Origin of the sequence: Shewanella sp. SM71, assembly GCF_025653905.1 — a bacterium.
Lineage (GTDB): Bacteria > Pseudomonadota > Gammaproteobacteria > Enterobacterales > Shewanellaceae > Shewanella > Shewanella oncorhynchi.
Genome location: NZ_JAKKRW010000005.1, coordinates 1 through 57671, shown reverse-complemented (window position 1 = coordinate 57671; position 57671 = coordinate 1). Strand labels below are relative to the sequence as shown.

Annotated in this window: 56 protein-coding genes and 2 pseudogenes (1 of these 58 running past the window's edge); 20 read left to right on the top strand and 38 right to left on the bottom strand. The window is 44.3% G+C overall.

The window, feature by feature from the left end; translation table 11 throughout:
• The 9 genes from recR to L5L97_RS06280 form a co-directional block, all read right to left on the bottom strand.
• Positions 1–499, bottom strand: partial view of a recombination mediator RecR gene (recR, locus tag L5L97_RS06320; RefSeq protein ID WP_028759631.1) — the 5' portion only. The gene continues 101 nt to the left of window position 1, outside the view; the window shows 499 of its 600 coding nt (coding positions 1–499); its start codon is at positions 497–499; the stop codon falls past the left edge of the window.
• A 12-nt stretch (positions 500–511) separates the two neighbouring features.
• A complete protein-coding gene (locus L5L97_RS06315; RefSeq protein WP_028759630.1) occupies positions 512–841 on the bottom strand; it encodes a YbaB/EbfC family nucleoid-associated protein in 330 nt (109 codons plus the stop codon).
• A gap of 223 nt (positions 842–1064) precedes the next feature.
• On the bottom strand, positions 1065–4367 hold the full coding sequence (gene dnaX / locus L5L97_RS06310; RefSeq protein ID WP_411568956.1) for a DNA polymerase III subunit gamma/tau: 3303 nt from the start codon (positions 4365–4367) through the stop codon (positions 1065–1067).
• Positions 4368–4404: 37 nt separating this feature from the next.
• Positions 4405–4956, bottom strand: a complete 552-nt coding sequence (gene apt / locus L5L97_RS06305) for an adenine phosphoribosyltransferase (protein ID WP_105252212.1) — start codon at positions 4954–4956, stop codon at positions 4405–4407.
• Between the two features lie 268 nt (positions 4957–5224).
• Complete coding sequence (locus L5L97_RS06300; RefSeq protein WP_113940896.1) at positions 5225–5593, bottom strand: YbaN family protein; 369 nt, start codon at positions 5591–5593, stop codon at positions 5225–5227.
• A gap of 81 nt (positions 5594–5674) precedes the next feature.
• On the bottom strand, positions 5675–5797 hold the full coding sequence (locus L5L97_RS06295) for a hypothetical protein (RefSeq protein ID WP_006082086.1): 123 nt from the start codon (positions 5795–5797) through the stop codon (positions 5675–5677).
• A 150-nt stretch (positions 5798–5947) separates the two neighbouring features.
• Entirely contained in the window at positions 5948–6694 is a 747-nt protein-coding gene (locus L5L97_RS06290) for a DUF2063 domain-containing protein (RefSeq protein WP_263181468.1), read from the bottom strand.
• The gene (locus tag L5L97_RS06285) at positions 6694–7563 is read right to left on the bottom strand and encodes a DUF692 domain-containing protein (RefSeq protein ID WP_263181466.1); all 870 of its coding nucleotides are present in this window, start codon (positions 7561–7563) and stop codon (positions 6694–6696) included. Before L5L97_RS06285 ends, L5L97_RS06290 begins: the two co-directional genes overlap by 1 nt.
• 116 nt (positions 7564–7679) lie before the next feature.
• Positions 7680–8111: a hypothetical protein gene (locus tag L5L97_RS06280; RefSeq protein WP_263181464.1), complete on the bottom strand. Its 432-nt coding sequence runs from the start codon at positions 8109–8111 to the stop codon at positions 7680–7682.
• A 267-nt stretch (positions 8112–8378) separates the two neighbouring features.
• On the opposite strand from L5L97_RS06280, the gene L5L97_RS06275 reads away from it, so the two are divergent.
• Positions 8379–9329, top strand: coding sequence for a tRNA-dihydrouridine synthase (locus tag L5L97_RS06275; protein ID WP_105253104.1), 951 nt, complete (start codon positions 8379–8381; stop codon positions 9327–9329).
• 187 nt (positions 9330–9516) lie between these two features.
• Positions 9517–9876 carry a TraR/DksA C4-type zinc finger protein gene (locus tag L5L97_RS06270; protein ID WP_105252207.1) on the top strand — a complete coding sequence of 120 codons (360 nt, stop codon included), beginning with the start codon at positions 9517–9519 and terminating at the stop codon, positions 9874–9876.
• Between the two features lie 89 nt (positions 9877–9965).
• On the opposite strand, the gene L5L97_RS06265 is transcribed toward L5L97_RS06270, so the two are convergent.
• The 5 genes and pseudogenes from L5L97_RS06265 to L5L97_RS06245 all read right to left on the bottom strand — a co-directional run bounded on the left by L5L97_RS06265 (position 9966) and on the right by L5L97_RS06245 (position 16719).
• Entirely contained in the window at positions 9966–12626 is a 2661-nt protein-coding gene (locus tag L5L97_RS06265; protein WP_263181462.1) for a TonB-dependent receptor, read from the bottom strand.
• Between the two features lie 421 nt (positions 12627–13047).
• Positions 13048–13333 (bottom strand): annotated as a pseudogene (gene ushA, locus L5L97_RS06260) (bifunctional UDP-sugar hydrolase/5'-nucleotidase); the annotation flags it as partial.
• Positions 13334–13624: 291 nt separating this feature from the next.
• Positions 13625–15364 (bottom strand): bifunctional UDP-sugar hydrolase/5'-nucleotidase UshA, encoded by a 1740-nt coding sequence (gene ushA, locus L5L97_RS06255; RefSeq protein ID WP_263181460.1) that lies wholly within the window; start codon positions 15362–15364, stop codon positions 13625–13627.
• Positions 15365–15727: 363 nt separating this feature from the next.
• Positions 15728–16399 carry an alpha/beta hydrolase gene (locus tag L5L97_RS06250; protein ID WP_219255626.1) on the bottom strand — a complete coding sequence of 224 codons (672 nt, stop codon included), beginning with the start codon at positions 16397–16399 and terminating at the stop codon, positions 15728–15730.
• 92 nt (positions 16400–16491) lie between these two features.
• Positions 16492–16719 (bottom strand): DUF3389 family protein, encoded by a 228-nt coding sequence (locus L5L97_RS06245; protein WP_006082094.1) that lies wholly within the window; start codon positions 16717–16719, stop codon positions 16492–16494.
• A 253-nt stretch (positions 16720–16972) separates the two neighbouring features.
• Between L5L97_RS06245 and L5L97_RS06240 the strand changes: the two genes are divergently transcribed.
• The gene (locus tag L5L97_RS06240; RefSeq protein ID WP_263181459.1) at positions 16973–18916 is read left to right on the top strand and encodes a M1 family metallopeptidase; all 1944 of its coding nucleotides are present in this window, start codon (positions 16973–16975) and stop codon (positions 18914–18916) included.
• A 194-nt stretch (positions 18917–19110) separates the two neighbouring features.
• Here the strand turns inward: L5L97_RS06240 and L5L97_RS06235 are convergent, their stop codons facing one another.
• Positions 19111–19599 (bottom strand): peptidylprolyl isomerase, encoded by a 489-nt coding sequence (locus L5L97_RS06235; RefSeq protein WP_105252202.1) that lies wholly within the window; start codon positions 19597–19599, stop codon positions 19111–19113.
• A 138-nt stretch (positions 19600–19737) separates the two neighbouring features.
• The gene (locus tag L5L97_RS06230) at positions 19738–21036 is read right to left on the bottom strand and encodes a lytic murein transglycosylase (RefSeq protein ID WP_168827435.1); all 1299 of its coding nucleotides are present in this window, start codon (positions 21034–21036) and stop codon (positions 19738–19740) included.
• Between the two features lie 419 nt (positions 21037–21455).
• Here L5L97_RS06230 and L5L97_RS06225 point away from each other — a divergent pair, with 419 nt between their 5' ends.
• Complete coding sequence (locus L5L97_RS06225) at positions 21456–21815, top strand: DUF2750 domain-containing protein (protein WP_028759614.1); 360 nt, start codon at positions 21456–21458, stop codon at positions 21813–21815.
• A gap of 51 nt (positions 21816–21866) precedes the next feature.
• The gene (locus L5L97_RS06220; RefSeq protein WP_263181458.1) at positions 21867–22508 is read left to right on the top strand and encodes a hypothetical protein; all 642 of its coding nucleotides are present in this window, start codon (positions 21867–21869) and stop codon (positions 22506–22508) included.
• Positions 22509–22692: 184 nt separating this feature from the next.
• Here L5L97_RS06220 and L5L97_RS06215 read toward each other — a convergent pair whose 3' ends face one another.
• Positions 22693–23637, bottom strand: a complete 945-nt coding sequence (locus tag L5L97_RS06215) for a chemotaxis protein CheV (RefSeq protein ID WP_105252200.1) — start codon at positions 23635–23637, stop codon at positions 22693–22695.
• A 303-nt stretch (positions 23638–23940) separates the two neighbouring features.
• The gene (locus L5L97_RS06210) at positions 23941–24555 is read right to left on the bottom strand and encodes a class I SAM-dependent methyltransferase (protein WP_263181456.1); all 615 of its coding nucleotides are present in this window, start codon (positions 24553–24555) and stop codon (positions 23941–23943) included.
• A gap of 101 nt (positions 24556–24656) precedes the next feature.
• On the opposite strand from L5L97_RS06210, the gene L5L97_RS06205 reads away from it, so the two are divergent.
• From L5L97_RS06205 to L5L97_RS06185, 5 genes are all read left to right on the top strand, one after another.
• On the top strand, positions 24657–25208 hold the full coding sequence (locus tag L5L97_RS06205) for an LON peptidase substrate-binding domain-containing protein (protein ID WP_028759610.1): 552 nt from the start codon (positions 24657–24659) through the stop codon (positions 25206–25208).
• A gap of 145 nt (positions 25209–25353) precedes the next feature.
• The gene (locus L5L97_RS06200; protein ID WP_028759609.1) at positions 25354–26016 is read left to right on the top strand and encodes a sigma-70 family RNA polymerase sigma factor; all 663 of its coding nucleotides are present in this window, start codon (positions 25354–25356) and stop codon (positions 26014–26016) included.
• Positions 26009–26731 (top strand): ChrR family anti-sigma-E factor, encoded by a 723-nt coding sequence (locus tag L5L97_RS06195; protein WP_263168169.1) that lies wholly within the window; start codon positions 26009–26011, stop codon positions 26729–26731. The genes L5L97_RS06200 and L5L97_RS06195 overlap by 8 nt, the downstream gene beginning before the upstream one ends.
• A 726-nt stretch (positions 26732–27457) precedes the next feature.
• Positions 27458–27631 carry a hypothetical protein gene (locus tag L5L97_RS06190; RefSeq protein ID WP_006082106.1) on the top strand — a complete coding sequence of 58 codons (174 nt, stop codon included), beginning with the start codon at positions 27458–27460 and terminating at the stop codon, positions 27629–27631.
• A gap of 309 nt (positions 27632–27940) precedes the next feature.
• Complete coding sequence (locus tag L5L97_RS06185) at positions 27941–28201, top strand: hypothetical protein (RefSeq protein ID WP_011789018.1); 261 nt, start codon at positions 27941–27943, stop codon at positions 28199–28201.
• Positions 28202–28358: 157 nt separating this feature from the next.
• Here L5L97_RS06185 and L5L97_RS06180 read toward each other — a convergent pair whose 3' ends face one another.
• From L5L97_RS06180 to L5L97_RS06165, 4 genes are all read right to left on the bottom strand, one after another.
• A complete protein-coding gene (locus L5L97_RS06180; RefSeq protein WP_263181455.1) occupies positions 28359–29831 on the bottom strand; it encodes a nicotinate phosphoribosyltransferase in 1473 nt (490 codons plus the stop codon).
• A 10-nt stretch (positions 29832–29841) separates the two neighbouring features.
• Positions 29842–30729 (bottom strand): ribose-phosphate diphosphokinase, encoded by an 888-nt coding sequence (prs, locus tag L5L97_RS06175; RefSeq protein WP_263181454.1) that lies wholly within the window; start codon positions 30727–30729, stop codon positions 29842–29844.
• Positions 30730–31086: 357 nt separating this feature from the next.
• Positions 31087–31800 (bottom strand): NrtR DNA-binding winged helix domain-containing protein, encoded by a 714-nt coding sequence (locus tag L5L97_RS06170; protein ID WP_131525016.1) that lies wholly within the window; start codon positions 31798–31800, stop codon positions 31087–31089.
• A gap of 81 nt (positions 31801–31881) precedes the next feature.
• Positions 31882–32910: a pyridoxal-phosphate dependent enzyme gene (locus L5L97_RS06165; protein WP_263181452.1), complete on the bottom strand. Its 1029-nt coding sequence runs from the start codon at positions 32908–32910 to the stop codon at positions 31882–31884.
• A gap of 267 nt (positions 32911–33177) precedes the next feature.
• Here L5L97_RS06165 and L5L97_RS06160 point away from each other — a divergent pair, with 267 nt between their 5' ends.
• Complete coding sequence (locus tag L5L97_RS06160; protein WP_263163022.1) at positions 33178–33585, top strand: YccF domain-containing protein; 408 nt, start codon at positions 33178–33180, stop codon at positions 33583–33585.
• A gap of 35 nt (positions 33586–33620) precedes the next feature.
• Here the strand turns inward: L5L97_RS06160 and L5L97_RS06155 are convergent, their stop codons facing one another.
• The 5 genes from L5L97_RS06155 to L5L97_RS06135 form a co-directional block, all read right to left on the bottom strand.
• Positions 33621–34511 (bottom strand): alpha/beta fold hydrolase, encoded by an 891-nt coding sequence (locus tag L5L97_RS06155; protein ID WP_263176605.1) that lies wholly within the window; start codon positions 34509–34511, stop codon positions 33621–33623.
• Positions 34508–35548, bottom strand: coding sequence for a M14 family metallopeptidase (locus L5L97_RS06150; protein ID WP_168827414.1), 1041 nt, complete (start codon positions 35546–35548; stop codon positions 34508–34510). The genes L5L97_RS06155 and L5L97_RS06150 overlap by 4 nt, the downstream gene beginning before the upstream one ends.
• Before the next feature lie 165 nt (positions 35549–35713).
• Positions 35714–36460, bottom strand: a complete 747-nt coding sequence (locus tag L5L97_RS06145; RefSeq protein ID WP_212601317.1) for a substrate-binding periplasmic protein — start codon at positions 36458–36460, stop codon at positions 35714–35716.
• A gap of 353 nt (positions 36461–36813) precedes the next feature.
• Positions 36814–38526 carry an AMP-binding protein gene (locus tag L5L97_RS06140; RefSeq protein WP_263181450.1) on the bottom strand — a complete coding sequence of 571 codons (1713 nt, stop codon included), beginning with the start codon at positions 38524–38526 and terminating at the stop codon, positions 36814–36816.
• A 139-nt stretch (positions 38527–38665) separates the two neighbouring features.
• A complete protein-coding gene (locus L5L97_RS06135; RefSeq protein ID WP_168827411.1) occupies positions 38666–39046 on the bottom strand; it encodes a DUF6508 domain-containing protein in 381 nt (126 codons plus the stop codon).
• 277 nt (positions 39047–39323) lie between these two features.
• Between L5L97_RS06135 and L5L97_RS06130 the strand changes: the two genes are divergently transcribed.
• From L5L97_RS06130 to L5L97_RS06120, 3 genes are all read left to right on the top strand, one after another.
• Positions 39324–39785 carry an EVE domain-containing protein gene (locus L5L97_RS06130; protein WP_263181449.1) on the top strand — a complete coding sequence of 154 codons (462 nt, stop codon included), beginning with the start codon at positions 39324–39326 and terminating at the stop codon, positions 39783–39785.
• A gap of 109 nt (positions 39786–39894) precedes the next feature.
• The gene (locus L5L97_RS06125; RefSeq protein ID WP_168827409.1) at positions 39895–40233 is read left to right on the top strand and encodes a hypothetical protein; all 339 of its coding nucleotides are present in this window, start codon (positions 39895–39897) and stop codon (positions 40231–40233) included.
• A gap of 369 nt (positions 40234–40602) precedes the next feature.
• Complete coding sequence (locus L5L97_RS06120) at positions 40603–41871, top strand: hypothetical protein (protein ID WP_263181447.1); 1269 nt, start codon at positions 40603–40605, stop codon at positions 41869–41871.
• Positions 41872–41963: 92 nt separating this feature from the next.
• Here L5L97_RS06120 and L5L97_RS06115 read toward each other — a convergent pair whose 3' ends face one another.
• Positions 41964–42758 carry a TIGR00266 family protein gene (locus L5L97_RS06115; RefSeq protein WP_028759593.1) on the bottom strand — a complete coding sequence of 265 codons (795 nt, stop codon included), beginning with the start codon at positions 42756–42758 and terminating at the stop codon, positions 41964–41966.
• Positions 42759–43014: 256 nt separating this feature from the next.
• Complete coding sequence (locus L5L97_RS06110; RefSeq protein WP_263181446.1) at positions 43015–43929, bottom strand: LysR family transcriptional regulator; 915 nt, start codon at positions 43927–43929, stop codon at positions 43015–43017.
• Between the two features lie 207 nt (positions 43930–44136).
• On the opposite strand from L5L97_RS06110, the gene L5L97_RS06105 reads away from it, so the two are divergent.
• Both L5L97_RS06105 and hppD read left to right on the top strand, forming a co-directional pair.
• Positions 44137–45297, top strand: a complete 1161-nt coding sequence (locus tag L5L97_RS06105; protein ID WP_263181445.1) for a homogentisate 1,2-dioxygenase — start codon at positions 44137–44139, stop codon at positions 45295–45297.
• Positions 45298–45373: 76 nt separating this feature from the next.
• A complete protein-coding gene (gene hppD, locus L5L97_RS06100; protein WP_028759590.1) occupies positions 45374–46414 on the top strand; it encodes a 4-hydroxyphenylpyruvate dioxygenase in 1041 nt (346 codons plus the stop codon).
• A gap of 124 nt (positions 46415–46538) precedes the next feature.
• Here hppD and L5L97_RS06095 read toward each other — a convergent pair whose 3' ends face one another.
• From L5L97_RS06095 to L5L97_RS06070, 6 genes are all read right to left on the bottom strand, one after another.
• Positions 46539–47093, bottom strand: coding sequence for a sugar O-acetyltransferase (locus L5L97_RS06095; protein ID WP_131525027.1), 555 nt, complete (start codon positions 47091–47093; stop codon positions 46539–46541).
• A gap of 172 nt (positions 47094–47265) precedes the next feature.
• Complete coding sequence (locus tag L5L97_RS06090; RefSeq protein ID WP_263181444.1) at positions 47266–47748, bottom strand: Atu1372/SO_1960 family protein; 483 nt, start codon at positions 47746–47748, stop codon at positions 47266–47268.
• Positions 47745–48734: a glycine betaine ABC transporter substrate-binding protein gene (locus L5L97_RS06085; protein ID WP_263181442.1), complete on the bottom strand. Its 990-nt coding sequence runs from the start codon at positions 48732–48734 to the stop codon at positions 47745–47747. The genes L5L97_RS06090 and L5L97_RS06085 overlap by 4 nt, the downstream gene beginning before the upstream one ends.
• The gene (locus tag L5L97_RS06080; protein WP_263181440.1) at positions 48721–49197 is read right to left on the bottom strand and encodes a VOC family protein; all 477 of its coding nucleotides are present in this window, start codon (positions 49195–49197) and stop codon (positions 48721–48723) included. The genes L5L97_RS06085 and L5L97_RS06080 overlap by 14 nt, the downstream gene beginning before the upstream one ends.
• A gap of 154 nt (positions 49198–49351) precedes the next feature.
• Positions 49352–50518 (bottom strand): major royal jelly family protein, encoded by a 1167-nt coding sequence (locus L5L97_RS06075; RefSeq protein WP_251071153.1) that lies wholly within the window; start codon positions 50516–50518, stop codon positions 49352–49354.
• Between the two features lie 11 nt (positions 50519–50529).
• Positions 50530–51105: a YbhB/YbcL family Raf kinase inhibitor-like protein gene (locus L5L97_RS06070; protein WP_263187163.1), complete on the bottom strand. Its 576-nt coding sequence runs from the start codon at positions 51103–51105 to the stop codon at positions 50530–50532.
• A gap of 255 nt (positions 51106–51360) precedes the next feature.
• On the opposite strand from L5L97_RS06070, the gene L5L97_RS06065 reads away from it, so the two are divergent.
• On the top strand, positions 51361–51843 hold the full coding sequence (locus L5L97_RS06065) for a hypothetical protein (protein ID WP_263181436.1): 483 nt from the start codon (positions 51361–51363) through the stop codon (positions 51841–51843).
• Positions 51844–52068: 225 nt separating this feature from the next.
• The gene (locus L5L97_RS06060; RefSeq protein ID WP_219235273.1) at positions 52069–52692 is read left to right on the top strand and encodes a LysE family translocator; all 624 of its coding nucleotides are present in this window, start codon (positions 52069–52071) and stop codon (positions 52690–52692) included.
• 74 nt (positions 52693–52766) lie between these two features.
• Here the strand turns inward: L5L97_RS06060 and L5L97_RS06055 are convergent, their stop codons facing one another.
• Positions 52767–54107 (bottom strand): GNAT family N-acetyltransferase, encoded by a 1341-nt coding sequence (locus L5L97_RS06055; RefSeq protein WP_263180331.1) that lies wholly within the window; start codon positions 54105–54107, stop codon positions 52767–52769.
• A 108-nt stretch (positions 54108–54215) separates the two neighbouring features.
• Here L5L97_RS06055 and ggt point away from each other — a divergent pair, with 108 nt between their 5' ends.
• Positions 54216–55955, top strand: a complete 1740-nt coding sequence (gene ggt / locus L5L97_RS06050; protein WP_263181434.1) for a gamma-glutamyltransferase — start codon at positions 54216–54218, stop codon at positions 55953–55955.
• 749 nt (positions 55956–56704) lie between these two features.
• Here the strand turns inward: ggt and L5L97_RS06045 are convergent.
• Positions 56705–57001, bottom strand: a complete 297-nt coding sequence (locus L5L97_RS06045; RefSeq protein WP_263181433.1) for a hypothetical protein — start codon at positions 56999–57001, stop codon at positions 56705–56707.
• A gap of 72 nt (positions 57002–57073) precedes the next feature.
• A complete protein-coding gene (locus L5L97_RS06040; protein ID WP_014611101.1) occupies positions 57074–57415 on the bottom strand; it encodes a hypothetical protein in 342 nt (113 codons plus the stop codon).
• Positions 57416–57530: 115 nt separating this feature from the next.
• Here L5L97_RS06040 and L5L97_RS06035 point away from each other — a divergent pair.
• Positions 57531–57671 (top strand): annotated as a pseudogene (locus tag L5L97_RS06035) (IS110 family transposase); the annotation flags it as partial.

Below are 57671 nucleotides of genomic sequence, written 5' to 3'. Positions count from 1 at the left end.
TCACTTTGTGACGTCTGGCCATATCGGCAATAAAATGCGCTGTAGCCTCACCTTCAACTGTTGGATTTGTCGCTAAAATCAGTTCGGTGACATCACCCGATGCCAAATGGCGCTCGAGTAACGCTAAGCCTAACTCTTCAGGCCCTACGCCATCGAGGGGCGATAAATGGCCTAAAAGCACAAAGTAACGGCCAGTGAAATGTCCACCCGCTTCAATGGCTAACACATCAGCCGGCGTTTCCACCACACAAATGGTGGAGGACGTTCCGCGTTTATGGCTAGCACAGATCGGACAGAGGGTTTCTTCAGTGTAGGTTCGGCAAGACTGACAATGACCGACGTCACTCATCGCACTAGACAGCGCACTGGCTAATTTAAGCCCTGCTTTTCTGTCACGCTCGAGTAACTGAAACGCCATACGTTGCGCCGATTTAGGCCCAACCCCAGGTAAACAACGCAGGGACTGAATTAACTCATCTAACAATGGACTAAATTTCATCGGCTATCTCAATTAAAATGGCATTTTCATGCCTGGTGGTAATTGCATGCCACCAGTAACTTCAGCCATTTTAGTTTTTTGGTTTTCTTCGATTCGACGAGCAGCGTCATTACAGGCCGCAGCAATCAAATCTTCCAGCATTTCTTTGTCGTCTTCCATCAGGCTTGGGTCGATTTCGACTTTACGCACTGTGTGCGCGCCTGTCATAGTCACTTTCACCAAACCAGCACCAGATTCACCCACCATTTCCATACGGGCGATTTCTTCCTGCATTTTGGCCATTTTTTCTTGCATCATCTGGGCCTGTTTCATCAAATTGCCCATACCGCCTTTTCCAAACATAGTCATTTCTCTTCTATTAGGGTTAGTCGCAAGCATTAACGCGGCTAATCTTACTTAAATAAATGGGATTGGCAATCAATGCCGTTATCTTGTTAATAAACTTATGATCTCGATGCAGAGTTTCTCAGCAGCATCACTATAAATATGCACTCGAAGCCTAAATTTAAACCACAACGCTACAAATTAACGATGAAAATTTTACCCAAAGACTCGCCAATAATGGCTAACTCGCGGCCTCAGTTAACTCTGGTAACGCTTGTATTTGCTGACTGCGTAAATTCAACAACTCTGGCGGATACACTAGACTATCGGCATCGAGTTCGGCGCCCATACGTTGGATCAACCATTGCACATTGTCATCATGAATCAATGATTGATGCGCTTGTTGCAGCAACTCTTGGTGGAAACGCTTACGTAACTCTAAGGGCGTTTCCCGCTGTTCATCGATTCCTATGACCACTTGTACCCGTCTTGGGTTCCCGAGCACGGTAGTTAAGGCTTGCTCAAGCTGCACTATGGCAACATCGGCCGCTAGATGCTTCTGGTTTGGTTTAAGCAGCAACGGCAAAGGATCGCTCAAAGTTTGACAGACAGAATTAACCGCCAGTTGCCGCACTCGCCCGCCGATCTCTAAGCTCGCCATCAACTTGTACCAATGTAAATCTAATGGATGACCGCTAATAGGTTGAGTCGAACTGAGCGCGACTTGTGTCTCATGCGTGTGTTCCACTGTATTCGACGCATTTGTCAGTGCTGTTGCGCTAACCGAGGCAAACTCTGAGGCGGGTATTTCTTCTTGACGTACAGCCTGATTTTGAAGTATTTCCGACTTCAAACTTGATGCTGCGGCCTGCCCGTCACTCAGGGATAGAGTGTCATCTTGTGCATGATTAGGTGCGTAACTCGCGCCTAAAAGCTCTTGAGCATGACTGGCTTGAACATTATTTATATCAGTAGCTTGCGCGCTCACAGGCTGAACACTGTTAGTTTTATTGCTATCGACTTGCGTCACTTCGATAGATTCAGCTTCAGGCGCTGCCTCCCAAGGCGGACGATCATCTGCAGCGGACGGTTTGACAGGCTTCTCAGAGACAATTCCAGTTGAAATGACGACTGAAGATACTGCTTGGTGCAGATCGATAGGCTCAAGATCTAAGTCGAAGTCATCATCAAAATCTATCGCTAAATCAGGGTCTAAGTCAGATGCAGGATCAACAGAAAATGCCACACTTGGCTGACTCGCTTCAATTTTAGTAACCGATTTAGGTAAGGTTACACCATGTGATTTAGTGTTTGGCGTCTTAAGTTTTGAGTCCAATGACGACTTTTTTTCATCACCGTCCTTAGCACTTAAAGCATCAAGATCCGATAACAGCGAATCCCGCGCTGCCAACACAGCTGAAAGAATATCGTCGTCGGCTAAGGATGCGGAGGCTAGTGTTGGAATTGATGTCTGAGGAGACACTTGAGCAATTAATACTGAGTGACTATCAACTGAGCCTTCCATGCCTACAGCGCTTTGAATATCAGCAGAATTTTGAACATTATCTAAGTGTTGAACATCATCAGGCACAGCATGAGAGTCAAAGCTGTGATGAAAATCATCGTCATTATAAGAGCCGGAGGAGAATTCAACATAAGCATCTTGATAGGAATCGAGCGGCGCTGACTCTTGGGCATAAGCTCCCATCGCTGGATAAGAATGCTCGACTTCAGTTCCATAGGGACTATGTTCATCAAGCCCCTTTTGCTCTAGCGTACTATTAGTAAGAGTATGGTTAGCGAGGGAGTCAACAGCAGTGTTTTCATCAACAGTCTTTTGAACAGCACTGTCTTTCTCTGCAATGTCACTACCAACAGCCACAGCGCTTGAACCAACAACCATTTCAGCCGCTGCTGGATTAATAATACTCGACTCGGCAGTTGCCCCAATGAATTCAGGAACTTCACTATTCTGAGCATCTAAACTCGCAACCGATGCCTCAATGTCAGCAGCAGCTTCAGTAACTTGAGAAGGCGCTTGAGCGGTTGATACTGTTTGAGTTTGTGGCTCGACCTCAGCATTCACTATCTCAACGTTTAAGCTGCCAGCGTTAAATCCCTGACTCTGCGCCTGACTTAGAATCACCGCCTGTTCGGCAATTAATGCCGCATCCGCTTGGAGCTCAGCATCAAGTGCCTGCTCTGCGGTATCGGCAGGCTCAATTAATGCTGTTTTTTTTTCAGCAGGCAGTTGTTCCGCAGTATGTGGCTCAGCAAACTTTTGTTCATTTACATCAGTAGCTTGCGCTATCGCAACTGGCGTTTGCCCTTCGGGTAAACTGATCTCAGCGACCGCATAAGGCTGCCAGCGCTTTACTGGCTTTTCCGGCACAAACGCCACAGCGCGTAATAGCGCCATCTCAAGACCCGATTTAGGATCCGGTGCATGGGGTAAGTCTTTGCGGCCTGTTAATAAAATCTGATAATAAAGCTGCACTTGCTCCGGCTTAAGCTGTTCGGCAAACGCGCGAATTTGTGCGCTATACAAGGATTGCTGCGCGCAAGCGGGGGCAAATTGGGTCAAGGTAATTTGATGTAACAACTCAAGTAAACTGCGTAGCACTTCTTGGGCATCTGCGCCGTACGCGAGCACTTGGGCACAGGTATGCATTAGCACACCAATATCGGCATCGGTTAAGGCGTTAAGCAAGGCAACTACATGCTGCTCATCAATGCTGCCAAGCATGGTTTGCACTTGGCCAAGCATCACATTACCGCCACCAAAGGCGATGGCTTGATCTGTCAAACTCAAGGCATCACGCATACTGCCATTGGCAGCTTTAGCCAACAGTTTTAGGGCCTCTGCATCAAAGGGAAACTGCTCTTGGGTCAAAATATGATTGAGCTGAGTGCCAATTTCAGCTTGGGTCAGGCTTTTTAAATTGAACTGCAAACAACGGGATAACACAGTCACTGGCAGTTTCTGCGGATCGGTTGTCGCCAGAAGAAATTTAACGTGCTCAGGGGGTTCTTCTAAGGTTTTTAGCAGTGCGTTAAAACTGCTGCGCGACAGCATATGCACTTCGTCGATGAGATAAACCTTAAAGCGGCCACGGGTTGGACGATACTGCACATTGTCTAACAGCTCACGGGTATCATCGACCTTAGTGCGAGATGCGGCATCGACTTCAATCAAATCGACAAATCGGCCTTGGGCGATTTCCACACAGCTGCCGCAAACACCACAGGGAGTCGCTGTCACGCCTTGTTCGCAGTTTAAGCCTTTGGCAAAGAGTCGCGCTAAACTGGTTTTACCAACACCGCGCGTTCCCGTAAACAGGTAAGCATGGTGTAAGCGCTGCTGGCTTAACGCATTGGTCAAGGCATGCAAAACATGGCTTTGGCCAACCATTTGATCAAATGTGGCAGGGCGCCATTTTCTGGCTAACACCTGATATGACATGGAACTCCCCAGAGTATGTGATACAAAAGCGGGAGCATGCGCCCCGAGAACTTTGAAAGATAACATGCCATGATTTGACATGCCATCAAACTATCCCAAGGCGCCTTTAGCTGCAGATTTATTCGCCTTCAAACTCACAAAGTTTAACCAACTCAAGCCCTAATGCGGTTAAACGGGCTTCACCACCTAAATCAGGTAATGAGATCACAAAGGCCGCATGTTTAACTTCACCGCCGAGTTGGCGGATCAGTTTAACGGTCGCTTCGATAGTACCGCCAGTGGCGAGTAAATCATCAACAACGAGCACTTTGTCATTTGCGCTAATCGCATCAGTATGAATTTCTAGGCTATCGTGACCGTATTCCAGTTCATAGCTTTGGCTGATGGTTGCACGCGGCAATTTGCCGGGTTTACGCACAGGTACAAAACCGATACCCAATTCTAAAGCCAACGGTGCACCAAATAAGAAACCACGGGCTTCAGTACCCACAATTTTGGTAAAGCCTTGACCACGATAATGTTCAACTAACAAGTCGATGGTCGCTTTATAGGCTGCTGCATTCTCAAGCAAACTGGTGACATCTCGAAATAAAATCCCTTCCTTAGGATAATTAGGAATCGTTTTAATGCTTTGCTTTATCAAGGATAAGGTTTCTGTATTCATAGCCATCATATTTGCTTAATAAGTTACTTAATCAATTCACCAACCTAGCGGTGGCGGTATAAAACAAAACGTCCACACTGGGTGGACGCATTGTCGAAAGTCGGACAAAGCTTATGCCGCTTTAGTTTTAGTTGCAACAATCACAATGCACAAGTGATGGAAAGGTTATCAATTTGTGCCTTAGATCAAACCCTGTTGGCTCTCAGTTAAATAGCCTCAACAAGAACACGACTAAACTTTCAGTCACAGCGCCTGAGCCCATTCAATCACTCAATCATCCCTCTATTTCAGGTATACCTTTAAGATACCAAAGTAGGACCAATGCCATGACAAACAGCAGACCTTTTACCCAAAGGATAGGGACCACAATAATACTGACACTAAAACTGAGTGCGCTAACTATCATGGCTTTGCGTTTCAATCCCTTACGCATTGCTCGCTGCTCTTGCCACTGGGTTAAGGCGTCGGCAAACCAGGGATGTGTCATCAACCAATGGTGTAAACGTTCACTCGAGCGGGCAAAGCAGAAGGCAGCAAGCAAGATAAAAGGCACGGTCGGCAATATCGGTAGCACGATACCGACTAAACCTAAGACTAAAGCGGTTAAGCCTAACAGTAAAAATAATCCGCGCTTTAATACCATAGGTTTAAATGCCCTTTATCGGAAAAACAAAAGCCACTCGAAGAGTGGCCAATAGGCTACGCGCTAGAGATTAACGCTCGCTTAAATTAAACCTAAATGCTTTAACCAAGACAGACTTGCTGGCAGAGTCGGCAACAGTAAAACTAAAATAAAACCAATAAAATACAAAAAATTAAATGGGTCTTTGAACGGCTGACTACTCATTACAGCTCCTCTAGTATGTGCAAGTATAAGTGCGCAGGAATCGTACAGTGATTGAGATCACAAAACGGCCGACATTGTAGCGGTTTGTCAAATTAATAAAAACCCTCTAAATGTAGGGTTATTGCATTTATTTCGGCAATAATCCCAACCTTAAGACTGACGTCCGCGCACTATCCCTTTGGCCGCTAATTGCTCGAGTAACTGCATACAACCTTGCTCAATAATCTCTGGCGCCATTTGATGGTAAGTGATTGTTAACCAGTCAACTATCTCTTTAAAACCCGCTTGGCCTTGAGCTTGAAGAAATGCCAGCACCTGTGCGCTTAAGGGATTTAACTGCAAGAAGCACACTTCACAATCGGCATCTTGATAGAGACAAAAAAACACTGGCGTATCGAGTCGTTGCTGCGGCCGATAATCCTGACGAATGTGCTGCACCTCAAAATGATACTGCGCTACCCTCGCCGTCTGTGACAAACATAAAGCCTGCGTCGACATTTGCGCTAGGCTAAGTTGAGATTCATCCTCACTCGCCTGTGCAACCGCAACGGCCAACTCCAGCCATTCATAGTGCGCTAATTCGAGCATAAAAACAGGATCATTCGCCGTAGGTTGATATTCCTGCTGTAAAAATTCTAAAAACTCGCCCGCGATATCGATAAAAATCGGCGATTGGCAATCATGTTGACTAAAAAAGCTCTGCACTAATGCCAACCACTCTTCCTCTAAATACAAACTTTTCAGCACGGGAAAGCCGTTCGACACAAATCCCAGCACATTATTAAAAAATAACTCGCGGTAAACCTGCATACGCCGGAAATCAGTATCCGCGGGCAATGGCGAAGAGGGATCGCGGATATAATCGATAAAGGATTGCTGCACTTGCTTAAAATCCATTAGGCGCTCCTCTTTACGGCATGAGCGCTATTTTGGGCATGGGAGCTGGACGCCGCCGCTTGATAACCGTGGATTTGATTTAGCTCGAGCAACAATTCAGCGGTTGTCGGCAAATTAAAGTCACGCTCAAGCAAGGTCGGTTTTACCCCATGCAAAGCGTAACAGCGTTGCAATAATGTCCAGACGGGATCGTTAATGGCAGCACCATGGGTATCAATGAGCAGATCTTCAGCTTGTTTGTAGTGCCCAGCAATATGCAGATAGGCGATGCGCTCCGTCGGCATGGCCTGTAAAAAGGCATCGGCATCGTATTGATGGTTTATCGAGTTCACATAGATGTTGTTCACATCCAGTAGCAGTTTACAATCGGCTTCTTGCAGCACGGCATTAACGAATTCAAGTTCTGTCATTTGCGCACCTGGAGCGGCATAAAAAGACACATTTTCTAAAATAAGCGGCCGCTCTAGAATATCTTCTACTTGCTTGACCCGCGCCGCCACATGCTTCACCGCAGCGTCGGTAAAAGGGATAGGCATTAAATCATATAAGTGACCTTGCCCTGAGCAATAACTTAAATGTTCGGAATAGACTTGGATTTGGTGTAAATCCATAAAGGTTTTGATATTTTTTACAAACGCGAGATCTAAGGATTCAGGGCTACCAATGGATAAACTCAAACCGTGGCAGTAGAAAGTATGTTGCTCGGTCAATTCACGAAATTGGCGGCCAAATTTACCACCTAAGGTCATCCAATTCTCAGGCGCCACTTCAAAAAAATTAATAGCATCAGGCACCTGTAAACAAAATTCACTGAGCATTTCTCGCCTTAACCCCAGCCCTACCTGTGCCGTATTTTTTTGATCATTCATAGAACCTCACGAACGCTAACCTGTAATCGCTTAAGAATAAAACACAAGAGACCAGCGCTGGCTGGCCTCTTTAGGCTCAATTATCCCAATAACTGCAGGGATAAAACAAACCCGCTTTACTTCACTTCTTTTTTAACGGCTTCGACTTTAGCATCCACTTTTTCAGCGGCTTTCTTCATGTCAGCACCGCATTTCGCTTCGCCACATTTCCCCTCATGAGCTTTATCTGCAGCCGCTTTTTTCATCTCAGCACCGCATTTCGCTTCGCCACATTTCCCCTCATGAGCTTTATCTGCAGCCGCTTTTTTCATCTCAGCACCGCATTTAGCCTCACCACACTTACCTTCTTTGGCTTTTTCAGCGGCGGCTTTCTTCATGTCTGCGCCGCATTTGGCTTCACCACATTTGCCTTCTGAACCGACAATTTGATAGCCCGCATCCATAGCTTCAAAACCAAATGGGTTAGTTTGTGCATTGACAGCAAAAGCTGAACTCATCACAACTGAACCTAACGCGACTGCAACTGCTGTTTTTTTAACTGAATTCATAAATAATCCCTTCTTGTTTATTGAGTAATAATGACCAACAACAGTTTAAGTAGCTGGCTTACAACAAAAGACCTGCCTTATTTCGATTCTATTGCAAAAAATATCACTAAGTCACAGAAATGGTAAAAATATCCTGCTAGGACAATCAGTTTAGCTTGGATTTTATTTATTGGCGTACCTATTCATCCTCCTTCACAAGGCCACTTTGTAACTTAGGGCTGATAAGGTAGAATGCTCGCCCTTTGCAACAGATATGGGTTTACTGCAGTGCGTGTGATTTTGGCTCCAATGGAAGGCGTAGTAGACGCTTTGATGCGTGACATCCTATCGACCATCAATCCCTACGATTTGCTCGTCACCGAATTTGTGCGAGTGGTAGACCAACTGCTGCCTGAAAAGGTCTTTCTCAAACTGTGTCCTGAACTACTCAACAACGGCAACACCCCTTCAGGTACGCCAGTACGAGTACAATTGCTTGGTCAAGAACCCCAATGTATGGGCGAAAATGCCCTGCGTGCCATTGAGTTAGGCTCACACGGTGTTGATGCAAACTTTGGCTGTCCAGCAAAAATTGTTAACCGCAGTAAAGGTGGCGCCGTATTATTGCAATATCCTGAGAGTGTGCACGATATTGTCAAAGCCATGCGTCAAGCAGTACCAAAAGAGCATGCCGTAACGGCCAAAATACGTTTGGGCTACGAAGATAAGTCACTGTTTATGGAAAACGCCATTGCTGTGTATGAAGCTGGTGCAACTGAACTTGCCATCCATGCGCGCAGTAAAGTCGACGGTTACAGACCGCCAGCCTACTGGGAATACATCACCGAAGTGCGCAAACGTTTGCCGATCCCAGTGATCGCCAACGGTGAAATTTGGAACAGTGACGATGCTAAGCGTTGTATCGAGGTCACGGGCTGCGACAGTATCATGATCGGCCGCGGGGCAATTTCATTGCCGAACTTGGCTGATACTATCAAGACAGGAGCCACTCCTTATACTTGGGCGCAAACCTTAGGGCTCATGCTCAGTTATACCCAAAGGGAACTCAATGGCCGTAAGAGTGACTATTATCCAGCCCGGATCAAACAGTGGTTCACCTATCTCAACCGTCAATATCCCGAAGCCGATACCTTGTTTAGGGAACTGCGAGTCTTTAAAACAACGGAAGAAATAGTCCGCGTATTAGAAACGGCGCAACGGAACTTATGCGACGAATAATCGCGACGATATGTGTGATAAAAGGGCTTTTGCCGTAGCACATATAATGCGATAAGAATGAAGTACTTTTTCGATTTTTAACGGCTAAAAAACCGAAAATGTGGCAGATACTTGATCTTTATCATAGTCGTTGATAGTGGAACTATTAGACTGGACGCCTAGAGTCAAATGAAATAGGCGATTTTACGTGAGCACCACCCATATCAGACATGAATTGTCAGAGCTTGAAGCTAATCTAAGGAAAGAAATAGGCGCGCTCCCTCTGTTCCTCGAAGCCATAGGGGAGCATTACGCTAGCCTGAGTCTGGCAGAATTAATTGATAAATTGGCTCAGACACCACTGGCTGAACACCCACTATTTTGCCGATTAAATAAACTTGATGCCGCCTTTTGCCAGCTCGACTTAGGTCTCTACGGTCTTTGCTCGGATTGTGAGGCAGAAATTGAAACCGAACGCTTAAGCCAAGATCCCACCGAACAACGCTGCACCTCCTGCGCCGAGCATTATCAGCATGAACACCGCCACGAACTGCGCCTCACGCATTGATAGCGCTCATTCGACATCCAGTAAACTGCCTTATAAGCAAAAAAACCTCCGCAAGCGGAGGTTTGAGTTATCCAGGGAGGGCGGACAACCTAAAACTTCTGGTTTATTCTCAGGTAATACGTTCTACCTAACACATCATATAAACCCACATTCACATCGCGATAATCGGCATAGGCGTAATAGTTTGGTGTTTCAGCATCAAACACATTATTCACCCCTACTGTGATAGAGCCGTTATAAGCATGGGTATAACCAAACTGAATGTTATGTTTAAAGTAATTATCGTAATCAACATAACGGTCGGTTTCTTCTAACTCGTTGAAATAACTTGCTGATTGACTACCAATATAAACAACTGTCCATGCGGCAGAGAAATCATCGTATTTCCAACTGGTCGCAAAGTTACCGCGCCAATCGGGCGAGTCAGTCGACCCTGCGTAGTCGATCATGTCTGCTTCAGCGTTATCCTGCTTTTTAAAATCAAGCACATGAGTTAAATCCAGTTTGAAATTGAAATCCCCAAAGCCTGTTTCTAAGTTATAAGCCGTAACAAAATCGATACCTGAGGTCTCAACTGTAGCTAAGTTACGAACTCCGGCTTCAATATATTCAATCTTGCCATCAGGGCCGCGCGTCACATAGGGAGAAGAACCATTCTTGATTTCATCACGCAGGATATCATCCACATCAATTGACTCAATTTTGTTGTCATAGGTGATTGAGTAATAAGATAACTCCAAGTTCCATGCGTCAGTGACATTCCAAACGCCGCCAAAGGTTAACGAGTTGCCCTCTTCAGCCTCTAGATCAGGATTCCCTCCATACCAGGTTTTGTGTTGATTATTAGTCGCGCAATATATGGCATCCACGTTACCTGGTTCATTACACCATAAAGAATCAACACCCTTCTCAAAACTCAAGGATTGAGACGAGAACATTTCGCTCATATTCGGTGCGCGGAATGAGTCACCATAGCTAGCACGCAGTAATAACGTGTCTATAGGACGCCAGCTTAAACCAAACTTAGGCACCACGGCATCGAAGGTCGATGAATTAACAACTTCCCCCTGAGGCCCTGTGAGAGTTCCTTCCTGCTCATAGCGCTCATAACGTACTGCGGCAGAAAACTCAACATTGGCAGATAAGCCTACTTGGAGTTCCAAATAAGCGGCGCTACGGTCACGTGTGGCATCCACATCATCCCCCCCCGAACCGCCGGAGATAATACCCGCGGCCGATTCTGGATCACTGGTTTGCTTAAACTTGATCATTTCATATTCAAGACCACCGACCATAGCGACCGAAAGATCACCGTCATCGAGCAGTAAGGTCGAAGCAAGACCATCCAATTGAGTACTTTCAAATTTGCCCTGATAAACCCCAGTATGCGCAGCTTTACGATACAGATCTGTCATCTGTTGATCCCACTGCTCATAACTCATTCCAGAGGTATTGAAAATATCATATTGCTCTGAATCAATTTCTTGCTGAATAATATCGTCGTTCAGTAAATTATAATTAAAACTATTTGTCGTCGATGTTGCGTGCTGGGCATTTAATTCCCAGTCGATACCATTCCCTGAATCTATTGTACCAACAAAACCACCTAGAATATCAAAATTGTTGGTTTCAGTTAATGTATCTCGCTCGCCAAGTTGCGCGCCTCGCATAGAAACAACTAATTCTTCGCCAACTGGATTAAACTTATTATCGGCACTCATCACAGGGGTATTCGTTGATACTGGCGTACCCGCATAACGGGTTTCAGTTTCTGCTAATGAAGCAGAAGCACGACCTCGGAATTTTATATTCTCAGAAATCTCATAGGAGAAATTAGATAACAGCGAATTACGAGTTTGATCGCCAAATAACTTAGTGACATTACCATGATTATATAAACAACGACCATCACCTGAGTCTATGGTATTTTCCGTTTTTTCACATATATCTGAATTACTATACCAGCTACCATTGCCTGGTCCATATTTACCGTTTGGTACTGAGCTATATCCACTATATGCGTTATAACTTGAATCGTCCATTCGCCAAATATCACGATCCATTACAGCTTTAGTATCATAATATTCATAGGTTAGCGTGATATTGCCTTTATCAGTATTAAAGCCCGTTGCAAGTGATAAACGGTTGGCATCGCCTCCTTCAACACTTGGCTGCTCAGTGCTGTAATCGAGTTGAAACCCTTCAAACTCCTTCTTAGTGATAATGTTTATCACGCCCGCAACCGCATCGGAACCATATACTGCCGAGGCGCCATCACGCAGGATTTCAATACGCTCCACGATAGCCATAGGGATAGAAGATGTATCGGCCACAGAGCCAGAGCTCGAACTCGTGCCCGGCATACGGCGTCCATCTAATAACACTAATGTCGCAGACGCTCCTAAACCACGTAAATTGACATCACTGGTTGAGCTTGCTCCTGATCCATAGCCAGAAATACCACGCCAAGAACCAAAGCTGTTTATGGCAGAGTTATTCAATACGTCAGCAACGGTTTTTTCACCCGTCATGGCAATATCCGCAGCATTAATGACAGTCACGGGTGAAACAGTTTCCATATCAACTTGTTTAATACGAGAACCCGTCACTTCAATGCGTTCAACTTTCGCATTTTCTTCTGCTGCATTTACCGCTGCAGAAAAGCCTATTCCAGAAAAAACCACACTGCTTGTCGCCACTGTAATTAAACTAGTACGAACGGCTTTGGCCGTTAAACTTAAATAGCGCATTAATCTCTCCTTGAGGTAAATAAAACCCTATGTTTGTTATTTTTATATTTGGCAAGCGAACTCTATTTCGCTGTAGGGATAATGTTAATGCGCAACATCCAAGTCAACCATTAAAAACAATTAATCTCAAATTAAAACAAATTGACACAAAATAAATCAACTTGAATATAAGATATCCGAATATACATCATGGGGTTAAGCAATGCAGACCTGTTGAATATATTAAATATTTAATTTGATACAATAAATCTCAATTGTTAACCAAAAGAACACCGAGAAACTCACGCCACAAATGAATCAAACTGTATCTAAAATAAAACGCTGAATATTAATTTACACTTAGTTCAATATTAATTAACCATAAAAAATGCCACTCATTTGAGTGGCATTAATCTTGAAACACTGAGTAATGATTGATTACTTAAAGTTGGCAACCTTCAACACTTTTTGAGTTCTCATAAACAATATCGCCAACAGGATTGTAGTCAGCAGCTTTAATCGCTTGTTTCTCTTTCAAGAAAGAATAGAGTAAATCAGCATCAACAAAACCCGTTTGAATTGGGCTGGTTAGTTTAGGATAACCGTCATCACCCGCAGCATTAAAACTAGATGTAAGCACCGGTAGGACTGAAGTCTTTGCCATTGATTTCACTGATATTGGCAGTTTTAGATACGCAATCAATGGTCATTTTCCCCCCTGTAATTTTGCATAGCAAGAGACTATCGAAAGGTTAATCAGTTACGCGCGAGAGTTAACGATTACATCAACTTCGACTCACACATCACTAAAGTGAAATGGCCAGCAAGTATCAATACTTATTTTTGATAACCAGCAAAGGCTGGTTATATACTTCGGCATAACATAGGCAACGTACTACGGAAATGAAACTACCTCCATAGGAGGTAGTTTAAAAGTGAATAAAAAAACAGCTAACTAACTAGCTGTTTCTTAAATCTATTATGGTCGCTGAATAACTAAAGCTTAATCAAGCACTATCTTATAAACAGTTGGGTACAACCACACCATTTTTAAGATGAACGACTTTACCAGCCACAGGCTCGTAATCGGCAGCCTTAATCATAGGATTTTTTTCAAAGAACTCACGTAAAACAGCAGCGTCAGTTTGCTGAGTATTTAATACATCAATCTTAGGATACCCATCACCGCCGGCAGCACTAAAACTAATGATTGAGAAGCTGTATTCATCAGTTGGTGAGAACCCACGATTATTGATATCACTGATATTAGCTGTAGCAGTATCGCAATCGATGGTTACACTAATATTGCTTAGTTGGGCATAGCCACCCTTCGTCAAAGTACCTACTTTGCCTAGATAAGCAGCCACTTCGCTACCCGTCATAGTCGCCTTAGTTACAAAGTTACCAAAAGGTTGTACTTTCAATACATCACGATAGCTCACATTACCGGCCGCGATGGAATCTCGTATACCGCCTGAATTCATAACGCCAAAATCAGCATTAACTAAACCATAAGTTCGATAAGCTTCACCCAATAAATGACCTAAGTTAGTTTGCTGTACACGAACGACATTACGATCTCCCTGAAGTAAGTCATCCGTATTGGAAATTACCACACCGAGTAACTCTTGACCTTTTTGCTGGTATGGGTAAAGAATTGATTTTACAACTGGATCTTCAGCAATAGGCTTACCAAATAAGACGTTATTACCTTTATCATCTTTAACTACGTTACCTTTGTCATCTTTGACCACCAAATTAATCGGTACTAACTTATAAGAAGCCAAATTAAGTTTACCGTTAAACATTTCAAAATCTGCACGACCAACATATTTACCCCATTCATGGGCTTGCATGATCCAAGTACCATTTTGTTTATCTGGAGCACACTCATCGCCTGGTTTGAAGTTAGCGTATGCTTTGTTGTCGGTACCTGGTTCCATACACACTGGATTTTGTGAATGACCACCAATAATTGCCTGCAGTTTACCTTCAGCTACTGAACGAGCTAACAACACATCACCAGGCGCTTCTGAACCATGCTTGCCATCTGCGTAATGCCCCATATGAGTAGTCGCAAAGACCAGATCGACTTTTTCTTTCGATTCAATTTCTTTAAGAGTTTTTTGGATTTCTTCCTGTGGATCAGCAAAGTGAATGGTCGAAATATTATCAGGACTAACCAGATGAGCGGTGTCTTTAGTCGTTAAACCAATAACAGCTATTTTTAGGCCATTGACATCAAATACGCGATAAGCATCAAATAAACGTTCGTCAGTTACCTTACCATCCTTATCCTTAATATAAATGTTTGCAGCCAGCATAGGGAAGTTTGCCAACTTTGCTTGCATATCAAGCACATTTAAGCTTTTATCAAACTCGTGGTTACCCACTGCCATTGCATCATAGCCGATTAGGTTCATACCAATAAAATCTGGCACAGCATTTTGCATATCGGACTCAGGCACACCAGTGTTTATATCACCACCAGAGAGTAATAGTACCTCACCGCCTTTACTCTTTACATCATTACGAATTTGATCAACCAGAGTTTTCTGAGCGGCTAAACCATATTCACCATCAATGTTTTGCCAGAAACGGCCATGGTTGTCATTGGTATGTAAAACGGTAAATGTTGTGCAAGCGCTTCCCGCTTCAGCACACGTTGTTGGAACTTTATCGTCATCACTATTATTACAACCCGCAAGTGCAGCGAGAACAGCAGTTGCAACTAATCCTTTAATAAGCATATGTCTCATTACATCAACCCCTTGATTTTAATTATTTTATCATAGAAAGATTGCCGTGAACTCCATCAAGTTCAGCGTCACGGATAATAGCAAATAATAAAGATAAATTGTGTCATTTTTATTAATAACTTGACATTTACATGAAATTTGGCGGGTATTTTAAGAAGGATTTGTTTCATATAGAAAATAAGCTGAATGACTGATTTTTATATATTTAGAGAATACAAAATAAAAATGGAATAAATGGATTTTAATCGTTTGTTATAAATAACTTAGGAAATATGAAAAAACATCGCGATTGTTCCTTTAAAAAAACAAGCATGGGTAAATTTCAACTTACCGCATGCTGCTTTTATCAGCAATTAGACTTATCTACATTTCAAATCGCTGTAATAACCACTTAGAAATCGCTTTCAATTGTTCAGGAATGACAGAATGAGGCATTGGATAAGTCTGCCACGTAACATGATAGCCGCCCGCCGTTAAGGCTTCTTTTGCTAACATTCCAGCGGATAATGGTACAACATCATCCTGTAGACCGTGTTGCTGTAATATGGGTGTATTGCGATTCGCCGCACTTAATTCAGCGGGTAACACATCGCCCGTCGGCAAATAGCAAGACAACGCCATAATCCCTGCAAGTGGCTCAGGGAAACGCAGTCCAGAGAATAAACTCATTACTCCACCCTGACTGAATCCCGCTAATACGATACGTTGACTCGCAATACCCGCCGCGATTTGTTCATTAATTAATGCAGCAACCCTTTTTTCCGACTCAAGCACGCCTTGCATATCGGCTCTGTCATGCAAATCCATGCTTTTAATATCGTACCAAGCGCGCATAACGTAGCCACCATTAATGGTCACTGCTTGCTCTGGTGCATGGGGAAAAATAAATCGAATAGCATGATCTACAGGTAAGCCTAATGCAGGCACTACGGGAGCAAATCCGGCCCCCGAATCCCCTAATCCATGTAACCAAATAACCACAGCCGTAGCAGGCGTCTTAGGTTCGACAACAATACGCTCAAGAGAAACTGACATACTAAAAATTCCCAATTCGATATTAAACACTCATCAACTAAAAAATGATGATAAATCTATACGTTAAACACTCATCACCACTCGGGCACAGGTTATTCAGCATCCATGCCCAGCACATCTTGAATCGCACGTAACTGAGCATTTGAGTCCAATACTAAGCTCCAACGTACACCGCCACCATCGGCGATCAGCATAGGAGGCTGACGTCTCAAGCCGATATCCTCAGCACTCGCTTGCAGAACGATACTGGCAACGTTGAGGCGTACTTGAACCTCAAACTCAGTAACGATTAACTTACCCTGCGAAAAATCTAACACCATTATGATAACCGCCCTATGTGAAAACGCCGTCATCATAGCAAACTTGTGCTCTTTTACCGATCGCATTTCCTGACCAGCATTCAAGCCATTAAAGTTTGATTACATTTGAGCTAACAGTGAGATAACAAATCCAGTGAATTATCAGGTAAACTTTTGCGCTAATAGAGTGGGTTAACAGAAAACCAAGCTGAATTGATGGTCTTATCACCCCAAACTCGAACTAACATACTTCATCATTAGGCTACTATAAATAATGCTTTCACTTCGCCGAACAGTCCTTTGCAGCACCCTAGTCTTTGCCCTGCAACTACTTCCCTGCGCTTATGCCAATAGCACTCCAAATACCTTAACCACTGAGCCTACTGCAACTGTTGTACAAGCTGATACGCAGCAGAACCAAGATGCACTGACCTACGCCAATTACACTGAAGTCAGCGTGAGTCATTTGGAACTAGCCCTTACCGTCGATTTTAAGCAAAACCGCTTATCCGGTGAAGCCACCCTCGATTTAGCTTGGCATAAGGCGGGGAAAGAACTCATCTTAGATACTCGAGATCTGACGATTAACAGCGTAAGTGCTTTAAATACAGCTGGGGAATGGCAAAGCGTGCCCTTCACGTTAGCCAAAGCGAGCGATGTAAAAGGCGCCGCGCTAACCATCAAACTTGCTGATGAAAATAGTCAAAAGGTCAAAATCAATTATCACACATCGAATAATCCGTCTGGTATTCAATGGTTAACCCCTGAGCAAACCCAAGGTAAAGAGTTGCCTTTTATGTTCAGTCAGAGTCAGGCGATTCACGCCCGCAGTTGGATCCCACTGCAAGATACGCCAGCCGTTCGCCAAACCTATAGCGCAATAATTACTGCCGATAAAGCCATCACTGTGGTCATGAGTGCCGATCGCAAAACCCTGTCGAGCACTCAGACCCAATTCACTATGCCGCAGGCTATTCCAGCTTATTTGATTGCTATTGCGGCAGGACATTTAAAGTTTGCACCCTTAGATAACATCTCGGGCATTTGGGCTGAGCCAGAGATCCTCGACAAAGCGAGCAAAGAATTTGCCGACACGCCAGAAATGATCAAAATCGCGGCTAAACGTTATGGCGATTACCCTTGGGGACGTTATGACTTACTTATCTTGCCACCAAGTTTCCCCTTTGGCGGCATGGAAAACCCGCGTTTGTCTTTTATTACACCCACAGTGATCGCGGGTGATAAAAGCTTAGTGAGCCTCATCGCCCACGAACTTGCGCACTCGTGGTCGGGTAATTTAGTGACGAATGCCACTTGGCGCGATCTCTGGCTTAATGAAGGTTTTACGACCTATGTTGAGAATCGCATCATGGAAGACCTCTATGGCCGCGACCGGGCACTGATGGAGCAAACCATCGGCTACTCTGAATTGCTTGCCGAACTTGAAGAGCTCACTCCTGCCGATTCAGTGCTACATCTCGATCTCGGTAAACGTTCGCCCGACGAAGCCTTCAGCGGTGTCCCTTATGTAAAAGGCCAGTTGTTCTTAATATTTTTAGAGCACAAATTTGGCCGTGAACGCTTCGACATTTTTGTGAAAAGCTACTTCAATCATTTTGCGTTTCAGAGTATTACTACGGCGCAGTTCCGTGAATATTTATCTTTGAATCTATTAAACAAATATCCCCATCTTGTCAGTGAAGGCGAAGTGGATACTTGGATTGAAGGTCAAGGTTTACCGTCATTTCTTGTGCCGCCTAATTCCCATGCCTTCGATGATATTGATGCTCAAAGACAAACTTGGCTCGAGGGTAAACTCAGTGCAAGCGAGTTGAAAACCAGCACTTGGACAGTCCACCAGTGGTTAAGATTCATCAATGAAATGCCAAGGATCAATCTAGATCAAACCAAACTTGCCGAGCTAGATAAGGCGTTCCATTTTACGGGCACTGGCAACAGTGAAATTGCTTTCGCATGGTATTCACTCGCCCTAGACAACGGCTATTACGCAGTACTACCCGCATTAAAACAACACTTAACCCATATTGGCCGCATGCGCTTAATCGTGCCTTTATATCAAAAGCTAGCAAGCTCTGATAAATACGACTGGGCCAAGAGTGTCTATCTCAAGGCTCACAGCGGCTACCATCCCCAAACCCAAGCAAGCCTAGATATGATGTTTGCCGACAAACCACTCGAGCATGAACATAGCCATTAGCGAGATAAGGAGCCATTAGCGGTTGCGACAATCATTAAGCCATTAGCACCATAAAAACAAAAAGCCCAAACCTAGGTTTGGGCTTTTGCTATTTAATCTTTAGCCTCGATTCATTCAACTCATACTGAACTTATACTCCACTCACATGGAGTCAGATAAAAGCCAAGTTCGAAGCCGAGCCCGAAGCCTAAAGATTAGTGGTGATGACCACCTGCACCATGGGCATGGCCGTGGGCGATTTCTTCATCACTCGCATCACGGGCACCTACGACTTCAATATCAAATGTCAGTTCGCGGCCGGCTAATGGATGGTTTACATCCACAGTCGCCATAAACTTACCCATTTTAACGATAGTCACTTGGCGCTGACCTTGGTCGGTATTAACCACTGCTGTCATGCCTGGTTTCCACACTGTCGCACCCAGTAAATGCTTAACTGACACACGTTGGTGTGCGTCAGCATCCGCTACACGCTCACCGTAGGTTTCAGCAGCAGGCAAGGTTACAGTGAACTTTTCACCTATGGCTTTACCGTTTATCGCGTTTTCTACACCTGGCATCATGTTGTCATGACCGTGTAAATAGGCAATCGGATCGCGACCTTCGTTCGTCTCGATCACTTCACCTTTCTCGTCGCGCAGTGTGTAGTTAAACTGCACAACCATATCGTCTTTAATGCTCATCGAATATCCTTTGATTTTCTTCGATTTCAATTGTGGGCCGAGCTTAACAAAACTGCGCTTTTCACTCCACTTTTTTATCCGGCCTCAAAGCACTCAAAACCCGCAGCGAGCGCTCTTTGGCTACAGTAGCTACTGTAACTAAAGTGATAATCCTAAAGCGGTAAACACCTCTGGGCTTGGGAAGCCATCGGCAATCATCTGTTTGCTACGTTGAAAGGCTTGCAACCCTGCCATAGAGTTACGTCCCAACACGCCATCAGGCTTACCAACATCAAATCCAGCCTCGTTCAGTTTTGTTTGCAGTTGCTTTACTTGCTCGCGGCTTAAGCGTGGTTGCTCAGGCGGACTGACTGTCAAGGGTTGTCCACCATTAATACGATCGGCCAAGTGCCCAACCGTAATGGCATAAAATTCGGAGCGATTCCAACGCATGATCACATTAAAATTCTCATAACCTAAAAAGGCTGGGCCTGTGTGTCCCGCAGGCAAATACAGCGCAGCTTGAATATCGACGGCAGGCAAAGGTTGCCCATTCGACTGCGTTACATTGAGCGCTGCCCATTCCGATAACGACAAGGGCTGTTTCGCACCTAAATGACTGTAACTAAAATCCTTTGGCAACAAAACTTCACGCCCCCAACGCTGATTACGCTGCCAACCTAAGTGCTGCAAAAAGTTCGCGGCAGAAGTGAGCGCATCTGTGGTGCTATTCCATAAATCGGCCTTACCGTCCCCATCACCATCGACTGCATATTTGGCATACGCAGAAGGCATAAATTGCGTATGTCCCATAGCACCTGCCCATGATCCCACCATAGTGTCATCATCAAACTGATACTTTTCTTTCAGTTTTAAGGCTTGCATCAGCTCTATGGTGAAATAATTGCTACGGCGTGGCTCACAGGCCAAAGTCGCCAGCGAATTCAATACCGACATTTTGCCTTTATAGGAACCGTAGTTCGTTTCCAGCCCCCAAAAAGACAAGATATATTGCGGCGGGACACCGTATTTTTGCGCTAATTGATTGAGTAGAACACTGTGCTTTTGCAGTAAGCGGCGGCCTTCATTGACCCGCCATTCGGTCGCGCGCTTACTGAAATAATTATCAAATGTCTGGCTGAATTCGGGTTGCTGTTGGTCCAGCTCAATCACTCGAGGGACAAATTTCAAGTTCGCAATGGTAGAGTTTATCGTCGCCTCTGACAGGCCTTCTGCACGTGCCCGCGCTTGCAGTCCAGTCAAGCACATTGGAAACGCCTCAGCATTAGATTGTACACTAACACTGATATCGGGCATTTGATTGACTTCAGCAGCTATGCCACTTGCTTTAGAGCTGGTTGCATTAGCACTCGCCGTTGGCGCACTTGAACAGGCACTCAGACTGACACAGGCGGCAATACTCGCAAACAGATAAGTTAACCCTTTAATTTTAATCAAATCAACAACTCCAATATTTGATCTCACAACAATCACACTGTTGTGGCTAAACACGACAATATTCCGTCTTCAAGAGGGAATTGCCCTAGAGAGATATTCGCCTTGGCATAACGAGTTAAAGGTTAGAATCCAAAACACCTTTAACGGCCAAAAGCATAGAAGACACGTTTCTCCGCTACGTAAAGCCCCTATCTAAGCCACATTTAGTCAGTAAAACAGCCTGTACCAAGGCGACTCATTATCGATAATCCTGACCCATAGTGACACGTAACACAATCCTTATCGCCATAAATACCTTGCGGCATAGGCTTATTGCTCAGTTATCCAACACAAAAAAATTCTTAACAAAGAATCCCTTGGTATCGCAGCACGTTACCGTATAATGGATAAGTTAACAGCACACATCAAAGAGACCTATCATGACTGAAATCAATGCGGCTTTGGCTGGCTTTATCAAAAATGTAAAACAACATCAGACGCTTTGGGGTCTAATGGATGAAACTGGCGAAGGCTGGGTCGTTTGTGATTCTTCAGAATTTGAAGACACAGATGTGATGCCATTATGGTCAAATGAAGCTACTGCAAAATCCCATTGCAGCGACGAATGGCACGACTATCAACCCGTTTCTATTTCATTAGAAGAATTTCTAGAATATTGGGTCTCAGATCTAAACGACGATGGTGTATTGATCGGTGTTGATTGGCAAACCGATGAAGATTGTCTTGAACTTGATCCGATTGTTTTAGCAAAAGATTTGGTTGATGTTGAAGAAGTTTAATCGCTTCAGTATGCCATTGATGACATCAAGGACTGAGGTGCTCATTCCTTGATGTCTGCTATTCCGCTTATCGATATTCCCTTCGACAAACGCCATACTTGCTGGTTTTGTGGCGAACCGAGCCATCAACACTTCGAATATATCGCACACACACATACACCACATGCTTCGTTAGCTGTGCCCGCCTGCAGCGAATGTTTGCGATTAGCCAAACAACATACTCTTAGCTCCATTTGGGATTGTCGTATGGCCGTCAAAGATGCACTGATGCGTATTTATGCGAAACACCTCGCCATTGGGATTAATTGGACCGAAGAAGAGCTTGCTGAGTCCGAATTCTCCTGCAAAGTGTTTGAAGGTTTTAAAAAAAGTGCTTGGATGATGTACCAAATTGCCCGCGACCGTATCAATGCGCCCAGTTGGCCACTGGTATTAGAGGGCGAAGAAATTGACGACCAAGGTTATAGCGCAGGTTTTGAATTCGATGGCGTGACTTTTAATTCAGTCAATGCCGCTATCCAATACTATTCGACGCAATTCACTTTAGATCCACAGTTTTTTGCCGAACTGGTAAGCCTCGTCGGTCGAGCAAGATTCAACTATGCCTTAAGGCTCGCCCGTATCCATATCGCCGCCGCCAAAGAAATGAAGCGCCAAGTATTACACGATGTAGCAGCCGAATTAGCGTTATAACCACGCATGTTACAGGTAGTGGGTTGGCAGATGTTTGCAGAAAAGCAGTTAAAAAAGTAGCAGTTGAAAGAATGTGATTCAAAGACCGTATTAAAAACTGTTATTAAAGCGTTAATTCAAAGCACTAAACCTACCGATGATCGACTCAAGGTCAATCACCGATAGTTCGAATCTCAAAATGCGATCAGTGATTGATCACTTGTCTTAATCTTTCTTGCACCACTTCCACCAGCAAATCCGGTTGGAACTTAGAAATAAACTTATCACAGCCCACTTTTTCAACCATGGCATGGTTAAAACTGCCACTCAACGAAGTATTTAAGGTGATGAATAAATCCGACATAGCTTTATCGCTACGCACTTCAGAAGTGAGCTTATAACCGTCCATTTCGGGCATTTCGGCATCGGTAATCATCATCAATAATTCTTTGGCAACTTGTTTACCTTCATCACGCCATTTCTGCAATAACGTCAGTGCTTGTAAGCCATCAGATGCCTCAATAATTTCGATACCCAGTTGGCCTAACGTTTCACGCACTTGACGTCTGGCGGTCGATGAATCATCCACAATCAGAATTTTTCTACCTGGCATTTCATGGACTAAGGTTTCGTCGAGTACACCTTCAGATAAACGGATATCGTAGTGAATGATCTCCGCCAAGACTTTTTCTACGTCGATAATAGACACTAACTGCGACTGACCTTGATGCTCTATGCGAGTAATTGCCGTTAGATAATTATTACGTCCAGCCGTTTTCGGCGGCGGCATAATATCGCTCCAAGTCATGTTGATAATGTGTTCAACCTTACCGACTAAGAAACCCTGCACACTACGGTTATATTCTGTGATGATCATATTGGCATCTTCGTTAGGCGGCACGGGCTTAAACCCTATGGCCGAACGTAAATCAATCACGGGGATGGAAATCCCACGAATATTAGCAACACCAGAAATATGCGGATGACTACCCGGCATCGCATTCAAGGGAGGAAGCTTGACGACTTCTTTGACTTTAAAGACGTTAATGGCAAATAACTGCGTGGAATTAATGCTAAAGAGCAACAACTCAAGTCGGTTCTCACCAACGAGTTTGGTACGCTGATCTACGGTTGCAAGTACGTTTGCCATAATGCTGCTTCTCTACTCTTGAGGAAAATCCTTTCCCCACATGCGACGGATTAGCTCAAATTATAGCGGTAAACTCCCATGAAGAACCATGCCGAGAGTCTATTTTATCTAAAAATTACAACCACTCTCGCAAAGTTCGGCCATAAACTTCGTTTAGCGCATCTCAGATATCTGCATCCCTAAGCTGATATCTTCAGATAATACGCGGCATTGCTAATATTTGGTCTTAGTGTTAACGCTATCATTTAATCCTAACGATTCAATTTAGGTTAAGCATCAACTCTAACGCCTAACGCCTAACGCCTAACGCAATATTTTCTGGGCGAGCACCATACCCGCAAGATTAAAGGCATTTCTATCGCGGACAATCTCAAATCCCAGCTGGCGCAATACCGTTAACAACTCACTATGATTAAAGCGATTCTGTTGTGGATGCTCAAATAAGCGCCGGCTCAATGGGTTACAAATTGCGGCACGATATAAATCCTCTATCACAAAGTATCCGTTCGGTTTCAGCACCCTTACAACTTCCTTAATGGCCGCTTGCCACTCTGGAATATGGTGAAATACGGCAAAATCAAACACCATATCAAACTCGCTATCGGCAAAGGGTAAACATGTTGCATCAGCAACCGAGAAACTCAGCCCTTTTAATCCTTGCGGCCGAGATTGCCAGCGGGATTGTGCGGAGGCAACCATGTCAGGGTCGATATCCACGGCCGTGATATGTCCCGCGCCAAAATGTTCGCGGATCAACTGAATGCCGTTACCAAACCCACAACCTATTTCTAATGCGCGTTCGCACAAAGCCATAGGTTTTGGCATCATAGAGGTCAATAAGGGCGCTTCGAGATGATTTTGTAGCCAAAAACGTAATGGATGCTGAACGATCTTTTTCTCAAATGGATTTAATTTCATGCCATCCTCTCACTATGGGTAAACTACTGTTGAATAATTTTACTGATCGAACTGCCATTATGGTACGTAATGATAGGAACATAAGTTCACCAGAGGCCACGATGAAATTACCTCTTTTTCCATTACCCATTTGTTTATTGCCCGAAGGTTACACGCAACTGCGGGTATTTGAACCTAGATATAAGCGCTTGGTCGCCGAATCATTAAAGTCAGGCCAAGGCTTTGGCTTATGTATGCTTGAAGAGGATGGTAAAACCATTCAGCCCATAGGCACCTTAGTGCATATTATTGATTTTGAAACCTTACCAGACGGACTATTAGGGATCAGTATTCAAGGTTCAAAACGCTTTAAACTTGATAAAATCAGTGTCGAAGCTGATGGTTTAAAGCGCGGAGACGTCAGTTTAATCGACAATTGGCCTGCTGTACGTATTGCGACCGATGAACGTTACTTGAGTCAAATGTTACAAAACATTCTTAAGGAATATCCGCAACATCTCAAGCACTACCAAACAGAACAGTTCGATGATATCGCTTGGGTCTGCCAGCGCTGGCTAGAAATATTACCCGTACAAGCATCCGAAAAGTACACCTGCATTAATGCCTTAGATCATATTATGACCCGAGATCTATTGCGCGCCGTCATTAAATAATACTGTGAATGATCCTTTATTTAAGCCACTTCGTATTGATTGAAAGTTTGACAGCAAAAATGGGCTCAGAAGTGCAACACACTTCTCAATTTTGTCGTTACTGATATCACACTCAGCACTCACGACTGCGATAAGAGCGAAAATAATGGAAAATATTCAATCACAAAGCAGGCAAACTCGGTATCATGTCCCAATCACGTCTCTGACTAATTCGGCTATGGATAACGAAATTCCAGCTTCCCAAACCTGCGAGCCTCAAGCGGATGCTTTAATCACGTTTATGCTACAAGTAGCAGACAACCGAGACAGAGCCGCCTTTGGTCACTTATTCCAGCATTTCATGCCCAAGATCCGAGCATTTGGTTTACAAAGACTGAATCAACAAGGGTTGGCGATGGATTTAGTACAAGAAACCATGACCAGCGTTTGGACTAAGGCTCATCTATATAATGCAGAAAAAGGGTCAGTGACAACTTGGGTGTTTACCATTATGCGTAATCAATGTTTCGATATGCTTAGACGGGTACAACACAATAGAGAAGATACTTTCGGTGATGATATTTGGCCGCTGTGTGATGCGACCATGGCTCAGGACACACTCACTGATCACAAGTTGACGGCTAAATTACTCCAACATCTTGATGCCCTTCCCATAGCACAAAGACAAGTTGTGCAAGGCATTTACATGCAAGAACTCACTCAACAAGAGCTAGCCGATGCCCTAAAGGTACCAATAGGGACCATAAAGTCCCGTTTAAGATTAGGGCTAGAAAAGTTGAAAAGTTTCTTGGAGACACACAATGATTAAACATCATCCCCAACAAGAATTACTCGTCAGCCATGCCAATGGGAACTTACCTTTATCAATGGCGATAGCAATATCCGCACACTGCGACCTATGTGAGACTTGTCGAGAGCAGCTTGCCCTATTCACAGAACAAGCTGCAAATTTAGCATTAAATCCTGATAGCAGTCATGCTGCAAATGATACGGGCGAAGAGTTGATGCACAGAGAGTATGTTGAGGTGCAACACTCAGGCGGCAATCAAGAATCGGCATTGGACATTGACGCTATGATGGCGCAAATCATGGCTCAACCGGCAGCGACAAATGTGCCTAATAACGCCCCTATCGATGTCGACATAAAGCAACAGAATTACACTGTGCCCTCGGTGTTTCGTCAGCATTTGGCCCGTCCATGGCAAATATTAGGCAAAGTCAGTCGCATGCGTTTTGATGTCGATGAAACGAACACCCGCGCTAGCCTATTGCATATAGATGCCCAAGGTGAAATCCCCCAACATACCCATAAAGGTTATGAACTAACACTATTACTAGCCGGGGAGTTTTCCGATCTAAATGGTGACTATGTGCCTGGTGATTTTATCGTGCTCGACGGCCAACACCATCACTCACCGAAAACCATTAACGGTTGCTTATGCTACACAGTATTAGATGCACCGCTGCATTTTACCAAAGGTCTGAGTAAGCTACTCAATCCCATAGGTGAACTGATTTATTAAACCTTTTGACTGAGTTTTTAAACAACAGCAAACGCATAGATTCATTTATAAATTCAGTTTAATAATTCCATTACATAAATGACTATGATTAATCCCATTAAAATGACCTATTTTAGTGGGATTTTTTATAACATTTACCTATAAAACGGCAATATTAACCTTAGTCAATTACCACAAAAATAAAAACGAACCCATAAATAGGCCTGGCAATTCCTCTTTAAATCAAGTAAATGGCCACAAAAAACACACTTTAATTCAACATTGGCAAATAAATAATGACATAGAATAAAAATTAAACTTGCATAAGCCATTTTTATTGATATACTGCACGTCGTTTTGAGATACACCTTGTTGTTTACCTTTTTAACCCAGCCTGATATTTAGCAATCAGAGTTCGGTCCTCATAAAGAAAGCCTACTACAAGCAAAACCCCATAAGCTCAATCATTCGATATCACTAAAATCATGTGGTTATGTCTGTGAACTTACCGTTCTCCTTGTTGTCATAGTATTGTCATTAAGCTATGGTCAACTGGTTGAATCGAGTTATTCCATTGACGTAATCGACAACATGAAATATTTATCGATTAAGCATCTCTTGATTAATGAATCAAAGATGGGGTAACCTCGATACTCAATAGAACGAATCTTTCGCACAATTGCTAAGGATATTTTATAGTTACAACTATCTCACCTATGGGTGAATTAACAAAAAGGAGTGTGGCATATGTCATACAAAATTAATGGACATGAAATTACAGTGAACTTCCCTGTAGATTCAATCTCAGTAAATAAAACCTCAATTGCTTTTACCGATCGTCAAGGTAAAAACAGACAGACTTTTTCTAAACGTACAGAAGCCATCAGCTTTATGAAATGGTTATTGTCCGCGAACAAATAAGTCAAAAAGTAAGTAAAACGATAAGTTAAAAATTAATACCGCAGTACCCGTTTACTCAAGTGTATTTAATCGGTTTCCATTATCTTCGCAGTACCGAGCACTTAAGTAGACTGATAGCCGAATGTCACGAACACGCTATCCTTTTTTACGTCATTATGACGAGCACATTTGGTTCAGGCTGTATCTCTCTCACACAGATACCTGCCGAACCAAATGAGTCAAATGAGTCAAATCCAGCGTTAGATCACCTCTTTCCATTGCAGCATCCGCTAATATTCATACACATGAATACTGTTCAGCACATCATCTATGCCAAAACCCAATACTCAAATTGCCATGCAAACCTTGATAAACCAGATCAAAGAGACTATTCCACTCAATTTAGAAGAAGCACAACTGTGCCAGGGACAATGTTTAGGTTGTTCGAAGAAAATGCTGGAAATGTTAGATGCCGAAATCAGTTATTGGCAATTTAGTGAGGTGACGCCTAGCCTAAAAGATTTAAAAAACCTCGAAAACATTGGCCGTCGTACCTATAAAATTCTTAAACGGAACCAGTTACTGTCTTAATCGCTTGTATTTGCATTTGACTATTTATGGGGCGTTTTACTTACACGACTTAAAATAAATTCAAAACTTAACTGACAATATGACCCTAATAGAAATCACATTGCCAGTTTTATCTTCGCTATTGTCGATAGCCGTTAAAAATCACAAATCGATAGGCTCAACTTCTAGACTCTGCCAACCTTGCGCGAATATCTGCCAAAGAATATTCCGTTAATAGTTCACCATCGGCAAATACGGGGACAAACTCGCAATTGTTGACATCTTGCCAGCTGGCTTGATCTTTAAGATAAAATTGACCCTGCTCATCTTTAAATACCGCCACTAAACCCTTAGCGGATTTTTTAGTGCCATCATCTGTTTTAGGATCTTTAAATATTTCTCTGTCTTTACCATCAACTTTCGCAAAGGTCGCTTTCACGGCATAACCGTCAGTATCTCGGGTCACGTGTTGATAGGTAAAACTGCCAATTCCAAACACAATATTAGTTGACGCAAAACCTTTAGCCTTTAATCCGGCACAAATGGCTTCAGCACGTTCAATGGTGATTGAATCGCCATAAATCAGTCCAACATGGCTATTCAGCGCTTTGTAACCTTTGGCAGTTGTGCTACCCCCAAAGACGTCCCACAGACACTCAATAGCGCCTTTATATTCAGGACTCCCGATTGGTGCTTGTGGATCGCCACAAATGATCTTCACAGGGCAACCGGTATCAGGCCTAAACACCACTTTGCCATCGCGGGCAAGAATGCGGTCTTTTAACGCTAAGGTGAATTCTGTCATCACCTGCCAAAAATCCCAAGAATCTGAAACAATGCTGACAATGCCCGTTGGGTAAATATCTTCAATCAGACGGCGGAACGTCTCTAATTCATTCTCCATGCCACCCGCGCACATCACACTGTGCTCCGTTGCGGCCACACTGCCGCCAACGAGTTCATTATCACTATCGGCACGGTAATATTGCTCAAGAAAATCAATCGCGGGAATGGTATCTGTACCCGTAAAACTGAGTAAATGGGCGGCGCCGCTCATTACCGCAGCCTCTGCACCATACATGCCGCGGAAACTAAAATCATGGCCCTGCCAATCAACAAATGCGATGTCACCATCGGTTTCTAAAGCATAAGCCTCAAATATTTTGCGGTATTGCAGCGCGGTAGTGGCACTGGTGCACATACCCCACACATTAGCGGAAAGGATGGTTTCGAGATAATTGGTCAACCAAAAGAACCGCTCATCAGTATTGTACAAAATCAAGCAAGGCACTTTTAATGGATACACAGAGCCTTCAGGTAATGCCATAATTTTAATTGGTAAATAGCCTAAATCATGCAACTCCTCAATATGCTGAGTGCCAACGTTATTCGGCCCGAGATAGTTATTGATACGGCGGGAGAATTGGCGAATGACCTGCTCTTTAGGTTGTTGAAAGAAATCACGGTTCCAACTGTCGATCAAGAAATGCTTGATAAAATATTGCAAGCCAAAAAACACCATTTGGTCAGTGTAACCACGACGGGATTTACGGGCGGTCAGGTTACTAAAAATCACTTGTGTATTATCGGGATATTGGCGACGGTGATCGACTTTGTAGCCATCAATGGCAGTAACGGGATTCAAATACATAATATTTTCCTTAATGATTCATATAACTCAAAACAGCATGACAATGACAGAACTCGCTCGAAATATGTGTGGGGACACCTAAACTATCGGTACAAAATAATCTGTCTATGCCCGCCTCGCGCAGTACCAACTCGCTGGCCTTATCTTCATAATGTGACACGATCAAAATAACGCTTTGTGCACCCTTTTGCTTTAATTTGATGGCAAGTTCAATAAAGGTTCTGCCACCCGCGCAAATATCGTCAACGATTAAGCAGGTTTTACCCGATAAGTCATCACAGAACACTTCGGTAGCGATAATATGGCCATTGACCACATCACGATGTTTATCGGCCCTGATCACCGGCATTCCCTGTAACGCTTTAGCTAAGCCGAATACTTTTTTATTCGCCCCCGCATCGGGCGAGACTAACACTAGCTCACCCGATAATTGGGCAGTGATGGCGGCGACAAAGCTGTGATTGTCTATAACCTGAACTCGGTCTAACAATGCGGCGGTGACATCGCTGTGAGGGTCAAAAACAGTGACCGAAGCATATTGCTGCTGATTAATCAGGCTAGCATAGACTTTTACCGACAAGGCTTCACCCAGATTACACACTCTATCTTGGCGAGCGCCCGGCATATAAGGCAGTAACAGATCAATTTGCTCTGCACCACTGCGACGCAATGCATCAGTTAACAACAAGAGCTGCATGATGGAATGATCGCCACGATAACCGAAGAAAACTGTGACGCGTTTCGCTGGAGGAACCAGTAGTTGAACGTGGTTTTCCCCCGCACCAAATTGAAATAAACGGTAGTGAGTCTCATCGCTAGCTGCGGGTAACCGATAAAAATCGGCTTGCGAACATTGAGCGTGAGAAGCATCTTGAGATGTTTGAATACGTTGAGACATAGTAACCTCCTGTCTGTGGCAAGATTGCCGAAATTGACGGCGCCCTTGTTGTCTACATGAACAATAGTGTCTTAAAGACATTATGGTGTAAAGTTGATTTTTAGACTATTTCAAACGGAGCAACCTGAAATGTTATGCTTAAATGGCATATAGTGTCTTTTAGACACTATTAGTTGGAAAGACAACTAAGAAGCCACAATATGGGGTTCGAGTAATACAAGAACCTGAGACATTAAGGCAAAATCAGTAATTAAACAGCCTTTACTGATTCAAAGTCACCATGAATAAGGCATAAGCAGTCGCCGTAACTCATATTGAGCAAGGCGAATATCTGGCTTAAATCCACATTCACTGTGATCAACATTCTAAATTTCTTAAGAAGCGATACGATGCGGTATTGGGTTTCAAGCGGTATAAATTAGCAGGACGACCACGTTCGGTGCGCTTTAATCCCGTATCGATCAATAAATCGGCCTGTTCAACCCGCCGACGAAAAGATTTACCTTGGATAGGCTTGCCCAGTAAAACCTCATGAACATGCTGCAGTTCTGGCAAGGTAAAAGGTTCAGACAGTGCAAATCCTGGCACTAAAGAATATAAGGCTTTCTGTGTTAAGCGTTCCCGCGCTTGCTCAATTAACTGCAAATGATCAAACGCCAAGGGCATCTGCAACACATCTGCTAATGGCCACCACTTAACATCACTCACTGAATCAATCTGAATTTGGCAAGCTTGATAACTCATCAAGGCGGTATAACACACAGTCACGGACCAGCCTCTTACATCGCGACCACGATTACCCACAGTACAGAGCTGCTCAATATAAGGTGGTACTACCGCGGTTTTCTCATGCAGTTTACGTAATACTGTTTGCTCAAGGGATTGATCGCAATTTTCATCGATAAACCCTCCAGGTAATCCCCATAAACCTAAAAATGGATGATTTGAGCGTTGTACTAGGAGTACTTTAAGTTGCTGATCGTGATAGGTAAACAATACTGCATCCACTGTCAGTAGCTGAGCCTTAAAAACCTTAGGATCGTAATTGGCGAGATATTCCGCTTCAGTCATTGATATTTCTCATCGTTCCAAATCATCAGCTTAACTTAGCATTACACAGCTTCAAACATATTATGTCTTAGCGTCACTAAGTCAATGATCAGAGGCACAGGATGAGCCACTTTGCCCAAATTTACGCTGATAACGTGGCAACATGGTCTCGTTCCCGAGTAAGCCACCTTGGTGGATATACATCACAGGACGAGAACCTCCGCCTTGTAAATATTCCTCAAGCACAATAAAACCTAAGGGATCGTAGAGTAATTCAAACTGCACGCCTGAGGCGCAGACCCGCTGCCACATGGCATAAAATTCCGGATAAAGTTTACCAAAATGATATTTCTTGCCGACATTAACAATCTGTGGATGCTCACTGGTATTGGTATTAAGCAACGAAAATTGCAAGCGCAAATAATCATCGCCACCGACAACGGCACAAGTCACGACACGAATATCCGTTTGCTGACGGATAAAATACTGATTTAAAAATAACGCAGTCGTTCCCGTCCCCGAAGGTAAAAACACCGTTAAATCAACCAATCCATTCGCCTGCGCAAACTGTACTATCTCTTGCGCCAATCTATTTATCCCGTATTCGGCGTAAGCACAGCGCCCCCCCTCTGGGATAAAAAGCGCCGTCGGCTCATTCACGAGTACTTGAGCCTCGATATAATCTGGGCAACTCAGTCGCACATCGCCCACTTGCGCAGTAGGGTCAGGCCTAGCATTAAGATTTGACAAAACGTGAGGCTCAGATTGCGACTGAGTGCACGCCTGCTTTTGTGCTATTAACACACTTAAATCGATAATATTAGCGCCATTCGCTAAAGCGGCAGCGTAATTGCCCGTAGGATGTTTAACCACTTGACTGGCAATATGATCTACATAAAAATCACATTGCCAGCCTTTCATCTTCGCTAATGTTGACAATGAATACAGTGAGTTAGCCAATGGCGAGCCGTGACCTATCACCTTGCTGATGCCTGCAAATTCATGATCTAAAAAATAGCCGAATTTGCGAGCTTTATTGCCACTAAACGCCGGATGCAGTAAATCATCACGTTTTAGGAATATGTCTCTGCCAGCAAAGGCAAATGTATCGACAGGGGAATTTGCAAACATCAAGCTACTCAAACGATTAAATTCTCTGGTTTTTAAACCAGTTAAGGGAAGGCTAGTGTAACTCCGCCCTTCCTGTTACGCCCTTAAGAAATTATCAATTTGGCGAAAAACTAGTGAAAATGACACATGAATCTCGAATACATATAATTAACCAATTGATTATGAACAATTTAAATAGTTGGCATAGTTATCGCTTAGACATTGACATATATTCAATTTATCGAAGCTAACGATAAAGGCTAACAGGGTAAACATAAGGAGCTTTCAATGGCTGTATTACGCTTAATATTCAACATAGCTTGGTTTGTACTCGGCGGATTTGTGATGGGACTCGCTTGGTGGCTCGCAGGTATCCTGTGTTTTATCAGTATCATTGGTATTCCCTTCGGCCGCGCCTGTTTTGTTATCGGCGAAATGACCTTTTGGCCCTTCGGCCAAGAACAAATGAACCGTCGCCACTTAACTGGACGTGAAGACTTGGGCACAGGTGCATTAGGCATGGTAGGAAATATCATTTGGTTCTTACTGTTTGGGATCTGGTTAGCCATAGGGCATTTGGTCCACGCCTTAGCTTGTTTTGTGACGATTATCGGTATTCCCTTTGGGATACAACATCTTAAGTTAGCTTTAATCAGCCTCACACCGATAGGCCAAACCGTAGTGGCTAAAGCTTAATAAGACAATGTGTTAACTGCGCTATTCACTCTCGATTATTTGGTTTCAAGAGTGGATAGCGCTTTGTCATCCCATACAGCAAATATCGCTTCGTTTAAGGCTATTTCTTCCTCCAATAAATCGTTGCAATCATATTGAGTATTGGCAGGCTCACTATCCACAGAAAACTGCACTTGCGGCTTAGTCGCCCCCACAATTTCCAACAGATAATGCGCCAGTTTTGCGGGTGTATCTATAGCGGCATCGTGACCACAATACGCAAGTACAATCAAATCGGTGTAAAAATGCCGTGCTAACGCCTTACTCGATGCCATACTCACCAGCGCATCACGGTCACCGCAGAGCACAGTTATCGGTACTTCCACTGTCAATGGACATTGGTATTGAAAAGCCGCCCAAAGTTGTCGCCATACATTACGTCTACTTGGTGTGGTATCGCGGCGAAACTCACTCCACTTGACAATTAACTCTCGGTCTCGCCGATGACGAAAACTGGTTAAACGCACTATAGTCGACTCGATTGGATGTAAAGCGTTACCCCGAGCACGCATGAAAAAAGCCTTCAATGCATTCAGCGGATTAAATCTTTGATACCAATACGATAAATTCGCCGCACTGCTGTTTAATACAAAGGCATGCCTTATCTGCCAAGGTCGCTGGCATGCCATTTCCAACGCCAACATACCGCCCATAGACAAGCCGAGGAGATAAATAGTCTCCCCTTCCTGTACCTGCTCATCTAATTGCTGCCACACGGCATGGGCATAATCAGCAATCTTAAGCGGACTTAATTCGTGGGATAGCGTCCCATTGCCCGGAAGATCCGGTGTCAGCACTCGCAATCCCTTTTGTCGCAGACGCTGATCGAAACCATTCCAATGGCGCTGATCACGCATTAATCCCCTTAATAACACCCAAGTTGTCATGACTGAGACTCCCGATACCAATAATGCCGCGCACGCTCTGTCAGCTCAGTCAAACGTTCAGGTGTTAACTGCTCTAACGATTGGGCATAGGCCGCTTCCATCATAAATTGCATGAGTACTGTATGCCTGCGTAAAATCCTATGGTGACGATGTGTTTTTTGTGGATTAAAAAAGCCAGCAAAATTAAATATTTGTCTAGGATTCTTCTTTATCCATGCCCAAGATCCCATCTCTAATGTCAAAGGTAAAAATGGCACCTGAGCAGAAGGATCAGCCACTTGGTGCTGGCGATAGAGATAATCCCAAATATCACCATGAGTGCGATAAAACTGGCTCTGCGGCGCCAACCGATAATGGCCGTGATGGGGATAACTCTGTTCAAATAATTGTTTTAGATGAAAAATATAATTGGCATTTTCGAAGGCGGTACGGGTATGGGCGTAGGGGAACCAGATATGATCACTCAAGCCAAATCCCGAGTGGGCATCGAGCGAAATCAAACTTGTGCTGCGACTCAACAGTTGTTGTACATAGGCAACTAAACCCGCAGTTTCCAGCTCCATTCCCCCAATACCGCGATACCAGGGCAGCCGTGACGATATACGCTGTCCTCCCACCATAAAGGACACTTTTTCACGGGATTCTATCGGAGCGTTACGCATCAAATCCACTTGATTACCATTGCCCCGCGTTCCCATGAATAACCCAACAGGATTCACTACAGGTACAAAAGCTAACCGCAGGCCCGTTAACATCTGTTGTAGGTGTTTATCCCAAACAAGCCGCTGCAATAAACTGTTTAACAATGCCAAAATAACTTGAGATCCAATACGCTCAACCCCATGCACGCCCCCCACAAAGAGTACTGTCGGACAAGGCGTATCTGTACCACCTAACTCAACACTGTAAAGGGGGAAATGCTCTTGGCGGAATGGAATGTCGGCAAGGATCTGATAATCTAACTTAAGATGATGAGTATCAATGAGTTGCTGCAGCGTATCTAACTCAAATGGAAGCTCAAAAGGAAGTTTCTTCATGTCACCTTAATCAATAAAATGAGAGAACAACTCATGCCGTTAAAGTGATACTAATAGTGAACAAAGACAAAATGATGACAAACTGCATATCAGAAGTGACTGTACGGGGAAATAAGCAGAAAAATAACGAGTAAAACAAAGAATAAACTATCCTAAAACCCTACATTAGTCTTCACGATAAAGTAGCTCTCCAATGATGGTTTCTACGTCAACCTGCGCTAAACCTTGGTCAACAATATCTCGCCAACGCCGTCCCTCTTCTGTATTACGAAACGCGATATAGAGCTGCTTATTCGCCAGAATTTGCCGATTGATTTGCAACTTTGTCGCCAGCGGCTGTAAGGGCTTTTGCTTGAGTAAATAGTGCAGAACGTTGACATCAATCACCGCGGCATCAATCCGACCTGCGGCAACTTTTTTGACATTATGCTCATCCGAAGTCACAGCTTCAGTCCGCTGTACACCGGAAACGATCATGCGATCTAAGGCCTGAGTATTCACATAATCTTTCACCACACCTAAGGTATAGCGATTAAGATCTTCAATATAATTCCAACTTACTGGATGGGACTTTTGCTCCACCAGCCCCAATGGACTTTCGCCAATCGGTTTTGAAAAGATAAACTTTTCTGTCTCTACATAGTATTCAGGAAAATAACCTATGTAGTCAGAGTTCGGCATAGTCGTAAGTTTGACAGCGCGGCTCCACGGATAAAAATCCACTTTTAACTGATGTCCCATAACGTTCAGCGCCGCCCGTACCACGGCAATACTGGCACCCTGCTCCGTTAATTGCTCTCCTGAATAAGGCGGCCAAAGTAAAGAAGTGAGCATTAAGGTATCCGCTTTAGCTACGCTCAATCCCATAAAGGAAAGACAATACACAAGGAGCATTGAACGCCATCGAACCATTTAGTACTCCTTTGCCTACATGGATTTACGACTACATCATCGACAACTTAACGCTTTCGTTTTTATCTGCCGAGATTTTATGACTGGTTAGATTTTATGACTAGTTTTAGTATAGCCATCAAGCCACAGCGGGGAAGTGAAGTTTTGTTACAATTAGAATAACGACATTAGCAGCAAAAGCTAACTCAAAGTACAGCTTGGCTTGATGGTATGACTCGCCGACTTTTTCATTAGCCAATTAGCTTGTTCGTTTATCTGCTAACCGAAATAGCTAGACAGAATAAAATTCAAGCCGCATTGCGCGGCTTGGAAGTCAAATATCAATAGTATTAATCAACTCAAAGCCAAATGACTTAAGCATTAATATGTTCATATAACTCTTGATACATCAGCTCACGCATTTTGAATTTCTGAATTTTTCCCGTCACTGTCATTGGATACTGATCCACAAACTTGATGTAGCGCGGCACTTTAAAGTAGGCGAATTTCTCGGTGAGAAAATGACGAATATCAGCCTCTGTAATCACGGCTCCTGAGCGGACTTTGATCCAAGCACACACTTCCTCGCCGTATTTATCGCTTTGAACGCCAAAGACCGCCGCATCCTGCACATCTTTATGGGTGTAAAGTTTCTCTTCAATCTCACGGGGATAAATATTCTCGCCGCCGCGAATAATCATATCTTTAATGCGCCCCACAATTTGCACATAACCTTGCTCATCCATTTGGCCAATATCGCCCGAATGTAGCCAGCCTTGACTGTCTATGGTTGCCGCCGTTTTCTCAGGATCATTCCAATAACACTGCATAATGCAGTAACCGCGACTACAAACTTCGCCGGGTTGATTAATTGGCAGCACTTCGCCAAATTCATCGACAATTTTCACTTCGGTATGGGGTAAAGCACGGCCAACCGTGAGCACACGTTTCTCTACGGGTGAGTCGATTTCAGTAATGTGATTAAGCGGACTGCATTCAGTCTGCCCATAACCAATCAGCACTTCCTTCATATACATCAGGTTTTGTACTCGGCGCATCACTTCTTCAGGACAAGTTGCCCCCGCCATCACACCGGTACGTAAGGAACTCAAATCAAAACGAGCAAACTCTGTGTGTTCCAACTCGGCAATAAACATGGTCGGTACGCCATGCAAAGCGGTGCAACGCTCTTGCTCAATCACTTGCAATGTCGTCAGTGGATCGAAGGATTCACCGGGAAATACGGCAGTTGCGCCTTTGGCTAAGCAGACCAAACTGCCAAGTACCATGCCAAAACAATGGTATAAAGGCACTGGAATACAGAGTTTATCGTGACAGGTAAACTTCATCGCCTCTGCGACTAAATAGCCATTATTCAATATGTTATGATGGGATAGGGTCGCACCTTTCGGGCTGCCCGTCGTGCCAGAGGTAAACTGGATATTAATCGCATCGTACGGGCTTAATTCCTTAGCAATACTCTCGAGCATTATCCTGTCAGCGGCGGTCACATCAACGATCAAGTCATCAAAATTCAACATACCGACGGATTTCTCCGCGCCCATACGGATCACAAATTCAAGCTCAGGTACGGCTTTAGCTTGTAATTTACCCGCTGGGCAAGAGGTTAGCTCAGGCGCCAATTCATATAGCATCTCAAGATAATTGCTGGATTTAAACTTATCAGCACAAATTACCGCGCGACAACCCACGTTACTCAGCGCGTATTGCAACTCTTCAGGACGATACGCAGGATTAATACACACCATGATGGCGCCAATTTTAGCGGTCGCATATTGAGTTAAACACCACTCGATATTGTTAGGCGACCAAATCCCTACCCTATCACCAGACTTAATGCCGAGTTTTAATAGTCCTGTGGCGAGCGCATCGATTTGGGCAAGATATTGGCGGTAATTCCAGCGGATATGTTGATGGTGTACGACGACAGCTAATTGGTCGGGATACGTTGCCGCAATCTCATCAAGATATTGACCTATGGTCTTCTCAACGAGTTTCGGTGATGACTCGCCTCTAAACTCGCTAACGTTGAGCGGGCTTATAACTTGGCTTGTAGGAACTGACATTAAGGCCTCCGTGCATTTATTATTATGGTTAGCGAGGTCCAAACTAACCAATCCACGGATCATGTCACAAGTAAAAAAGCACTTTATTAGACTAAAGAGTAAGACAAACTATTAGATAACAATCCATTAAAGCCCAGTGCTAACGGCTGATAAACTCAAAATGAGCACTCGACTTAGGCACATTTAAGCTTTGTAACCGCTCAACAATGGCCAGTAACACCCCTTGGCGACGCATATTTTCTAACACGCCGGGGCTAAAAACCTCGAGTCGCGTCATGGCCGTCAACAGCAACTTACATTGTGCGATGCTCGCATCACGAATATAGGCAGGTTTATCGACTAAGTAACTGTTGTTATACCAATAGTCCCAAGTGAAATTAGCCAATAACCAACCTTGCGTTGTCAGGTCATTAATAAATTCCAGCATTCGCTCATGACTTAATATCACATCACCCGCCGTAAAATCCTTAAGATATTTAGTGTATAAGCCACAATCGGATGTCATTGTTGAAGTCCCCATAACACACCTCACAGGTTTTGGTTGCCTCTGCTGCCACAACTTGTACGACACCAGTCACAAACCGAGATCGAATTTGACGCTTTGCCTTAGAAACGAGAATTTGCATAAGGCATACCAAATAAGATTACTGTCAACAGGCTAAGCCACGTTATCTGAACGGAAACTTAATCAAACTCACAATATTTGATATGGGTGACGAACTGGGGTATTCGACAAAATTCAGATAAACTCAGCGGTATTGAAGCGCTTAACGGCAACTATGAGTAAAGGAAACAAGATGAACTACTGGCTTATGAAATCGGAACCCGACGAATTCAGCATAGATGATCTTAAGGCTTGCCCTAACCAAACCGAAGCTTGGCATGGGATCCGTAACTATCAGGCGCGTAACTTTATGCGCGATGAGATGCAGATTGGCGATCAGGTATTTTTTTACCATTCAAGCTGCAAAGTACCCGGTATTGTCGGTATCGCTGAAGTTGTGACAAATGCGTATCCCGACAGCACAGCCTTCGATCCCGAATCGAAGTATTTCGACCCTAAGTCAGATCCAACCAAACCAAGATGGCTGCGAGTAGATATCCGCTTTGTCAAAAAATTTAGCGAGATGATTCCCTTGAGTTTGATAAAAAGTTTACCCCAACTGGCGGACATGTATTTAGTCTCTAAAGGGTCAAGACTCAGTATCCAACCTGTGACCGCCGAACAATGGCAAGCCGTACTCATGTTAACCCGCTAGAAAGCAATCTTGAGCTAGAACGTTCAGCTATAGTTCATTTAGCATCGCCTATTGTTGGCCACATCCAGCATTGGACACAACATCAACTCAATGCGCCTTAGGAGTACAGATGAATAAATTGACCTCAGTGGTAATCACAGGACTTGTTCTCAGCTTAACGATGTCCATCTCAACCTTTGCTAAAGATGACCATGAGCACCACAAAAAGGATAAAAGCCTACCGCCGGGATTACAGAAAAAAGTTGACCAAGGTCAGCCACTGCCACCCGGTTGGCAGAAAAAACTCCACCGTGGTGATGTGCTTGAGCATGATATTTATGATCGCGGCCGCATCGTAGTACCCTTAGACAGAGATGGCATCATTAGCATTCAAGTCGAAGGTGCACTAATCAAACTCGATAATAACAGCCGTAAAATCCTCGATATCGTCAATATCATTACCGATTAACTTCGCATGGCAAAATGGCATTTATAACTGACACATTTACAACTACGCCCAGCTCTTATCTGGGCGTAGTTGTACTTCTTAATACAGCTTTCATCTAACAAAAAACGTTGTCTGTAAGACAATTTATCACCCCAGTCCTCACTCAATAACGTTCTAACTTACAATAAAGCAACATATTGATATTTATCATATCTTTACTATCTGGCTATTGGTCGTAAATTGGCTAAATGCTAGACTCATGCAGGGTGAAAAGATATCGAACAGAACAAGATAAGTGTCACCTAAAAATACTCATGCGGCTAAGGCAAAATCTTAATTGAATTCATAGCATCCCGATAATGACCGTAGACTAACGCTGGATTTTTGATAATGGAAAACACCTCACTTCAACGGGTTAAGCAGGCAATTATTGCGGGGTTCTGGGCATCACTCGCCAGTATTTCTGTGGGGTTTCTATTTAAACTCTGGCTAGCACAATGGGTTGCCAAAGCCGATCTAGCGCTCTATCACACAGTGATCGACATTATCTCACTGTCGCTAATCCTAATGACGGGATTTCGCTCCTCTATGGTGGTGACCTACTCCCAGACCAAGCAAGATGTGGATATCACTAATATATTCCGCTACAGCTTGATCGCTATGGTACTACTGACATGGGGCTTAGTTTTACCCTATATCAAACACAAACTTCAGCTCAATGTAGAATATTTTCAATTGGTTGGAATTATTCTGAGTATGGGGCTCAAGGTCTATTTTACCAATCAAATTGCCATGTACCGGCTATATGCCATCTCCAATAGAGTCACTTGGTTAGAGCCGCTCGCGCAAGTGACTAGCTTTTTATTATGTTTCTATGGCTTAAAACAAACCGCCATTGCATCACTCTTTTACAGCATGACACTGTCATCGCTCATCATTGCCTTATATATGTACTTAAAACGGCGCAAAGATATTGCCACTCCGCCCTTAAGTGCGGTGCATTTTGATACGGGTTTACGCAGTTTTATGAAGAAAAGCCTGACGGCATCAATGGAAGCGGGGGCCAGTATATTGATGATTTACATAACCGTACTGCTGACTATTGCCTATTTCAGCATAGATGAACTGGGTGATTTCCAAGTGGTGGTGCGGCCGATGATCACTTACCTCACCCTGCTTTTTGTCTTTCCCATCTACCGGTTTGTGCTGCCCGAAGTCGCAGTGTGCGTACGAGAAAAACGTTTTGCTGAAGTTCAACAAATTAAGTCATGGTTAACTAAAGTTTCTTTGTGGACCAGCGGTATTTTTTTTGTCGTTATGGTCTTTGCGAGCAAGCCGTTAGTCGCTTGGTTATTCCCCGAGCAATACATTAAAGCGGCCCCAGTATTAATGCATTTCTCCATGTTTTTTATATTTATGATGCTCAATGGCTACCAGCTTGCTTATATCAAAGCTCATGGCTATTTTACCCAAAGCCTACTTATTCGCCTTGCTGGTATCGCAGTACTGGTCGGTACTTTCTACGCTTACCGCCTGTATACGGAGAATGTCGTCGCGGTGATTTTAGCCTTAGGCACGGGCTATTTGATGATGTATCTCATATCTAAACTAGTTGAAAGACGCATTCAGCAAAGCCTTCACAACGGCGAAAATGCTTAAAACAATAAAGGAAATGACAGGCTTCAACTAAAAAGGCACCCCAGAGGATAGTCTGGAATGTCTTAAGAGAAGACAGCATGTCAGCTTATAATTTAGCGCCCATCGAGCATGCGACCAATACCACCAAGCACAGAGCCTTCTCCGCGATCACTGCCTCCCGCAGATGGGGCATGGGCGATAATCCGGTCCGCCATACGTGAGAATGGCAAGCTTTGTAGCCAAACCGTCCCGTGGCCTTTGAGTGTGGCTAAAAACAAACCTTCACCGCCAAAGACCATAGACTTTAATGAGCCTGCACGCTCTATGTCGTAATCAATCCCAGAGGTAAATGCAACAAGACAACCGGTGTCAACTCTTAAGGTTTCACCTTTGAGTTCTTTTTTCACTAAGGTGCCGCCCGCATGGATAAACGCCATACCATCGCCCTGTAGGCTTTGCAGAATAAATCCTTCGCCACCGAAAAATCCCGTACCTAAGCGGCGATTAAATTTCATCGTCACGCGTGTACCTAAAGCCGCAGCCAAAAAACTGTCTTTCTGACAGATAAGCTCACCACCATGTTCGGCCAAGTCGATCGCTAGGATAGTGCCAGGATAAGGGGCGGCAAAGGCGACTTTACGTTTTTGATTGCCTTGGTTGGTAAAGTGAGTCATAAAAATGCTCTCACCCGTCAATGCCCGTTTACCCGCGCCCACCAACTTGCCAAAAAAGCCTGACTCAGGCTCAGAGCCATCGCCCATTTTGGCCTCAAAGCTAATATCTTGCTCTAGGTAATTCATCGCGCCCGCTTCAGCGACCACGGTTTCGTTAGGATCGAGTTCCACTTCAACCAACTGCATACTGTGGCCGATAATTTCATAATCCACTTCATGACAACGTCTAGACATACTGTTCCCCTTAACTGTCAGTTCCTTGTTACTATCCTTTAGATTGACCCCGATGGACGACTCTTTACCTATCGCGGCTCAATTTCACTCTTCATCTCGACCTTAATCTAGATCTAAGCTCAGTCTGAATTTAGGCCTTATTTTAACTCTCAATCTAAGCCTTCATCTGACCTAGGCATTAATCTATGACATAAAATGTCAAAATGCGATTATTTTATGCGGTAACTTGTATCAAAAGATGACAAGTGAAAACTTATCAACCCAAACCCACACCATTAAACTGCTCAGCCTTAGCAAACTCCTCTAATATCAACTCGGTAAAAAGTTGTCCGGCACGGCCTAACGGCCGCTCTAAGGTCGAGACGAGCTGTGGAATAAACGTAAAACGACTGCCACCGACGAAGTCGATTTCAACTAATTCGCCCTTAGCTAACTCTTCTTGGACTAAAAAGTCTGGCAACCAACCAAAACCTAAACCTTTTAACAAAGCGTTCTTTTTCATGATAAAACCAGAAAGATAAAACACTTTATCACCGCCAAATTGCATTTCATCGCGGTAACTTTTATTGGGTGAAGAGTCTTCGATAGTCAATTCCACGTGTTGCTGCAGTTCGGACAAACTAATTTCGCGAATAAAAGATAAAGGATGTGAAGCACTGGCCACCAGCACGCTAGTGATGGCTGGCAAAGGTTGCGGATGATAGTAGGGGCCTGTGCGATAATCTTTCACTAACATCAAGTCGGCATTATCCCGCTCAAATCTGTGTTGTACACCGCCTAAAAATTCCATATTGAGCTGAATTTTAGTGGGGATTTGATGCTCAGCCATACGCATTAAAGCCGTCATAATTGGCTCCATTGGCAAGGCTCCATCTATCACTAGCTCTAACTTTGGCTCCCAGCCTTCACTGAAACGACTGGCAAGATGTTCAATGTTTGCAAGGTGTTGCAGTAACCTTTGCCCCTCGGCCAAAATCACCCGCCCCTCTTGCGTCAGTTCCGCACGATATTGCTCACGACTAAAAAGTTGCACACCTAAGTGCTCTTCTAACTTTTTAACTTGATAACTCACCGCCGATTGCGCCTTGTGTAATCGCTCCGCCGCCTTGGCAAAACTGCCCTCTTCCACCAGCACTTGCAGCACATTAAAAGCATCAATATCGATGCGCATGGTCACTCCTTGGCTCTCATGAACATGTCACGGAAACACTACGATTCGTAAAGATTAGAATACCATCTAATTTTTAGATTGAGATAACGGATTTATTATTCTTTTTTTTGTTCATTCAAGCAACTAAATTGATAACAAGATCACATAACCATAACGACAAGCGGAGTAAAGCTAATCTCACGCCGCTGTAAAAACCAAGGATCCTCCATGCCATTTTATGTGAAACAAGGCCAGATTCCCCATAAGCGCCATATCGCATTTGAAAAGGAAAACGGCGAGCTTTACCGTGAAGAGTTGTTCTCAACCCATGGTTTTTCCAATATTTATTCCAATAAATATCACCACAACATGCCAACCAAAGCATTAGAAGTGGCGCCCTATAGCCTAGGCCATGGTGCCAATTGGGAAGACTCGCTGGTCCAAAACTATAAACTCGATTCCCGCGACGCCGACCGTGAAGGCAATTTTTTCAGCGCCCGTAACAAGATATTTTATAACAATGACTTAGCACTGTATACCGCCAAAGTCACCGCCGATACCGACGAGTTTTACCGTAACGCCTATGCCGATGAAGTGGTTTTTGTCCACGAAGGCGAAGGCACACTCTACAGCGAGTACGGCACAATTAAGGTCCAAAAATGGGACTATCTCGTGATCCCACGTGGCACCACTTATCAGCTTAAATTCAACGATTACAGCAATGTGCGACTTTTCGTCATCGAGTCATTCTCTATGGTGGAAGTGCCTAAGCATTTCCGTAACGAGTATGGTCAGCTATTAGAATCAGCACCTTACTGCGAGCGCGATTTGCGCGTACCTACATTGCAAGAGGCTGTGGTTGAGCGCGGCGCCTTCCCCTTAGTGTGTAAGTTTGGCGATAAATACCAACTCACCACTCTTGAATGGCATCCCTTTGATTTAGTGGGTTGGGATGGCTGCGTTTACCCTTGGGCATTCAACATCACAGAATACGCACCAAAGGTAGGCAAAATCCATCTCCCCCCTTCTGATCACTTAGTCTTTACCGCCCATAACTTTGTGATTTGTAACTTCGTACCGCGCCCCTACGATTTCCACCCTAAATCGATTCCGGCGCCTTATTACCACAACAACATAGATAGCGACGAAGTCTTGTATTACGTCGATGGCGACTTTATGAGCCGCACGGGCATTGAAGCGGGTTACATTACCTTACATCAAAAAGGCGTAGCCCACGGACCACAACCGGGCCGCACTGAAGCCTCAATTGGCAAAAAAGAAACCTATGAATATGCAGTGATGGTGGACACGTTCGCCCCACTGAAATTAACCGAACATGTACAAAATTGCATGAGCAAAGACTACAACCGCTCTTGGCTAGAAGACTAGCCCCAAGCCACCAGCACTCCCATGCGGGAGTCATTAGAGTGACGGCGTGTTGCACTAAAATAACGAGGAAAACAACATGGCAAGCGAACTAAATCCACTGGGCTTATTAGGCATCGAATTCACTGAATTCGCCAGCCCTGATACTGATTTTATGCACAAAGTCTTTATCGACTTTGGTTTTTCTCTGCTGAAAAAAGCCAAGAACAAAGACATCTTGTACTACAAACAGAATGACATTAATTTTCTGCTCAACACTGAGCGCGAAGGTTTCTCAGCTAAGTTTGCTAAATCCCACGGCCCAGCCATTTGTTCTATGGGCTGGCGTGTAGAAGATGCCGGCTTTGCCTATCGCGTTGCCGTTGAACGTGGTGCAAAACCCGCCGATGATGCCAACAAAGATCTGCCTTATCCTGCGATTTACGGCATTGGCGACAGCTTAATTTATTTCATCGACACCTTTGGCGCAGATAACAATATCTATGCCGCTGATTTTGAAGATTTAGACGAGCAAATTATCACCCAAGAGAAAGGCTTTATCGAGGTCGATCACTTAACCAACAACGTCTACAAAGGCACAATGGAACATTGGGCTAACTTCTATAAAAATATTTTTGGTTTTACTGAAGTGCGCTACTTTGACATCAGCGGCGTACAAACCGCGCTAGTGTCCTACGCCCTGCGTTCGCCCGATGGCAGCTTCTGTATCCCGATTAACGAAGGTAAAGGCAGCGATAAAAACCAAATTGATGAATATCTGAAGGAATACAATGGCCCAGGTGTGCAACATTTAGCCTTTAGAAGCCGCGATATCGTAAAATCTCTGGATGCGATGGAAGGCAGCTCAATCCAATGCTTAGACATCATCCCTGAATACTACGACACCATTTTCGACAAGTTGCCTCAAGTGACTGAGAATCGTGAGCGCATCAAACATCACCAAATTTTGGTGGATGGTGATGATACAGGCTATTTATTGCAAATATTTACTAAAAACCTGTTTGGACCGATTTTTATCGAAATCATCCAACGTAAGAATAACTTAGGTTTTGGTGAAGGCAACTTTACGGCCCTGTTTGAATCAATTGAACGGGACCAAATGCGCCGCGGCGTACTGTAAGTATTCATCCTGCTAATAAAAAACGGTACGCACTGCGTACCGTTTTTCTTTCTACGAATATCTACATCGCCATCTAAATCACCATCAGCTTTGACACCAATCACTCGGCTTTAACTTTCCTGCGCTAGTCCACATCGATAGGTTTGATAACCTTACAAGGGTTCCCCGCCGCCACACAGTTCGCGGGAATGCTCTTATTCACGACACTACCAGCACCAATGACACAATTATCACCAATGGTCACACCGGGTAGTACAGATACGTTTCCGCCTAGCCAGACATTATTACCGATTTGAATTGGCGCGCCGTATTCCGTCGTTTGCCGCGCAATAGGATTAATAGGATGCGTTGCGGTAGAAATCATCACATGGGGACCAAACATCACATTATCGCCAATCGAGACTGAGCAAACATCTAATATGGTTAGATTATGATTGGCGTAAAATTGTTTGCCAATATGGATGTTATAACCGTAATCGCAAAAGAAATTAGGCTCAATATGGGCGCAGTGTTGAATATCAAGCAGGCCACGAAGATGCTCCATTCGGGCATCAAGTAAAGTCGGTTCGGCCAGATTAAACTGATGGCAAATGGATTTCGCCCGCATCCGCTCAGCCAATAACTCATCATCCCAAGCCTTATAGGGCTGGCCCGCCAACATTTTTTGTTTCTCAGTCATCGTATTGTCAACATTCCGTCCATGATGACCTAACCCTAACAATCGATTGATGAAAGTTCAAGAACTGCCTTATATGCTATTGAATGAACTACCCATCTTGCTGACAGAACATTTAGCTAACAGCCAATGTGAGTCACATTCAAGCATTCAATCTCAATCGAGACAAAGGTCATTACCTTTGTTCGTCATCACAATAGAGTTCTGCAAATAAATACACTAGACACAAACTGTTCAGCGGCATGACCGGATTTGTCCAAATCATCCGGCTGTGACGCCCTGCTTCACCGAAGATTTCAAGCAATAAATCCGAAGCCCCATCGAGCGCTTTAGGATGTTCAAAGCAAGATTGATGCACATTTAACACCCCTTCCAAGCGATAAATTTGTTTTATCCGCGAAAGCTCACCGCAAGCCTGTTTCAATTGGGCAATGGCATTTAGGGTCGCAAGACGACAGGCATCGTAGCCTTCGCTCACAGTATGATCTGCGCCCAATTGTCCTTGATACTGAAGCTCGCCCTCTAAATAGGGAAACTGACCCGAGGTCATTAACTGACTGCCAACAATTGAATAGGGTTCATAATTTCCAAGAGCCGCAGCAACCTCAGGTAGTTCAAGCCCTGCCGCCACTAGCCGCGATTCAGGTGTGATCATCATAATGTCACCCCCTGAGATGAGGCATTCGCAGGATTAAGCAGCGGGGCTAACCAAGTCGTCAAATGTTGAGGATTGACTGTCAGCCAGTTCGCAGCGGCCTCATCTTCCGTCATTCCTTGTCGATTAACCGCATAATCGAGTTCTGCAACCATTTGATTCGATAATACTATGTTATCAAGCACCTGAATTTGTGCGGGCGAGAAATTAACCGCTAACTCGCGTTCACGGGCGAGCAATACCGCTTTATCTTTTCCCCCGAGTAAACCTTTAGGGTCCTGAAGATCGCGAATACCGTATTGATGGTGTAAAAATTGTGGATGCCACAAAGGAACGATCACCCACTCGTTTACCGCTACGGCAGACTCAAAAGCGGCGACACAGTCGGCCTGAGTGCCTGTTCTAAATTGATAACCCGCCGCCGTTAATCCATATTGCGTCATAATATTTTTAGAAAATCGCGTGATCCCCGCCCCCTCACCAATCCCTTGAATGATGGGCCGCATACGTTGCTGCACGTCAGGTTTGAGTAAATCCTCAATGCTCGACACTTGCTCAGCAGGCACATAATCGGGTACGCCCCAGAGCGCATAGGGCTCATAATGCAGCCCGAGTTGCCGCGTAGCAACTCGCTCTTCGACACCTTGTCGATAAATCCCATGGCTATGGGGCAGCCATGCTGAACACAGCATATCCACTTTGCCTTCACCTAGCTGCTCAAAATTAGCCTCGTGCAATGCATAGCTTCGTTGCACCTCTTTGCCCATAATCCCTATCACATGGGCCACCACAGCGGCGGTGACGCGATGAAAACTTAAGTCTGTCACTCCCATGCGAATCATCGGCTTACCCTGTGAGCTCTCCATATTTGTACTCGTATTCAATGAATTCATACCTATCACACCTCGAGGAAATAATGCCAATGATGCCAAACTGCCCAATCCCAGCGTTTGCAATAATTGCCTTCTGAAGACATTAATCTCCGCCATGTTCAGGCTCCTTGGTGTCTAAAATAGTGAGCCTATCCATCACAATTCCTACGATGGCGTTGTCCTTTGCATAGGGGAATATCATCTCTACTTTGATGCTATTCGGATCTTCAAGAAACAACTGATGCTCACCAATTTCAGGCACAATTCGTTCCTGAAAAATCATCCTCTGCTGGCATAAATGCTGCTGCATCTGGTGTAAATCCGTACCACGAAACGACAAATGGTCAACACGTCCCGAGCCATAAATATTTCTGCTTTCCCCTAAGTAGGCATTTAGCGCCTGATCGCCCGCTTCCACCAAATGCAAAATGGGCTTATTTGAGGCATAGAGCCAATGTCCAGGAAAACCAAACTGTGGCCGCCAACCTAATTTCAAGCCAAGGATGACTTGATAAAACAACAGCGTTTCAACCAGTTTGGGGGTTCTGATGGTAAAGTGATCCAATCCGATAATGTTCATATTGTCATCCTCTGGATGTCGTGACTCAGTGACTCGGTATAACCAAGTGCGAATCCAAACCGTTTTAATCCGCAAAAATCGTGCGAATAAATTCAGTTAAGATAAGCACTTGGCGTAAGGTTATAAAATTAATTGATGAGATTAATTGTTCGAATTAATTACCACGAACGCCCGCAGCCAACGGCTTAAAACGGAAAATATAATAAGGTGGACTGTTTTCAGCTTTGCCATTATTTAATGGTGCCGATAACGGTAATTGCGCAGCCCCAGAGTACAAATAACCTTGCTTGCCATAACTCACACCGTCGGGCCAAACCATACGTTCATCATGGACATAAGTGCGATACTGGCGAGAATCAGCAGGGATCACACCAATGGCCCGCTCTCCCACTTCTGTTAGATACAAATTATTCGCTTCATCAATACTTAAGCCACCGTTGTCGGGCTTATCGGCATAAGCCTCCACTTTGGCAGAGAGTGCCGCAGGCGTTAACGAAGGATTGATGAGATCTGTCATCCGCACACGGTAAACTTTGTCTTTATTCATCGGGGCAAAGTAGAGCCATGTTTGGGTTTTATCTAAAGCAATGCCATCGGCACCCACATAAACTTCAATCTGCTTTCTATCTTTTGAGTCTTTATCGATAATCAGTGGCCGCTGTAAGTCTGGCATCACACTGTTATCACCCTGTAATAGGCGCCGACTTTTCCCTGTATTTAAGTCCACAACCACCAGCGCAGCCTTTTCACCAATGGGACCCGTGCCAATCCCCTCATCGGCAATCACAATCGCTTGATGTCGAGATGAGATAACAAAGTCATTATGTTGTGACTCAGGAAGAGAGACTGGCGCGGGCAAATGAATAATGCGATCTAATTGGTTTTTCTTGGTATCCCACGCCACTAATTTAGGCTCAATACGTGGTGCCTGCTGGCCAGAGTCTAATAGCCAAACTCTGTCTTGATCGTCTGTTCGCAGCCCCAACACCCAATTAAGACAAGTGTCAGGTTCTTTCGCTTTACCCTGCGGATCATGGCATTGCTGCCAATCCGAATTAGGAAATGGCTTAGTACTACCATCCGCTAAAAGCTCTGCCACCTTAATGTTAGGTTGATAGAAAGGGTGATAACTGAAAATCAATCGTTCATCTGATGTGAAAGTAATACCGCCCACAGCCCCATCAAGTTCGGCAAAGACTTCCATTTTTGCCAGCGGCTCAGTCTGTGTCGCCCATGAGTGAGAACACAACAAACTGGTTGCCAGTAGAGTAAAAGCCTTTGATAACATTGGGTATGTAATGCGCGTAGATAATATGGTCATCTTCATTCCTCCTAACGTGGGCCAGCTAAAAGTGTTAAACTTGCTTCGCCTAATCTATGCTGCCAAAGATAGAATCCCACCAAAGCGGGTGTTGATCCCTTGTCTATCGGCAACTGCGCCACATCCAAAGCATGCACTGTCCATACATAACTGTGTTCACGTCCCTCTGGTGGACAAGGTCCAAAGAATCCAGGTTTACCTAAATCGGTATTAGCTTCAATGGCACCACTGGGTAGCGCTCCGCCATTCACACCACCTGTGAGAGTCGACACCTGTGCCGGAATGTCATACACAACACGGTGCCAAAAACCACTGCCAGTAGGCGCATCTTTGTCATATAAAGTGACAGCAAAGCTCTTGGTACCGGCAGGTACATTTTGCCAAGTTAAACGCGGCGCAATATTTTCGCCCGAACAACCAAATTGATTCCAATAATACTCAGGAGGGAACCTTGAATTATCAGCTAAATTACTTTCGAGACTAAACGCAGAGGCACTGTCGTCAGCCATAACGTAATTAATACTGGCGGCCAAAGCGACAGTCACCAAGAGAGTCTTTTTAAAAGAGGAGAAATAAGGCGATTTCATAATGTGCTGAACCCATTTTTGAACTGTCCTAGAACAGTCATTAACCATTGATTTGAGAATGTGGGTTAGCATATCAATCAAATTATGATTGATAAGGCGCATTTGGTTGATATGAGTTTCAAAAAATATTGGATAATCTCAACATGCTTCTCAGTTATTTTTAGGTTATGGTACTTTCAGCAAAAATAATGCAAAAAAGTAACAGCCAAACGACTAAGATATGTTCTTAACACAATAATATAACGAGGTTTCGCTATGATTAAAGCGGCTTATCAACCTTGGTTTCCCGTGAGCAGAAACCTAAAGCCACACCCTAACCTGAGTTGCAGATTAGAGCATTTATCTTTAACCATACTGTGGCAGGAACTTGATAACGATGCATTCACAATGGAATTGTATTTCCCAACGATATCAGGAATACAAGTAATTGATGAGTCAAGTTATCAAACCTTCTTAGATAACATAAGTGATAACTTTAGTGATATTCAACATGATGATAAAAGCAATACGCCATTCCCTATTGATTCAGATTTAAATATCACGAATCAATCTAATGCCGATTATTTTTCTTTACCTTGGCCAATATGGAAGTCGGTAAAAAATGCACGCCGTCCTTATTATGGTGAATTAGGCGAACATATTTACCAAGACCTATACAGTTATTATATGGTGGGCGCCGATAGTGTCTACTTGATCGATACTGATGTAGAACCTACAGTCAATGTCTTATCTTGTTAACTATGAAGTTAATCGCTGTTAACCGAACAACTGCAGAATTAATCACAATGGGGTTAGTGAGCATATTGTTAATAATAACTACAATATGCTTTTTGCGTGAAATATCGCCAGCCAACACAACCGATTACATTTAAAGAGAGCAAGTTCAAAATAAGCAGATTGGCTAAATCCTCCGTTTTCATTACACTATCGACCTTCTCATCTTCACCCAAGAATGACCAAACCATGCCTGATTTTGCCTTACTCGCTGTGTTTATCCCGACTTTTTTCTTTGTTTCTATCACGCCGGGCATGTGCATGACACTCGCCATGACACTGGGTATGAGCATAGGTGTGCGCCGCACCCTGTGGATGATGTTGGGTGAACTGGTTGGGGTGGCGTTAGTGGCCACGGCCGCCGTGATGGGCGTTGCCAGTATCATGCTCAACTATCCCGAAATCTTTCAAATCTTCAAATGGGTTGGCGGAATTTATTTAGGCTTTATCGGCGTACAGATGTGGCGCGCGCGCGGCAAGATGGCCATATTAAACGATGATGACACTAACCCCAGAGCAAGCAATGTTACCTTGATCTCCCAAGGCTTTATTACCGCCATTGCCAATCCTAAAGGTTGGGCATTTATGGTGTCGCTATTGCCCCCTTTTATCAATGCCGAGCGCGACGTCGCGCCGCAGCTCCTCGCCTTACTGAGCATTATCATGGTGACCGAATTTACCTCTATGCTCGCCTACGCCAGTGGTGGCAAAAGCCTGCGCATCTTCTTGAGCCGTGGTGATAATATTCGCTGGTTAAACCGCATTGCGGGCAGCCTAATGATAGGCGTAGGAGTTTGGTTAGCCATGAGCTAACGGTTTGAACTAACCGCTTAAATGTAACCCGTTCTGCTTAAAATGAGCCCAATAAAGTCCCGTTAACTCGGTCTTTATGAAGGCGCTTTTTTGTAGGGCAACACATCCTGCATCTGCGCCATATATTGCTGCATTTGCAGTGTTTCTTGCTCAACAAAGTCGGCAATCGCCGCCTTAAATCCCAAATGGGCGATGTTATGGTAGGAATACATTGCTACGGGTTCAAAGCCACGCAGCACCTTATGTTCCCCCTGTGCGCCCGCATCAAACACTTGAAACTCATGTTCAATACAATATTGAATACCTTGGTAATAACAGGCCTCAAAATGTAAACCGTCAAGCTCAACCGTCGTCCCCCAATAGCGACCATATAAGCATTTCTGCCCTCGGGTATTCTCACCTTTTAAATACAAGGCACCAGCGACCATCTCGCCCTTTGCATCTTCGACCACCAAGAGTAGGACTTGCGCAGCGAGTTGTGCCCCCAACTGCTGAAAAAAGGTTGGCGTTAAATAGCCGCGATGACCGGAGCGCTTAAGGTAAGTTAATTGATAACATTGGATAAAAGTCTGCCATTGCGAAGCGGTGATCTGCTCCCCTTCGACAAACTGAAACTTAAGATTAAAAGGCTGTAACTGCGCCCGCTCCTTCAAGATATTTTTACGCTTACGGGAACTAAAGCCCGCCAGAAAATCATTAAAATCCCGATAACTGCGATTATGCCAATGGAACTGAGTGCCTAAGCGTTTTAACAGCGAATTTGGCAAACTTTCAAATAACGGCGTTTGTGTTGGGGTAACAAACAGGCTGTGCCATGAGGAAATCGGGGTATTGCCCTGCTCTGGCTCATTAAGAATAGCTTCCTTAGATACGAGATTATCCTGCGCTGATATTAGTCGGCGATTCAATGTCATCAGCAGTAATGCCGCCACGCGCAGTTGCTCGGCGCGCTCTACTTCGGGATGAATGCCCATCCGTTGACCTTGCACTGGGGTAAAAGGGATCGCATTCACCCATTTGGGATAGTAATCGAGCCCATGGCGCTCATAGGCTTCGGCCCACGCCCAATCGAACACATACTCACCGTAGGAATGGGATTTTTGGTACAAGGGCATGACGGCAATAAGTGGGAACTGATTGAAATGCTTAGCCGTTTGCACACTGACAAACCCTCCTTCAGCCAAAGGCGACAAGCTTTTATCCTTGCTGGCGACATCATTTAATGTGTCACCCGCATCGAACACGCATAAATGTCGAGGCGTCCAACCGGTTGCAGTGCAAGCGGAGCGGCTTTGCTCGAGTGCCAACAGAAACTCATGGCGGCAAAAGGGATTCGCCTCACCCATGGCGGCATTCCACGCACTGGCCGAAATATCCGACATTGAGCTCGAAAAAGCCAAAATAAGCTGTCTCATTGGGTAAATTATCGTCCTTTACTGGTGTGAACAAGTATACGAGGTTGCAATTAAGCCTAATTCTCGGCACATTGCATAGCCATAATTAAAATAAATTCAGGATTGAGTATGCGTCCAACAAGACCTTTTAGACCTCTTATTCTCGCCATTGCGATGGCGCTTCCCTTACTATCATCTCCCTGTCTGCTTGCCGATGAATCGCCAATTTTCAGCCAGATGGCCACCGCACAACCTGTGTGGGCTAAGCATGGCATGGTCGCAAGCCAAGAAGCTCTCGCCAGTCGCACCGGCGTTGAGATCCTAAAGCAAGGCGGTAATGCGGTTGACGCCGCCGTGGCTGTCGCCTTCAGTTTGGCAGTCACCTTACCCCGTGCTGGCAATATCGGCGGCGGTGGTTTTATGCTGGTGCATATTGCCAAAGAAAACAAAACCATCGCTATCGATTACCGTGAAATGGCGCCGTCTAAAGCCAAGAAAAACATTTTCCTCGACGAAAATGGCGACGCAGTTGAAAAACTAAGCCGCGAACACGGTCTTGCAGTAGGTGTGCCAGGTACTGTGATGGGCATGAGCTTAGCCCTTGAAAAATATGGCACTATGACTCTCGCCCAAGTTACGGCACCCGCGATTAAAATGGCGCAGGAAGGCATCAGCATCACCCCAGATCTTGCCCAATCCCTTGCAGGCCTAAAACGCCGCATGACCCAATGGCCAACCACGGCAGCTATCTTCTACAAAGCTGACGGCAGTGACTATCAAGTGGATGATATTCTTAAACAACCTGAACTTGCCCATTCGTTAAGTCTTATCGCAGAAAAAGGCACCAAAGGATTCTACGAAGGTGAAACCGCCACTAAGCTCATCAATGCGGTGAAAGAAGCTGGCGGCATTATGACCTTAGACGACCTTAAAAATTATAAAGTTGTGGAACGTGAACCCGTGCGCGGCGAATACCGCGGTTACGAGGTTGTGTCTATGCCACCGCCATCATCGGGCGGCGTGCACATCATCGAAATGCTCAACGTATTGCAGCAATTCCCGATAGACAAACTCGGCCACAATACGGCGCAAACGATTCATCTGATGGCAGAAACCATGAAGTACGCCTATAGCGATCGCAGCGAATACTTAGGCGATCCCGACTTTTATAAGGTGCCCGTCAGAGCATTAACCAGTAAGGACTACGCCCAAAAAATCGCCAGCCAAATTGCAATGAATAAGGCAACACCGAGCGCTGAAATCAAGCCCGGCAAACTCGCCCCCTATGAGAGCGATCAAACCACTCACTTCTCGGTAGTCGATAAATGGGGCAATGCGGTTTCAAACACTTACACCTTAAACTTCAGCTACGGTTCAGGTTTAGTGGCCAAGGGAACTGGCATTTTGCTCAATAACGAGATGGATGATTTCTCAGCCAAACCCGGCGTGCCCAACGGCTACGGTTTAGTGGGCGGTGATGCCAATTCGGTCGAGGGCAATAAACGCCCACTCAGCTCAATGAGCCCAACAATAGTGATGAAGGATGGCAAACCCTTCCTCGTCACTGGCAGTCCAGGTGGTTCGCGCATTATCACCACCACACTGCAGGTCATCATGAATGTGATCGATCATGGATTAAACATTGCCGAAGCCAGTAATGCGGCGCGGGTTCATCATCAATGGCTACCCGATGAATTGCGAGTCGAGTCCAGCTTTAATCGCGATACCATTTCCCTGCTCGAAGCCAAAGGGCACAAAGTGAAAGTACAATCCGCTATGGGCAGTACGCAATCAATCATGGTCACCGAACAAGGAATTTTTGGCGCGTCTGATCCACGCCACTCGGGTAGCGAAGCTATCGGCTACTAGCATCTCCATGATGCCGATTTTAGTGAAAGAGATGAGTGAGAGAAATAGGTGGATGAGATAAAAGGGTTTATGACCTATTCGAACTAGGTCATAAACCCTGAGTAAAGCTTGTACTTTCACTCAACGAATACAAACTTGCAATCAAAAAGCCCTGCTATACATCACTGTATAAGAAGGGCTTTTTATTGTGTGGAAAAGTTATTGTGCTAATTTGCATTGTTTTTTACTTTAGTGACGCTGCAACTGAATCATGAAATATCATACTAAACACCACTCACTTCAAGACAAAACATGTAGGTGAATTGTACTGAGTGGCCAGTTATTTCTATCGTTGGGACACTTGCGTTGGCTGGTATCCACTCATATAGGCTTGCCATGGCATTCACTCATCGACGCGCAGCCAGTCCGTCCGTGGATGCTCGACCGCCCCATCCATGGGGCGGACGGTCGTCTCGCTAATCACCATGGCTCACCTTTCGAGAATTCGCGTAATCTGTTGCTTCTAAAGACAAATCTCACATTTACCGTTATCAGATTGACTAATCATTTTATTTATTGATGACTTATAAATGCTTTTTAATAAGGCTAATAAAAATACACAGCAATTTTTTGGACAAAAGTGAGCTAGTTTTTTACTCTAATCAGTGGGCTTCGGATAAATATTTCTATGAACTAACGCAAAGCACTCGGGTGACGACCGCGCAGCGGTTGGCATCCCAGCCGCCGCAGGCCGCGAGTGATGCGCCTTGTTATGAGTTTATTTTTTGAATCCATTGCAGTGCATCCTTGCGAGTTTTCTCAGAAACACGAGGTGAATCAGACGAAATGATAATGTTCAGGGCGGCTTGCGCACGACCTGCATTTATAATACTTCGAGCGTGGCCAGTACGAGAGATACAAGAGCCCTCAGTATAATCTGTCTCTGCTCGTAGCTTTTCGACTATATCCTCGCGCGATAATGTGTTCGACGAAAACTCACCAAAAAATCTCACGAAACAAGCCTGACCAACCGATTGAAGAGTTCTTGAAAGTTGTTCATCATTCATGGGTTAACTCCTAACCAAAAACTCATAACGCTCAAAGCAAGCGCGCGGTACGCGTCGCTTTTCCTTTGCTTGTTAAGTGTTTTTGTATAACTTTGACCATGAGTTCCAGTCGTCCTCGTTCCGTAAATATACTAACAAAGATAGATGTTCCATTTCTTCGGGATATGGAACGGCTAGCATTTCTTCCTTATAACTCCGATGATTCTTGGAGTAATTTGAGAGCAGATTGGTAAGTGCAACACTCGCGACTTCTTTAGCATCGTCACTTGGCTCACCATCGAAAATAAAGCGTGCAACTAAGTCTTCCCCGTCGGGAGATAGTTCGAAAGATACTGCCCTAAATGATGGCGCCACCTCACCAAGTAGCGCACTTTGAGCATGTAGCATTAACTTAATTTCGTGCTCTGTTCTCATAGACACTTAGACATAATGACTCCCCACAAAGATGCTGATCTCCAATCAATCGTGGATTAGCTTAAAGCCAGAGCCATAATAGTTTTGTCAAAGAAACTAAAAATTGGAGATCAGCATGATAAAACATAACATACTTTTCATTGGCTTAGATACTCATAAAGAATTCGTCGAAGTCGCCTATATCGAAGACCATTATGGTGCACAATCGGTACATTATGGCCGCGTTTCTAGTGCAAAAGCATCCATCACTAAATTA

What these genes read in the sequence shown, in the direction of transcription:
- L5L97_RS06315 (WP_028759630.1), bottom strand. Translation starts at nt 841, where the DNA reads ATGTTTGGAAAAGGCGGTATGGGCAATTTGATGAAACAGGCCCAGATG.
- dnaX (WP_411568956.1), bottom strand. Translation starts at nt 4,367, where the DNA reads ATGTCAAATCATGGCATGTTATCTTTCAAAGTTCTCGGGGCGCATGCT.
- apt (WP_105252212.1), bottom strand. Translation starts at nt 4,956, where the DNA reads ATGGCTATGAATACAGAAACCTTATCCTTGATAAAGCAAAGCATTAAA.
- L5L97_RS06300 (WP_113940896.1), bottom strand. Translation starts at nt 5,593, where the DNA reads ATGGTATTAAAGCGCGGATTATTTTTACTGTTAGGCTTAACCGCTTTA.
- L5L97_RS06295 (WP_006082086.1), bottom strand. Translation starts at nt 5,797, where the DNA reads ATGAGTAGTCAGCCGTTCAAAGACCCATTTAATTTTTTGTATTTTATT.
- L5L97_RS06290 (WP_263181468.1), bottom strand. Translation starts at nt 6,694, where the DNA reads ATGGATTTTAAGCAAGTGCAGCAATCCTTTATCGATTATATCCGCGAT.
- L5L97_RS06285 (WP_263181466.1), bottom strand. Translation starts at nt 7,563, where the DNA reads ATGAATGATCAAAAAAATACGGCACAGGTAGGGCTGGGGTTAAGGCGA.
- L5L97_RS06280 (WP_263181464.1), bottom strand. Translation starts at nt 8,111, where the DNA reads ATGAATTCAGTTAAAAAAACAGCAGTTGCAGTCGCGTTAGGTTCAGTT.
- L5L97_RS06265 (WP_263181462.1), bottom strand. Translation starts at nt 12,626, where the DNA reads ATGCGCTATTTAAGTTTAACGGCCAAAGCCGTTCGTACTAGTTTAATT.
- ushA (WP_263181460.1), bottom strand. Translation starts at nt 15,364, where the DNA reads ATGAGACATATGCTTATTAAAGGATTAGTTGCAACTGCTGTTCTCGCT.
- L5L97_RS06250 (WP_219255626.1), bottom strand. Translation starts at nt 16,399, where the DNA reads ATGTCAGTTTCTCTTGAGCGTATTGTTGTCGAACCTAAGACGCCTGCT.
- L5L97_RS06245 (WP_006082094.1), bottom strand. Translation starts at nt 16,719, where the DNA reads ATGGTGTTAGATTTTTCGCAGGGTAAGTTAATCGTTACTGAGTTTGAG.
- L5L97_RS06240 (WP_263181459.1), top strand. Translation starts at nt 16,973, where the DNA reads ATGCTTTCACTTCGCCGAACAGTCCTTTGCAGCACCCTAGTCTTTGCC.
- L5L97_RS06235 (WP_105252202.1), bottom strand. Translation starts at nt 19,599, where the DNA reads ATGAGCATTAAAGACGATATGGTTGTGCAGTTTAACTACACACTGCGC.
- L5L97_RS06225 (WP_028759614.1), top strand. Translation starts at nt 21,456, where the DNA reads ATGACTGAAATCAATGCGGCTTTGGCTGGCTTTATCAAAAATGTAAAA.
- L5L97_RS06220 (WP_263181458.1), top strand. Translation starts at nt 21,867, where the DNA reads ATGTCTGCTATTCCGCTTATCGATATTCCCTTCGACAAACGCCATACT.
- L5L97_RS06215 (WP_105252200.1), bottom strand. Translation starts at nt 23,637, where the DNA reads ATGGCAAACGTACTTGCAACCGTAGATCAGCGTACCAAACTCGTTGGT.
- L5L97_RS06210 (WP_263181456.1), bottom strand. Translation starts at nt 24,555, where the DNA reads ATGAAATTAAATCCATTTGAGAAAAAGATCGTTCAGCATCCATTACGT.
- L5L97_RS06205 (WP_028759610.1), top strand. Translation starts at nt 24,657, where the DNA reads ATGAAATTACCTCTTTTTCCATTACCCATTTGTTTATTGCCCGAAGGT.
- L5L97_RS06200 (WP_028759609.1), top strand. Translation starts at nt 25,354, where the DNA reads ATGGAAAATATTCAATCACAAAGCAGGCAAACTCGGTATCATGTCCCA.
- L5L97_RS06195 (WP_263168169.1), top strand. Translation starts at nt 26,009, where the DNA reads ATGATTAAACATCATCCCCAACAAGAATTACTCGTCAGCCATGCCAAT.
- L5L97_RS06190 (WP_006082106.1), top strand. Translation starts at nt 27,458, where the DNA reads ATGTCATACAAAATTAATGGACATGAAATTACAGTGAACTTCCCTGTA.
- L5L97_RS06185 (WP_011789018.1), top strand. Translation starts at nt 27,941, where the DNA reads ATGCCAAAACCCAATACTCAAATTGCCATGCAAACCTTGATAAACCAG.
- L5L97_RS06180 (WP_263181455.1), bottom strand. Translation starts at nt 29,831, where the DNA reads ATGTATTTGAATCCCGTTACTGCCATTGATGGCTACAAAGTCGATCAC.
- prs (WP_263181454.1), bottom strand. Translation starts at nt 30,729, where the DNA reads ATGTCTCAACGTATTCAAACATCTCAAGATGCTTCTCACGCTCAATGT.
- L5L97_RS06170 (WP_131525016.1), bottom strand. Translation starts at nt 31,800, where the DNA reads ATGACTGAAGCGGAATATCTCGCCAATTACGATCCTAAGGTTTTTAAG.
- L5L97_RS06165 (WP_263181452.1), bottom strand. Translation starts at nt 32,910, where the DNA reads ATGTTTGCAAATTCCCCTGTCGATACATTTGCCTTTGCTGGCAGAGAC.
- L5L97_RS06160 (WP_263163022.1), top strand. Translation starts at nt 33,178, where the DNA reads ATGGCTGTATTACGCTTAATATTCAACATAGCTTGGTTTGTACTCGGC.
- L5L97_RS06155 (WP_263176605.1), bottom strand. Translation starts at nt 34,511, where the DNA reads ATGACAACTTGGGTGTTATTAAGGGGATTAATGCGTGATCAGCGCCAT.
- L5L97_RS06150 (WP_168827414.1), bottom strand. Translation starts at nt 35,548, where the DNA reads ATGAAGAAACTTCCTTTTGAGCTTCCATTTGAGTTAGATACGCTGCAG.
- L5L97_RS06145 (WP_212601317.1), bottom strand. Translation starts at nt 36,460, where the DNA reads ATGGTTCGATGGCGTTCAATGCTCCTTGTGTATTGTCTTTCCTTTATG.
- L5L97_RS06140 (WP_263181450.1), bottom strand. Translation starts at nt 38,526, where the DNA reads ATGTCAGTTCCTACAAGCCAAGTTATAAGCCCGCTCAACGTTAGCGAG.
- L5L97_RS06135 (WP_168827411.1), bottom strand. Translation starts at nt 39,046, where the DNA reads ATGGGGACTTCAACAATGACATCCGATTGTGGCTTATACACTAAATAT.
- L5L97_RS06130 (WP_263181449.1), top strand. Translation starts at nt 39,324, where the DNA reads ATGAACTACTGGCTTATGAAATCGGAACCCGACGAATTCAGCATAGAT.
- L5L97_RS06125 (WP_168827409.1), top strand. Translation starts at nt 39,895, where the DNA reads ATGAATAAATTGACCTCAGTGGTAATCACAGGACTTGTTCTCAGCTTA.
- L5L97_RS06120 (WP_263181447.1), top strand. Translation starts at nt 40,603, where the DNA reads ATGGAAAACACCTCACTTCAACGGGTTAAGCAGGCAATTATTGCGGGG.
- L5L97_RS06115 (WP_028759593.1), bottom strand. Translation starts at nt 42,758, where the DNA reads ATGTCTAGACGTTGTCATGAAGTGGATTATGAAATTATCGGCCACAGT.
- L5L97_RS06110 (WP_263181446.1), bottom strand. Translation starts at nt 43,929, where the DNA reads ATGCGCATCGATATTGATGCTTTTAATGTGCTGCAAGTGCTGGTGGAA.
- L5L97_RS06105 (WP_263181445.1), top strand. Translation starts at nt 44,137, where the DNA reads ATGCCATTTTATGTGAAACAAGGCCAGATTCCCCATAAGCGCCATATC.
- hppD (WP_028759590.1), top strand. Translation starts at nt 45,374, where the DNA reads ATGGCAAGCGAACTAAATCCACTGGGCTTATTAGGCATCGAATTCACT.
- L5L97_RS06095 (WP_131525027.1), bottom strand. Translation starts at nt 47,093, where the DNA reads ATGACTGAGAAACAAAAAATGTTGGCGGGCCAGCCCTATAAGGCTTGG.
- L5L97_RS06090 (WP_263181444.1), bottom strand. Translation starts at nt 47,748, where the DNA reads ATGATGATCACACCTGAATCGCGGCTAGTGGCGGCAGGGCTTGAACTA.
- L5L97_RS06085 (WP_263181442.1), bottom strand. Translation starts at nt 48,734, where the DNA reads ATGGCGGAGATTAATGTCTTCAGAAGGCAATTATTGCAAACGCTGGGA.
- L5L97_RS06080 (WP_263181440.1), bottom strand. Translation starts at nt 49,197, where the DNA reads ATGAACATTATCGGATTGGATCACTTTACCATCAGAACCCCCAAACTG.
- L5L97_RS06075 (WP_251071153.1), bottom strand. Translation starts at nt 50,518, where the DNA reads ATGACCATATTATCTACGCGCATTACATACCCAATGTTATCAAAGGCT.
- L5L97_RS06070 (WP_263187163.1), bottom strand. Translation starts at nt 51,105, where the DNA reads ATGAAATCGCCTTATTTCTCCTCTTTTAAAAAGACTCTCTTGGTGACT.
- L5L97_RS06065 (WP_263181436.1), top strand. Translation starts at nt 51,361, where the DNA reads ATGATTAAAGCGGCTTATCAACCTTGGTTTCCCGTGAGCAGAAACCTA.
- L5L97_RS06060 (WP_219235273.1), top strand. Translation starts at nt 52,069, where the DNA reads ATGCCTGATTTTGCCTTACTCGCTGTGTTTATCCCGACTTTTTTCTTT.
- L5L97_RS06055 (WP_263180331.1), bottom strand. Translation starts at nt 54,107, where the DNA reads ATGAGACAGCTTATTTTGGCTTTTTCGAGCTCAATGTCGGATATTTCG.
- ggt (WP_263181434.1), top strand. Translation starts at nt 54,216, where the DNA reads ATGCGTCCAACAAGACCTTTTAGACCTCTTATTCTCGCCATTGCGATG.
- L5L97_RS06045 (WP_263181433.1), bottom strand. Translation starts at nt 57,001, where the DNA reads ATGAATGATGAACAACTTTCAAGAACTCTTCAATCGGTTGGTCAGGCT.
- L5L97_RS06040 (WP_014611101.1), bottom strand. Translation starts at nt 57,415, where the DNA reads ATGAGAACAGAGCACGAAATTAAGTTAATGCTACATGCTCAAAGTGCG.